Genomic DNA, 56,428 nt, shown 5'->3' with positions numbered 1-56,428 from the left:
CGCGCACTGCCGGCAGTAGACGCGCAGGCGCTCGAGCATCTGTCGCGCGACGAGGACATCCGGGCACTCACCACCGATGCCAGGCGCGTGGCGCTGCTTTGGGAAGCCTGCGCGCTACCCGACTACAGGAAGATCGCGCCGGCCCAGCACGCCGACTTGATTGCTTCTATCTACATGGACCTTGCCAAGCATGGCCATGTCGACGAGAACTATATGGCCGAGCAGGTGCGCCGTGCCGACACCACCGAAGGCGACATCGACACGCTGTCGCACAGGATTGCCCAGATCCGCACATGGACCTTCGTTTCGAACCGGCCCGGCTGGCTGGCCGATCGGGCACACTGGCAGGAAAAGACGCGCGAAATCGAAGACAGATTGTCGGATGCGCTGCATGAGCGGTTGACGAAACGTTTTGTAGACCGCAGGACTTCCGTCCTCATGCGGCGCCTTAGAGAAAACACGATGCCTGAAGCCGAAATCAGCCCAACCGGAACCGTCCTCGTCGAAGGCCACCACGTCGGCGAGTTGCAGGGTTTCCGTTTCACTGCCGACCAGAGCGCCGGCGGCGAGGATGCCAAGGCGGTGCGGGCGGCGGCGCAGAAGGCGCTTGCCGCCGAGTTCGAGGCGCGGGCCGAGCGCTTCGGTGCCTCGGCCAATGGCGACATCGCCCTGGGTTCGGATGGCACGCTGCGCTGGATCGGCGCGCCGATCGGCACGCTGGTCGCCGGCGAAGACGCTTTGAAGCCGCGTCTCGTCCTGCTGGCCGACGAGCAACTCACCGGTCCGGCCCGCGACAAGGTTGCCGCGCGCGCCGAGCGCTTCGTCAATTTCCAGATCGAATCCCTGCTGAAGCCGCTGGTCGACCTCAAGAATGCGGAGCAGATCACCGGCATCGGCCGCGGCATTGCTTTCCAGCTCGTCGAGCATTTCGGCCTCATCAACCGTCGCGACATCGCCGACGAGATGAAGTCCCTCGACCAGGAAGGCCGCGCGGCGCTTCGCCGTCTCGGCGTGCGCTTCGGCGCCTACCACGTCTTCGTGCCGGCGCTGATCAAGCCGGCGCCGGCCGGGTTGATAACGCTGCTGTGGGCGCTGAGAAACGACGGCAAGGACAAGCCCGGCTTCGGCGATGTCGTTCACGCGCTGGCCTCCGGCCGCACCTCGGTGGTCATCGATCCGACCTTCGACAAGACTTTCTACAAGCTTGCCGGCTACCGCAATCTTGGCCGGCGTGCTGTACGCGTCGATATTCTTGAACGGCTGGCCGACCTGATCCGGCCGGCGACCAACTGGAAGCCGGGCCTCGGGCCCCGCCCCGACGGCGCCTATGACGGTCAGTCTTTCATGGTGACGCCGCCGATGATGTCTATCCTCGGCGCCACCGCCGACGACATGGAAGAGATCCTGAAGGGCCTAGGCTATCGCGCCGATGCCAAACCGGCGGCCGAGGTCAAGGCGCGGCTCGAAGCACAAGACAATGCCGCACGTGAAGCCGCCGCTGCAAAGCAGGCCGCGGACGAGGCTGCGCGGGCCGAGCAGGCGAGGATAGCGGAAGCAGCTGCCGCGGCAGAGCCACCGGCGGAGCCTTCCGAGCCCGTGTCGGATGCGGCCCCTGTTGCGGAGGCTGCGGCCGAAGCCGTAACCGAAACGGCGGCAGAGGCTGTCGCGGAAGACCAGCCGGCAGCTCCAGAAGAAGTCACGCAAGAGACCCAGCCCGCCGCCGAAGCGGCTGCTGAACCAGCGGCTGAGCCAAAGGCGGAACTTGGGGCGGAATCTGAGGCTACGACACCGGCAGAGCCGCCGGTTTTCGAAACCATGGAAACATCGCCGGCCGAACCTGCGGCGACGGCGGAAGCCGTCACCGGCGAGCCCGCTCCAGAGACCGAGGAGCCAAAACCTATCCTGTTGTGGCGGCAGGGTCGCTTCGACCAGCGCCCGCGTCATCGCCAGCAAGATAATCGTCCCCGGGACAATCATCGGGACAATCGCGCGCGTAACGGCCAGGCCGCACGCGAGGGCCGCAACGATGCGCCGGTTGTAGATGCAGACGGGCAACCGACAGGAACGCCGGGCGACCGGCCCGCCCGTCAAGGGCGCCACGATCAGCGTGACGGCGCCGGCAAGCCGCGCTTCGACCGCAGCAAATTCAAGCCCAAGCCGCAAGGCGAGGCGGGAGAGCAGCGCTCCGGCAAGCCGCAGGGCGAACGCCCCGACCGGCGTGAAAACCGGCCCGACTGGAAGGCTGGCCGGCAGGACGGCAAAGGCGGCGCGCCGGGCGGAAAGCCCGCCTTCCAGCCGAAGCCGCGTGAGGAACGCCCGGTCCGCTTCGACCCGGACTCCCCCTTCGCCAAGCTCGCCGCATTGCGCGACCAGTTGAAGAAGTAAGCTGCTCGTCCGATGGTCACTGATGCCCGCCAGCGCATCGACAAATGGCTGTTCTTCTCGCGCGCGGTGAAATCACGATCGCTGGCAGCCAAGCTGGTGGTCGCCGGACGCGTCCGCATCAATCGCGACAAAGCAGCGCAGGCCTCCGATACGGTCCGGCCGGGAGACGTTTTGACCATCACGCTCGAGCGGCGGATCTTCGTCTGGAAGGTCCTTGGCACCGGTGCACGGCGCGGGCCGGCCGAAGAAGCCCGCCTGCTCTACGAGGACATGTCGCCGCCTCCGGTGCCCAAGGGCGCGGCGCTTCCGGATGCCATGCCTCCGTTGCGCGAGGCCGGCAGCGGCCGCCCGACGAAGAAGGAACGCCGCCAGACCGACCATCTGCTCGGCGACGATTGAGCAAGGTCAAACTTCCGCTTTGCCGGCTCTCTGGAATTCCATTCCGGAAACCCCGGCATTGCTGGCAAGGGCTGCCCTTGCCACCAGCGGACAAAGGCATTACCTCACCAAAAAGGCCCAACAAAATGGGACGCCCCGGAGCCGACCAATGACCTATGTCGTGACCGACAATTGCATAAAATGCAAATACATGGACTGCATCGAGGTCTGTCCGGTCGACTGTTTCTACGAAGGTGAGAACATGCTCGTCATCCACCCGGACGAGTGCATCGATTGCGGCGTCTGCGAACCGGAATGCCCGGCCGACGCGATCAAGCCCGACACCGAATCGGGCCTCGACAAATGGCTGCAGATCAACACCGAATATGCCGAGAAATGGCCCAACATCACCGCCAAGAAGGAGCCGCCGGTTGACGCTAAAAACTTCGATGGCGAAGCTGGCAAATTCGAGAAATATTTCTCCCCGGAGCCCGGCGAAGGCGATTGACAAGACTGCCGATTGCGGCCGCCTGACGCCGCGTAACAGACGTGATACATTAACTGCCTTGACAGACGGCGATGGCGCATGGCCTTCGCGCGTGCAGCAAAACCTTGATTCTTCCGACTTTTTGTGTTACATCAGCTCAACATGCCGGTGACACAACGTCGATTTATGGCGCAAACGCCCCAAATCACTGAAAGGTGAATTTCTCAATCCGGACCAGAGCGATCTGGGGCAGGCGGTCGCAATGTTGCGATTTGCCGGTCCTAGCCTTTCCGGTGAGTTCATCGTTGTGTGGCTAACGACCGGTCACCCCGGTCGCACGAGTTCGGGCCGGCACGATGCCGGTACCACAACAAGGAGTTCAGGGCGTAATGGCAACGATCACCCCGCAGAAGAAGTCCACCGCAGCGCGCCACGGTTTCAAGACCGGGGAGTACATCGTCTATCCGGCGCATGGTGTCGGCCAGATCGTCTCGATCGACGAGCAGGAAGTTGCAGGCCACAAGCTGGAACTGTTCGTCATCGACTTCCAGAAGGACAAGATGCGCCTCAAGGTGCCAGTCGCCAAGGCGACCTCGATCGGCATGCGCAAGCTGTCGGAAGAGGATTATGTCGAGCGCGCGCTGAAGGTCGTGCAGGGCCGCGCCCGCGTCAAGCGCACCATGTGGTCGCGCCGCGCCCAGGAATATGATGCCAAGATCAACTCCGGCGATCTGATTTCGATCTCGGAAGTGGTGCGCGACCTCTACCGCGCCGACAACCAGCCGGAGCAGTCCTATTCCGAGCGTCAGCTCTACGAGGCGGCGCTCGACCGCATGGCCCGCGAGATCGCGGCCGTCAACCGCATGTCGGAGACCGAAGCGGTGCGCCTCATCGAGGTCAACCTCAACAAGGGCCCGAAGCGCGGCGCCAAGGCCGATAACGAGGAAGCCGAGCAGGAAGAAGCTGCCTGAGCTTTTTCGCCCTGGAAATTAAAAAACCCGGCCTCGCGCCGGGTTTTTTGTTTTTGGCTGACCGGCGATGGTCATTCTAATGCATGTCGCGCAAAAGTGTGCAGCGGTTTTGCGATAACGACATGCGTAAAAACAACAGCCTAAAGCGCGTCGCATGAGGCCGGTCAAACGCGACGCGCTTTAGCTCTCGCCACCGCCCTCCCTTTCCGCCTCCTGCTTCAGCGTCGCGATGAACCGCTTAGTCCGCTGGCGCTCCGGGTTGCTGAACAGCACCGCGGCCGGCCCTTGTTCGACGATGTTGCCGCCATCGAGGAACACCACTTCCCGCGCGATCTTGGAGGCGAGCCGCAGATCATGCGTCGCCATCACCATGGTGGTGCCCTCGCTGGCGAGCTGGCTGAGCACATCGACCACCTCCTGCGCCAGTTCCGGATCGAGTGCCGAGGTCGGCTCGTCGCAGAGCAGGACTTTCGGCGAAGGCGCCAGCGCCCGGGCAATCGCCACACGCTGCTGCTGGCCGCCCGACAGCGTCGCCGGCCAGGCATCGGCCTTGTGCGTCATGCCGACCTTTTCGAGCAGAGCCAGCGCCCGTTCGCGCGCCCTTTCCTTGGGCCATTTCAGCACCGTCACCAGCCCCTCCATGATGTTCTCGATCGCGGTGCGATGCGGAAACAGCTGGAAATTCTGGAACACCATGCCGGTCTGCAGCCGCAGCCGCTGGATATCCCTGGTCGAGACCCTGCCGCCGGGGTGGAATTCGAGTGCATCGTCGCCGATCCGCACAGTGCCTGAAGTCGGCAGCTCGAGCAGGTTGATGCAGCGCAAAAGCGTGCTTTTCCCGCCGCCCGATGGTCCGACGAGCGCCGTGACGCTGCCTTCCTCGATGGTGACGGTCACACCCTTCAGCACCAAATTGTCGCCGAAACGCTTTTCAATGTTGGTGAGGCCGATCATGCGCGCGCCTCCAGGAAGCCGCCATAGCGGTTCAGCCTTGTTTCCAGCCGCGCTTGCAAGGCCGACAGCACGGAGCTCATGACCAGATAGAGGGCCGCTGCCTCGACATAGAGGATCAGCGGCTCATAGGTGGTGGCGACGATGCGCTGCGCTGCCTGGAACATCTCCGGCACGGTGATGGCGGCGGCGAGCGAAGTGTCCTTGACCAGCGAGATGAAGGTGTTGGACAGCGGCGGCACGGCGACGCGCCCTGCCTGTGGGAGAATGGTGCGCCGCATTGCCTGGGCCCAGGTCATGCCGATCGAATAGGCTGCCTCCCACTGGCCCTTGGGCACCGAACCGATGACGGCGCGGATGATTTCCGACGAATAGGCACCGATGTTCAAGGTGAAGCCGATCAGTGCTGCCGGAAAGGCGTCGAGCAGGATGCCGACCGATGGCAGGCCATAGAAGATAAGGAACAGTTGCACGAGAAGCGGCGTGCCGCGGAAGATCCAGACGTAGAAGCGAACCACGGCGACCAGCGGTTTGGGACCGAACAGGCGGACAAGCGCCACGACCAGGCCGAGGACAAGACCGAATGCAAACGACAGCAGCGTCAACGGCACGGTGAAGATCAGTGCAGCCCACAGCAGCGTAGGCAGGGATTCCAGCATCAATTGCAGCCAGTGCGGCACGAAGGCTCCTCCTTGCCAGATTGCCGTCGCTCATATCACGCGAAAGCGGCGGGCCGTCAAAGACAGCTCGCCGCGACATGAACGACGCGGGCCGGCATTCGGCCCACACGAGAAAAGCCGTTTTACTTCGAAACGTCCTGGCCGAAATAGGTGTCGGCGATCTTCTGGTAGGTGCCGTCGGCCTTGATGTCGGCCAGCGCCTTATTGATGGCGGCCACCAGTTCCGGATCGCCCTTGCGCACGATGACGCCGGAATAGTCGGCGTTTTCTTCCTGCGCGGCAATCTTCACATTGGCGTCGGGCTTGTGCTTCTTGAAGTCGAGGAAGGACAGGCTGTCGTTGATGGTGGCGTCGGCGCGGCCGGTGAGAAGCAGCTGGATCGACTGGTCGAAGCCGTCGGTGCCGACGAGCTCGGCGCCGTTGGTTTCAGCCAGCTTGCCGAAATTCGAGGTCAGCGACTGCGCCGCCTTCTTGCCCTTGAGGTCGGCGAAACTCTTGATGTCGGTGTTGTCGCCGCGCACGATCAGCACCGCCTTGGAGGCGATGTAAGGATCGGAGAAATCATATTTGGCCTTGCGCGCCTCGGTGATGCCGACTTCGTTGATGACGGCATCGTAGCGGTTGGCGTCGAGACCGGCGATCAGTCCGTCCCATTTGCCTTCGAGGAACTGGGCCTTGACGCCGAGGCGCTCGGCGATGGCCCGCGCGATCTCGACGTCGAAGCCGACCAGCGCGCCGGAAGCATCATGATAAGTGAAGGGCGCATAGGTTCCTTCCGTGCCGACCTTGAAGACGCCGGACTGCTTGATCTGGTCGAGATTGGCGCCGGCATGACTGGCGGCGATGGCCAGAACCTGCAGCGTTCCGGCGATGATGAGCGATTTGAGCCATGTCATTTTTCTGTGATCCCGTCCTTGGCCGATGTCCGGCGTCATTGCGAGTGCCGGAAAATGACAGATGCGCGATGCCAGAATAAGAAACTAAATTTCAAAAATCTCGCGCCCTTGAAATCCCATTCTCAACCAGCATCTCCCGGCGCCATCCGGCTGAGTCAAGGCCGGTGGCGAATCGCCTGGAAACAGCGCAATCGACATGACAGTCCGGGGGAACATTCCCCCGCATGGCACGTTCTTGGCTGTTGTAGGGCGCGGCGCCGCCATTTCAACTATCGGCGCCAACTCACGATTCGATCGCACCGCAACGCCTGAAGCAGGAGCGCGGCATGATGCAAGACAGTGCAGGACGGACCATGGTTCGCGCGGCGATGAAAGCCCCTTATCTGGAACGTGACGAAGAGCATCTCCTGGCGCTGCGCTGGAAGGAAAACAATGACCAGCACGCGCTGCACTGCATCACCGTCGCGCATATGCGGCTGGTCATTTCCATGGCGTCGCGGTTCCGCCACTACGGCCTTCCGCTGGGCGACCTGATCCAGGAAGGCCATGTCGGACTGCTGGAGGCCGCGGCCCGTTTCGAGCCGGAGCGCGAGGTGCGGTTCTCGACCTATGCGACCTGGTGGATCCGCGCGTCGATGCAGGATTATATCCTGCGCAACTGGTCGATCGTGCGCGGCGGCACCAGTTCGGCGCAAAAGGCGCTGTTCTTCAACCTGAGGCGCCTGCGCGCCCGCCTGGCAAACGGCGCCGAGCAGACGTCGAATGCCACGCTCTACCGCGAAGTGTCGGCGGCTCTCGGGGTTTCCGAGGCCGATGTGGCGATGATGGATTCCCGCCTTTCGGCACCCGACAGCTCGCTCAACACGCCGCTTGCCGAGGATGCGGGCGCAACCGAGCGGATGGAGTTCCTGGTTTCGGATGATCCGCTGCCCGACGAGGTCGTCGGCGACACGATCGATGTCGAACGCCGCTCTGTCTGGCTGAAGACGGCGCTCGGCGCGCTCAATGCGCGAGAACTCAGGATTATCGAGGAGCGCCGGCTGAGCGACGAGGGCGCGACGCTCGAAGCACTCGGCGAGACGCTCGGCATCTCCAAGGAACGTGTCCGCCAGATCGAGGCGCGCGCCATGGAAAAACTCAAGGCGGCGCTGGTGAAGCAGAATCCGGAATTTCTCGCAGCCTGAAAATCGCGTCGGCTGCTATTTGTCCGTGACGATCTTGACCTTGTCGCCGGCCGAGACGGCGGCACCCGGTGACAGCGCATTGAGCACCCTGAACAAATCCAGCTTGCGGTCGACGCCGACCATCTGTGCGGCCAGGGAGCCCATTGTCTGGCCGGGCTGCACCGTGACGATGCGGATACGCAGCGGCTTCAACGCCGCCTTCTCGGCAGCACTCAGGATACGGAACGAGCCGCTGACCGAGCGCGCCACCGTGCTCAGCGAAGTGCTGGCCGAAGGTGCCGCGGTCAGCAAGCGGTAGACCTGGCCGCCGGCGCGGATCACCGCAATATCGAATTGCCAGCCATCGGCGCCGGCATGCGCGGTCGCCGCTTCGTTGCCGTTGATCGTCTCCTGGCGCACGCTGCTGTCGTCGAGGCCGGCAACCCAACCGCTGCGGATGTAGTCGGTCAGCGAGCGGCCCTTGTCGATCGAAACACCGTCGAAGCGGATCGCCATGTCGCCCGGGCCGGTCGCCGTCACCGCCGCTGCCGAATTGTCGATGATGAAGCCGTTGGGCACCGAGAACGACACGCCGAGGCCAGGATGCAGGAAGGTTTCGCCGCGCACATAGCCTTCCTCCGGTGTGTCGCCGTAAAGCAGCCCGTCTACGCCGGAAAGGAATGAATCGCGGTCGCGCGACCCGACACCGGGCGCGCCGAACTGGCGGGCGTGACGCTGCGCGAGATCGATACGCTGCGGCGTATTGGGGTGCGTCGCCAGGAAGTCGAGGCTGGCGTCGGTGGCGCCGCTGATCGAGCGGAAATCGGTATAGGCCGACATCGACTGCAGGAAGCGGCCGGCGGCGTAGGGATCGAAACCGGCTTCGCCGATCGATTTGATGCCGATGGCGTCGGCCTCCAACTCCTGATTGCGCGAGAACTGGGCCAGCCTCAACTTGCCGCGGATCAGCGCCGCCTTGGCCGTCGGGTTGTCGCCGAGCACATCCGAAACCACCTTGGTCGCCAAGCCCTCTTCGGCTTCCAGCTGCTGGCGCTGCAGGCCGTGATTGGCCGTAACGTGGCCCATCTCATGCGCAATGACGGCGGCAAGCTCGGCTGAATCGTTGGCCAACGCCAGCAGTCCGCGGGTGATGTAGAGATAGCCGCCCGGCAGCGCGAAGGCATTGACGTTGGGCGAGTTGAGGATGGTGATGCGGTAGGTCTGGGTCGGGTTGGCCGACACCACGGTCAGTCTGCCGACGATCTTGGCCACCATGCGCTCGAGCTTGGGGTCGGAATATTCTCCGCCATAGGTGGCGAGGATGCGCGGGTGCTGCGCCTTCGCCAGTTGGGCGAGCTTGCCGTTGGCGGCGACGTTGTCGACCGTGATCGGCTTGTCTGAGGGCTGAAAGCCTGATTCCTGCACGTCGGGAGGCGTGAACATCTGGCAGCTTGCCAGCGCCACGGCAAGACCGGCCAGCGCCAGAAAGCGCGCCAGCGGTTTCACCCTCCGATTGTCGATGCCGGTCGGCAGATCGGCTTCCTTTCAAGTCCTGGCACGTGACCGCGAAAATCGGGCGCGATTTCCGGAAAGCATCACGCGCAAAATCAAGTGCTACGGCGTCCTTCGTGCGTCCGACAGATACGAGGCAGCAAGGGCAAATCACGGTCTAAGCCGGACCAACTCCTGGCGGACCTAGCCACACTACCTCGACCATGGCAAGCAAGCGCCGCTTCGCCTTCCGCCGGTTTGACCATAAATTATGTCCGCTTCCGGGCAACATCTCGTGATCCAGCCGCAAACGGACCCGAGCCGATATAGCGTCGGAATGCCTCCGGTCCAGCCCCGACGAAAAAATCGGCGGCGGTGCCCGTCGCGGCAACCGTGCCACCATCCAGGAAAACCATGTTTCGGCCGATACGGCGCGCATCGTCCGGCTGGTGCGTGACGAATAGCACCGTCATGCGCTGCTCCGAATGGACGTCGGCCACCAGGTCGAGCATGTCGTCGCGCAGTGCCGGTCCGAGCGAAGCGAACGGCTCGTCGAGCAACAACACCGGCCGGTCGCGCACTAGGACCCGGGCGAGCGCGACGCGCTGCCGCTCGCCGCCCGAGAGTTCGCGCGGCAGCCGGCTTTCCTTGCCGGCAAGGCCGACGCGCTTCAGCGCTGCGGCGATTGCGGCGCGATCGGCGTCGTTCAGCCTGAGCGAAGGCGAGCGGCCGAGCCCGACATTCTGCTCGAGGGAAAGATGGGCAAACAAGTTGTTTTCCTGAAATACCATCGACACCGGCCGCTCTGAAGGCGGCGCAGTGCTGACGTCGGCGCCGCCGATCAGCACGCGGCCCGACCGCGGCACCTCGAAACCGGCCACCAGATTGAGCAGCGTCGACTTTCCCGAACCGCTCGGCCCCATGATGGCGGTGATTTCCGACGCCGGGAAATCGACGTCGAATATAAGCGGCGTTTCACCATAGCTGAACGAGACATTGTCGAGCCGCACGGCCGCGCTTTTTTCCACCGAAATGGACCGTTCCGGGCTGATCGGCATCATGATTTCTCTCTCCTTCCCAGCCAGTCCGCGGTCAGCACCAGTGCCAGGCAGACAAGGCCGAGCAGCAGCGCCAGCCCGGCCGCATCCTCGGTGCGGTAGCTGCCCATGCGCGCCAGCAGCAGATAGGGCAAGGTCTGCACGGAATCGCTGCCGAACAGCGCAATGACGCCGAGATCGCCGAGCGACAGCGCCATGGCGAAAGCGAAGCCGGTGGCGAGCGGCCGCCGCAGCGACGGCCAGTCGACCAGCCGCAACCGGTTCCAGCCCGAGATGCCAAGCTGTGCACAGAGCCGTTCGTGGCGTTCGCTCGCCGCGTCATAGGCAGGGCGGATAGCGCGGATGGCGAACGGCATCGCCATCACCGCATTGACCGCAACCACCATGACAGGGGCGATCGCAAAGACATCGCTGACGGTGCGCAGGAGCAGGAACCAGCCGGCACCGATGACAATGGGCGGCACCACCAGGACGAACCCCGCACCGGTGTCGGCCAGATGTTCGAGCAGCGTCCGCCTGCCGGTCCGCCGGGTGAGTGCCAGCGCCCGGCGCGCCATGACCAGCGACAGCGACAACGCCAAGGAGAGCAGCGCCGATAAGAGGGAGAGCATGGCACTGGTCGCCGTCGCTTGCCGCACCGCGCTCTCGCCGGCCAGGCGGCCGAGATCGGCGCCAAGCCCGGCCGCCAGCGTGGCCGCCATCGGCCCGGCGACGAACAGCAGTGCCAGCCCGATCACCAGCGCGTTCAGCACGGTCTCGGCCGCACCAGCTGAAAAATACCGGCGCGGCGCAACCGGCAGATTGGCGTCGCCGGTCATATTGGCGCCAAGCCGCGTCAATGCCAGCACCACGACAAAGGTCAGGGCAATTTGCAGCAAGGTCAGCGTCACCGCCCGCGCCGGGTCGAAGTCGAAACGCAGCGCCTGGTAGATAGCAACCTCCAGCGTCGTCGCACGCGGCCCGCCACCCAGCGTAAGCACGATGGTGAAGGAGGTGATGCAGAGCATGAAGACGAGCCCGGCGATGCCCGGCAGGGCCGCACGCAGCGTTGGCCATTCGATCAGCCGGAAGGCCGGCGCCGCGCCCATGCCAAGCTGGCTCGCCAGCCGCCATTGGTCGGCCGGCACCGTCTGCAACGCTTCCAGGAACAGCCGCGTTGCCAGCGGCAGGTTGAAGAAGACATGGGCGACGAGAATGCCCGACAGACCATAGATGCCGGGCCAGCTCTGGCCGCCAATCGCGCCGAGCATGCCGGCGAAAAACCCAGCGCGGCCATAGAGTGCCAAGACGCCGAGTGCGGCAACAATGGCCGGCAGCGCCAGCGGCACGGCGAAAAGCTGCAGGATAAAGCCTCGCCCGAAAAACTGTGGATGCCGCGACAGGGCACGCGCGACGAACAGCGCTGGTGCGACGGAGAGCAGGGTCGACAACAGAGCCTGCCAGAGCGTGAAACGGGTGACCCGGAAGAGATAGGAATCGAAAGCCGAGACAGCACCGGAAGGGTCGCGTGCGGCTTCCAGGACGAGCCCTGCGAAGGCGCCGCCGATCAGCAGCGCGATGGCGGCGAGCGCGACTGTGCCAGCGGTGACGCGGGAGTCCGATGATGACGCGCGTTGCACGCTAGACCGCCAGATTCGAGATTCTTAGCGAGGACGGCGTTCCTTCGCGCCCCCCTCTGTCCTGCCGGACATCTCCCCCACTTGGGGGGAGATCGGCAGCGTCCGCGCCTCGCTCAGTCCTGCAACGTTGGAGATTGGCGAAAGCCGAAATGACGGCCAATCTCCCCCCTCGTGGGGGAGATGCCAAGCTTTGGCAAAGAGGGCAGGACAGAGGGGGGCGCCGTAGAGCGAACATCTTCGTCGGTGAAAGCCTACTTGCTCATCACCGCCAGCCACTCGTCGACCCAAGCCTTGCGATTTGCCGCCACCTCCTCCGAGCTGAACAGCAAGGTTTTGGTCGGTTTGACGAGCTTGTCGAAAGCCGGGTTGAGCGGCTTGTCGGTCTTGCCGGCCGGGAACATCCAGTTGGTCTCGGGAATGACGTCCTGGAATTTCGGCCCGGTCATGAAGGCCATGAACTTTTCCGCCAGCGGATTCTTCGCGCCCTTGGTGGTGATCCCAGCGACCTCGATCTGCAGATATTCGCCTTCCTCGAAGGACGCCGCCTGGTAGCGCTCGGTGTTTTCGGCAACCATGTGATAGGCCGGCGAGGTGGTGTAGGACAGCACCATCGGCGCCTCGCCCTTGGTGAACAGGCCGTAGGCCTCGCTCCAGCCCGGCGTTACCGTGAGCACCTTTGCCCTGAGCTTGGCCCAGGCTTCCGGCGCCTTGTCGCCATAGACCGACTTGACCCACAACAGCAGGCCAAGGCCCGGCGTCGAGGTGCGCGGATCCTGGATGACGATCTTGTCGCCGGCATCGCCCTCGACCAATTCCCTGAGGCTCTTCGGCGGGCTCTTCAGTTTTTCGGTATCGTAGACGACGGCGAAATAGCCATAGTCGAACGGCACGAAAATACCGTCGCTCCAGCCGCCCGGCACGCTGACGTCCGACACGGCGCCATGCGGCGAAAACAGGCCGGTTGCCTTGGCATCTGCGGTCAAATTGGTATCGAGGCCAAGCACGATATCGGCTTTGGTCGCGGCGCCTTCCAGCTTCACACGGTTGAGCAGCGCGACGCCGTCGGCGACCGAGACGAATTCGACGACGCAGCCGCACTCGGCCTCGAAAGCCTTCTTCACCGCCGGTCCCGGACCCCAATCGGCGGTGAAGCTTTCATAGGTATAGACGGTCAGCTTATCCTGTGCCGATGCCTGCCCTGGCAGGGCGAGCGCGGATGCTGCAAGCAGGACAATCGAGACAAGAGAGTGGAAAAAACTGCGCATCGGCGCCTCCTTCGTTCGCGTTGAAAGGAATTGAGGCGTCGGGCTGTCCGAAACGTCTAATCCCTCCGCCGGTACAAACCGGATCAGGTTCAGCGGGTTGGCAGTCTTGCCTCTCAGCCGGTCCGCGAAGATCGCGTCCGGCACCCCGTTAGAGCGTTTCGACACATAGGCCCGGCCGAAGTGCCGCGCAAGCGGAAGTTTGCCGGGCATCCAAAGCGCGGCCTTCCGTTTCGTCTGCCGTTTCATCTTCCGTTTCCGGGGCAGGGCTGGTAAGGGCCACGAGATATGAGCACATTCACCATCCTGCTTGGCGGCGATCTCATCCGCACGCCGCTGCTCGACCGCCAGGTCGCCGGCACGCGCGTCATTGCCGCCGATGCCGGCATCGGCCATGCCCGTATGCTGGGCCTGAGGCCGGAACTCTGGGTCGGCGATTTCGATTCCGTGCCTGCCGATTTGCCGGAGGATCTGGCCGCCGTGCCACGGCAGGTGTTTCCCGCTGAAAAGGACAAGACCGACGGTGAACTCGCTATCGCCGCCGCGCTCGAACGCGGTGCGACCAGCCTTGTGCTCGCAGGCGCCTTCGGCGGCAAACGCACCGACCACATCTTCCTGCATCTGGCGCTGAGCGTCCGGCTGGCGGAAGGCGGAACGGAAGTGCTTTTGACCAGCGGCGCACAGGAAGGCATTCCTTTGCTGCCTGGAAAGACCGGCTTCGACTATGTCGACGGCACGCTGTTTTCGGTGCTCGGCTTTTCGGATCTCGCCGGCCTGACAGTCACCGGCGCCAAATGGCCGCTCGACGATGTCGAGGTTGCGTTCGGCTCGTCGCTAACCATTTCCAACGAGGTCAAGGGCCGGCTCGAAATCGCGCTGGCCAGCGGCCGCGCGCTGCTGCTCGCGCATCCCTACCCTCTTCCGGAAAGCTGAGCCCAGAAAGCTGACATGGCGCCGCCGCTTCTCAATCTCGACGGGATAAAGCTGACCTTTGGCGGCACGCCGCTGCTCGACGGTGCCGCCCTGACGGCCTCAGTTGGCGACAAGATCGCCCTGGTCGGCCGCAACGGCTCTGGCAAGTCGACGCTCCTCAAGATCGCCGCCGGGCTGATCGAACCACAGGACGGCGAAGTCTTCCGCCAGCCATCGGCGACCGTGCGCTACTTGCCGCAGATGCCCGACATGGACGGCTTTGCGACTGTCCGCGCCTATGTCGAGGCGGGGCTCGGGCCGGCCGACGATCCTTACCGCGCCACCTATCTGATGGAGCATCTCGGCCTATCCGGCGAGGAACGGCCGAACGATCTCTCCGGCGGCGAGGCGAGGCGCGCCGCGCTCGCCCGCGTCATGGCGCCGGAGCCCGACATTCTCCTCCTCGATGAACCGACCAATCACCTTGACCTTTCGGTTATCGAATGGCTGGAGGAGGAGCTTGCCCGCACCTCCTCGGCACTGGTCGTCATCTCGCATGACCGGCGTTTTCTCGAACGCGTGTCGCGCGCCACAATTTGGCTCGACCGCGGCCAGACCCGCCGTCTCGACAAGGGCTTTGCCTATTTCGAGGAATGGCGCGACATCGTGCTGGAGGAGGAAGAGCGCGAGCAGCACAAGCTCGGCCGCCAGATCGTGCGCGAGGAGCACTGGCTGCGCTATGGCGTGACGGCAAGGCGCAAGCGCAACATGCGCCGGCTCGGTGAGTTGCAGACCATGCGCCAGCGCTTTCGCGGCCATCGCGGCGCCGAGGGTGCGGCGACGATGATAGCCAGCGACGCCGCCGAATCCGGCAAACTGGTGATCGAAGCCAAGAACATCGAGAAGAGCTTTGGCGATCTGACCGTGGTCAGGGGATTTTCGACCCGCATCCAGCGCGGCGATCGCGTCGGCCTGGTCGGGCCGAACGGCGCCGGCAAGACGACGCTATTGAAGATGCTGACCGGCGAATTGAAGCCGGACGCAGGCACGGTGCGGCTCGGCACCAATCTGGAGATCGCCACGCTCGACCAGAAGCGCGAAGCCGTCGACCCGCAGGAGACGCTGGCGCAGTATCTGACCGACGGGCGCGGCGAGAACCTCGTCATCAATGGCGAGCAGCGGCATGTCGTGTCCTACATGAAGGACTTCCTGTTCAAGCCGGAACAGGCGCGCACGCCGGTGCGCGAGCTTTCGGGCGGCGAGCGGGCGCGGCTGATCCTCGCCCGCGTTTTGGCGCGGCCGGCAAACCTCCTTGTGCTCGATGAGCCGACCAACGATCTCGACATGGAGACGCTGGAGCTGCTGCAGGAACTGGTCGCCGGCTTTGCCGGCACGGTGATCCTGGTCAGCCACGATCGCGATTTCCTCGACCGCACCGTGACCAGCATCATCGCGCCGGAAGGCGGCGGCCGCTGGATCGAATATGCCGGCGGCTATTCCGACATGCTGGCGCAGCGCGGCGGCACCAGGCTGGACGACCGCAAGGCGCGGCCGAAGCCAGAAAACGGCGAAGCGGCAACTAGGAGCGAAGCGGCCGCGCCGAAGGGCCCGGCGAAGAAACTGTCGTTCAAGCAGAAATTCGCCCTGGAATCGCTGCCCAAGAAGATCGAGGCGGTGTCGGCCTCGATCTCGCGGCTGGAGAACAACATCGCCGATCCGGCCTATTACGAGCGCGACCCGGCCTCGTTCCAGAAGACGATTGCCGCGCTCGACAAGGAGCGAACCACGCTGGCAGCACTCGAGGAGGAGTGGCTGGAACTCGAGATGCTGCGGGAAGAGATGGAGGCATGAGAGGTTGCATGCACGCTCATATGCGCCTACATTATGCGCATAAATGGGAGCGACTCCATGCTTCAATCGACTCCAAAAGCCCAAAGAAAGTCGGTTAATACATCGATCGACTCCAGATTGATCGAGGATGCCAAAGCGTTGGGCATCAATATATCCCGCGCTGCGGAAGAGGGCATCGCCAAGGCGATTTCGGCCGAAAAAAACCGGCGGTGGCAAGAGGAAAACAAGGAAGCGATCGACAGTTCCAATGACTATGTCAGGCGCAACGGCTTGCCTTTGGCCAAGTACCGGCTGTTTTGATGGCGCGTTATGATTTCTATCAGAGTGCCGAAGGCGACGGTTACCTTCTCGATGTCCAGTCCGACCTTCTGGGACGGCTCGACACGAAGGTAGTCGTCCCGCTGATGCCAGCCAACAAGGCCCCGGTGCCGGGCCGCCGGCTAAATCCTATCTTCACCATCAACGGTAAGGACCATGTCATGGTCACTCAATTCATGTCAGCCTTGATGACCTCTGAATTGCTCATCGCCGAAGGAAATCTTTCTCGGCATCACGACGACATCGTGACCGCACTCGACATGCTGTTCCAGGGCTTCTGAACGGTACCAGCGACCGGACCAATACCTCAGCTTCAGCCCGCCGTTTTGGCCTGCCAGGCCTTCAGCGCCTCGTCGAACACCTTCTCGCCGGGAATGCCCTTTTCCATGGTGAGCAGCGCCCGCCGCCCGGTCTTGTAGACGACCGGCACGTCGATCCAGTCCTGGCCCCTGAGCAAGGTCAAATTGGCGTCTTCATCCGCCTTGGTGTCGTTGAGCGCAACCAGGAAGAAACCGTCGGCGATCTTGGCCGGGATGCCGATCAGCGGACTGCCGGCATCTTGTTCGGAGCCCTTCATGGCGACACGCAGGATGTTGTCGACACCGCCGCCCTCGAAGCCGTTAGGCGTCAGGAAGATCATCTCGATGATATGGCTGGCCGGCAGCGTCTGGTCGGTGTTGCGACGGATCGTCATGCGCAACTGGATATCCTTGCCTGGAATAGTCGCCTCGGCGCGGATCGCCGGCTCGGGCGGCAGGTCGCCGCCGGGCGATTCCTGCACCAGCGACCAGACGATGTTGCCGGGCTCGGCCGAGCCTTGAGCGGTGCTGGTGCGTTCCTCGTAGAAGATCGCCTTCTGGCCGACCGCCAACGCGGCTTCCGGTGGAACTACCGTTGGTGCCGCTGCCGGTGCGGGCGGTGTGGCGGCCGCTGCGGGCGCGGGCGGGGCAGTCGCAGCATCGGCGGGTGCTGCCTCTCCGTTGGCGGGCGGCGTTGCGGGAGTTGGTGCAGCCGACCCATCGACTGCTGGAGCAGTGGCCGGGGCTTGCGTGTCGGCAGGTGCGGCCGGTGCCGGCGCGGCGGGTGCCGGGGTGGTCGGAGCTTGTGCGGCCGACGGCGGCGTGGTGAGTGCGGCGACGGATTCGCCTTCGCCGATGCCCGCCTGCCCGGCTGCGGGGCCGGGATCCACTTCGTGGCCCTCGGGCGTCAGGCGCTGCGTGAACTTCGCGCCTTCGCCGGCCTCCGTCGGCGGCGCGGCGGCCGGTACGGCCGCGTCGGCCACCGGCTTGGCCGGGGCTGGTTTTACCAGCGGTTCGGTGGCGACGGCTTTGGTCCCGTCGAGGCCGAACATACTGCCGAACGCCTCCTTGTTCAGCCACATGCCATAACCCCCACCGGCAATGACGAGCAAGGCGATGACGGCGGCTATCACGCCGCCATAGCTGCGCCTGCGCTCGGCAGGATGGAGCCGCTGGAACCTGTCCTCCGCGGGGCCGCCGTCGTTGGAAAAGTCATCGTCCTGAAAAACGCCATCTTTGCCATCGGCCGTCGGAAGATCCATGTCGGATGACGGCGAACCAGCGCGCTCCGGAGGAAGAGCGACGGGCTGCGGCTTTTGCCAATTCGGCGCCGCCTTGGCGGGCGTGGGCTGCCATGCCGGCCCGCTCTTTGCCGGCTCCGTCTTTGCCGGCTGCCGGACATGACTGGACTGGTTCTTGTTGCGGTCTATGGAGGAGAAGATGTCCTCCAGTTCCGCCAGCGGATCGGATGTCGGCGCAGGTTTGGCGTAGTCTCGCTCAATGCTTGAGATGGCCTCTTCGAGCGCACGCTTCTGCTTAGCGGCGTCCGACGGCGTAAGCGGTGGATCGCGGTCGGCAATCTTCTTCGCAATCGTCGAACGAGCCTTGTCGTAGACCCTGGCGCGCACCTCCGCCGACGGCTCGCCAAGATTATCGAGCGCCTTTTTCAGAACAGAAACAAAATCTACCATGCTTCAGTCGACCTGCATTTTGTTTCTGGGCCGGCCCCCGCAAATCAGCCGCAATGCCCGGAAAGGCTGAGAAACTAGTCTTGAAACGGATCGGTCACAAGTATCGTGTCGTCGCGTTCAGGGCTGGTGGAAAGGAGTGCGACCGGCGCGCCGATCAGCTCTTCGATGTAGCGGACGTATTTCACCGCCTGGGCCGGGAGGTCGTTCCAGCTACGCGCGCCGGCGGTGGTGCCTTTCCACCCCTCCAGCGTCTCGTAGACCGGTTCGACGCGCGCCTGCGCGCCCTGGCTGGCCGGCAGGTAATCGATCGCCTCGCCGTCAAGGCGGTAGCCTGTACAGACCTTGATCTCATCCAGCCCATCGAGCACATCGAGCTTGGTCAGCGCAATGCCCTTGATGCCGTTGACGGCGACGGCCTGGCGGACCAGCACGGCATCGAACCAGCCGCAGCGCCGCTTGCGGCCGGTGACGACGCCGAATTCATGGCCGCGCGTGCCCAGGAACTCGCCGATTTCGTTCTTCTGTTCGGTCGGAAACGGACCTTCGCCAACCCGCGTCGTATAGGCCTTGGTGATGCCGAGCACATAGCCGATCGCGCCCGGGCCGACACCGGACCCAGCGGCAGCCTGACCGGCGACCGTATTGGAGGAGGTGACGAACGGATAGGTGCCATGGTCGATGTCGAGCAGCGTGCCTTGCGCGCCCTCGAACAGGATGCGCTCGCCGGCCCGGCGCTTGTCGTCGAGGATTTTCCAGACGCGATCCATATAGGGCAGGATCTCGTCGGCGACCGAGATCAGCTCGCTCATGATCGCCTCATGCGTGACCTCGGCATGGCCCAGCCCGCGCCGCAGCGCATTGTGGTGCGTCAGCAGCCTGTCGACCTTCAAGGGCAGCGTTTCCAAATCCGCCAAATCCATCACCCTGACCGCGCGCCGGCCCACCTTGTCTTCGTATGCGGGACCGATGCCACGACGGGTCGTGCCAATCTTCGTTCCGGAATTGGAAGCGGCGTCCTCGCGGAATCCGTCCAGCTCCCGGTGCAAGGACAGGATAAGCGCGGTGTTTTCGGCTATTTTCAGGCGGTCCGGCGTCACCTCGACGCCCTGAGCCTTCAATTTCGCAACTTCCGCGACGAAGGCGTGCGGGTCGAAGACGACGCCATTGCCGATGATGGACAGCTTGCCTTGCCGCACGACGCCGGACGGCAGCAGCGACAGCTTGTAGACCTTGCCGTCGACGACCAGCGTATGGCCGGCATTGTGGCCGCCCTGGAAGCGCACGACAACGTCGGCACGCTCGGACAGCCAGTCGACGATCTTGCCTTTGCCTTCATCGCCCCATTGCGAGCCGACGACCACCACATTGGCCATGCTTCTTTTCCCTTGAGACGCCGCGCGACGCAGCTTGAAACGGTTCGAAACGACAGGCCTCTATCGCATCGGCCCGAAAATCGGAATCGATTTTCAAAAGCACGATGCGAAGATTAATAAGCCCTAGAGCGTACTTTGTGCGTCCAATTGGGCGCATGTCGCTCTATAGCGTCAAGACCCGGCGAGCGCGACCATTCTTTGCCGCCCAAAACGCTCCGAGGCACAACAATTTTCGCCTTTGACATCATTTACTTGCGCGAGCTGTCGCAATAGGCCCGCAACGACCCGTCATTTCTCTCTGCCTGGCCGGGACTTCACGATGCATCGAACCGCCTATCTGTTCCTGCTGTTCACCACCTTGCTGTGGGGCGGCAACTCCGTGGCGGGAAAGCTGGCGGTCGGTCATATTTCGCCGATGACGCTGGTCTTCCTGCGCTGGCTGCTGGCGGTTCTGATCTTGCTGCCGATCGGCTGGGGAACGCTGCGCCAAGACTGGCCGGTGGTGCGCAGGCAGTGGTTGCTACTTGGCGGGCTCGGCGCTTGCGGCTTCGCCTTCTTCAACACGATCTTCTACACGGCGCTTAACTACACCACGGCGATCAACGTCTCGATCGAGCAGGCGGCGATTCCGATCGTCATCATCATCGCCAATTTTGTGTTCTTTCGCCTGCGCGTCAACGGCGTGCAGGTCATCGGTGTCGTGCTGACCATCGCCGGTGTCGTGGTGACGGCGAGCCATGGCGATCCACGCCAGCTTCTCAGGCTGGATCTCAACTTCGGCGATGCCATCATGCTGGTCGCCGTGCTTTGCTACTCCTTCTATTCGGTGGGGTTGCGGCTGAAGCCGGTCATCCGCTGGCAGAGCCTGATGCTGGCGCTGTCGGTTGCCGCACTCGTCACATCGCTGCCTTTCTTTCTGTGGGAGATTGCCGCCGGCAGGGTCATCGTCCCCGATGCACGCGGCTGGGCGGTCGCAGTCTATACTGCCGTCGGCGCCTCGGTCATTTCGCAGATCTTCTATATCAGAGGCAACGAGCTGATCGGCGCCAACCGGGCCGGCCTGTTCATCAATCTGGTGCCGATCTTCGGAACGCTGCTGTCGGTGCTGATCGTCGGCGAGGCGTTCCAGCTCTATCAGGCGTTGGCCCTCGTGCTGGTGCTTGGCGGCATCGGCCTCGCCGAATACAGCGGACGGAAGACGGCGATATCCGCGGCTGAATGAAGTCGCTTGCCGCGACGTTTCACTGCGGTCCATCAACGACCGCGGAAGAGCTCCGCGTGCTGCCGCACACGGAGCGACCGAATTTTCAGGCGACGCCGACGTCGAAGCGCAGCCGCTTGGCCGAGTCGATCGATTTGTGCGAGCGCACCTGCGCCAAGACGTTTTCCGGGAACGGGGCATCGAGATAGAGCAGCGCGATGGCATCGCCCCCCGGCCGGTTGCGGCCGAGCTGGAAATTGGCGATGTTGACGCCGTTCTCGCCGCACACCGTGCCGAGCAGGCCGATAATGCCGGGCGCGTCGGCATTGGTCGTGTAGAGCATATGCTGGCCGACCTCGGCGTCGAGATTGATGCCCTTGATCTGGATGAAGCGCGGCTTGCCGTCCGAAAAACAGGTGCCGGCGATCGAGCGCGTCCTATGCTCGGTCTTGACCGTCAGCTTGATATAGCCATCGAACACGCCCGACTTGTCGCGCTTGACCTCGGCGACGATGATGCCGCGCTCCTTCACCATGATCGGCGCCGACACCATGTTGACATCGGCGACCTGCGGCCGAATCAGCCCGGCAAGGGTGGCGCTGATCAGCGCCCGCGTGTTCATCGTCGCGGTCGAGCCGTCGAACAGGATCTCGACTTCCTTGATCGGATCCTCGGTGACCTGGCCGACGAAGGCGCCAAGCACTTCGGCGAGCTTGACGAAAGGTTTCAGCCGCGGCGCTTCCTCGGCGGTGATCGACGGCATGTTGATGGCATTGGAAACGGCGCCCTTGATCAAATAGTCCGACATCTGCTCGGCGACGTGTAGCGCGACATTCTCCTGCGCCTCCATCGTCGAGGCACCCAGATGCGGCGTCGCCACCACGTTCTCCATGCCGAACAGCGCGTTCTTCTCCGCCGGTTCGACCTCGAACACGTCGATGCCGACGCCGGCCACCTTGCCGCTCTTCAAGGCCGCGATCAGGTCGGCCTCGACGATCAGCCCGCCACGGGCGCAGTTGATGATGCGCACGCCGGTCTTCATCTTGGCGATCGCCGCAGCGTCGATGATGTTGCGCGTCTTGTCGGTCAGCGGCGTGTGCAGGGTAATGAAATCGGCGCGGGCGAACAGCTCGTCCAGCTCGACCTTGTCGACACCGAGTTCCTCGGCGCGGCTGTCCGACAGGAACGGGTCGAAGGCGACGACGTGCATCTTCAGGCCGACGCCGCGCGTAGCGACGATCGAGCCGATATTGCCGCAGCCGATGATGCCCAGCGTCTTGCCGGTGATCTCGACGCCCATGAAGCGGTTCTTTTCCCATTTGCCGGCGTGGGTCGAGGCGTTGGCCTCCGGTATCTGGCGGGCCAGCGCGAAGATCATGGCGATCGCATGCTCGGCGGTGGTGATCGAATTGCCGAAGGGCGTGTTCATCACGATGATGCCCTTGCGGCTCGCCGCCGGGATGTCGACATTGTCGACGCCGATACCGGCGCGGCCCACGACCTTCAGCCTGGTCGCGGCGTTGATCAGCTTCTCAGTGACCTTCGTCGCCGAGCGGATGGCCAGCCCATCATACTGGTCGATCACCTCGAGCAGTTTTTCCTTGTCCTTGCCGAGATCCGGCAGATAGTCGACGTCGATGCCGCGATCCCTGAAGATCTGCACGGCGGTGGTGGAGAGTTTGTCCGAGACGAGAACGCGTGGCATGGGCTTGGTCCTTTGCGATTGGCGTCCCTCCCCGTTGAGGGGAGGGTCGGCGCGAAGCGCCGGGGTGGGGTCGTTGCGGCCGGGCGCGGCCGAAAATCTTTTCTTTTCTGGATGGCGTATCGTTGAGCTCGTATCGTTGAGCGGGTGCAGACGACCCCACCCGGCCCTTCGGGCCACCCTCCCCGCAAGGGGAGGGAGTCAGGCGGCTGCCTTCAGCAACGCCTTTCGCGCGGCAAAGGCCCAGTCGAGCCACGGCAGCAGCGCTTCGAGGTCGGAGGCCTCGACTGTCGCGCCGCACCAGATGCGCAGGCCGGGCGGTGCATCGCGATAGGCGCCGATGTCATAGGCGACGCCTTCCTTGTCGAGCGCCGAGATGATGCCCTTGGCGAAGGCCGCCTGTCCGTCGGCATCGAGTGCCACGACATCCGGATCGGTGAAGGAAAGACAGACCGAGGTGTTCGACCGCGTTGCCGGCTCGACGGCAAGGTGGCCGAGCCACGAGGAACTCTTGACGAAGCCATCGAGCACTGCGGCATTGGCATCGGCACGGGCGATCAGAGCATCGAGGCCGCCGATCGACTTCGCCCAATGCAGCGCGTCGAGATAGTCCTCGACGCACAGCATCGACGGCGTGTTGATGGTTTCGCCCTTGAAGATGCCTTCGATCAGCTTGCCGCCCGAAGTGAGGCGGAAGATCTTCGGCAGCGGCCAGGCCGGCTTGTAGCTTTCCAGGCGTTCGACGGCGCGCGGGCTGAGGATCAGCACGCCATGCGCGCCCTCGCCGCCCAGCACCTTCTGCCAGGAGAAGGTGACGACGTCGAGCTTCTGGAAGTCCAGCCCTTGCGCAAAGGCGGCCGATGTGGCATCGCAGATGGTCAGGCCCTTGCGGCCGGCCGGGATGAAATCGCCGTTCGGCACGCGCACGCCCGAAGTCGTGCCGTTCCAGGTGAAGACCACGTCGCGGTCGAAGTCGATTTTCGTCAGGTCGGGCAGCGCGCCGTAGCCGGCTTCGATCCTGCGAACATCGGCGAGCCTCAGCTGCTTGACCGCATCGGTGACCCAGCCGGAACCGAAGCTCTCCCAGGCGACCATGTCGACACCGCGTTCGCCGAGCAGCGACCACAGCGCCATTTCGACCGCGCCGGTGTCCGACGCCGGCACGATGCCGATGCGGTAATCTGCCGGAACCTGGAGGAGCTCGCGCGTCAGCTCGATCGCCTGTTCGAGCTTGGCCTTGCCGATCTTGGCGCGATGCGAGCGCCCGAGCGCGGCATTTTTGAGCGCCTCGACCGACCAGCCGGGGCGTTTTGCACAGGGACCTGAGGAAAAATTGGGATTTGCCGGACGGAGTCCGGGCTTCGTATGCGTCGTCATCGTGGTCTATCCTTCCAGATAGTGGCCCCTCGTTGGGGAGGGGTGGCCCACGGACGGCGATATGCGTTCAGCCTTTCGGCGTCAAGGGGAAAGTTTTTGTCGCTGCCGGGATATTGCCGGCGCCCTGGGGCGAAAACGCAAACGGCCGGCCACGACCCGCCATTGTTAACGCCTCGGCTTCGATCGAGCCTACCAGAGATCGTAGCGCAATCCGATTTTGACTTGGTGATTAGTGATCCCTTTGCGGATCGGATAGGAAATCAGGCTCTCGACAGTCTGGTATTCGGCATCCGGTGCGGAAAAATACTGATAACCAAGATCGACCGAAACATTCTTGGACACTTGATAGGCAAGGCCGGCATTCAGCGTATAGGCGAATGAGTATTGGGTCTTGTTGTCATGCGTGACGAAATCGTCGGCGGGGTTGCCGTTGTTGGTGAAGTAGTCCGCCGAGAGACGACGCCTGCTCTGGACGAGACCGATACCGGCGCCGAGATAAGGCGTGATTCCGACATAGGTGCCAAGATCGACATAGCCGTTGAGTATGCCCGAGAACGCAAAGTTTTTCAGGTCTCCCGATGCCACGGTCGTTCCGCTGTCATAGCTGACGCCGATCTTGTTGCCGGGCAGATAGCCGAGATTGAGATCGGCGCGGAGATAGTCGTTGAAGTGGTAGCCGAAGCCTATGCTCGCAAAAACCGGATCCTCATTTTCTTCGTAGTTGGCAGCATTGAACCCTAAATCCACAGTCCTGTAACTCTTCTGCGCCAGATAAGAGACATCGCCGCGCAGATACCACCCCGAGCCAACCTCGACCGGCACATAGTCCGGCGCCTGGTCGACATAGACCGGCGGATCGTAGTCAGCGCCAAGCGCCGGCGTCAGCGGCATCAGTACGATTGCTGCAAGCGCCAGCACTACAGGCGATTTGAATGTCATGGTCCCGGCTCCCGAACTTGGCGCATTTTGCGGTCGCGCGCCGTATCAGGGAGCATTGTTAACCATAGTGGTTAAGTGCGGGTTAAGGATAACAAGGCGTTAGAGAATTGATTTCGATGCGCTTTCGCTCTTCGGGCGGGACGGTGTTCCAGCACTCCAGGCCGCCAAACGAAAACCGCCCGGCATCAGCCGGGCGGTCGACGAATTCCTGGATTTTCGAAGCGCTTACTTGGTGTAGACCGGCTCCGGTTCCGGAACATAGGGCTCCGGCGGAGCGCAGTCCGATCTGCCGAACTGATAGCGCAGGCCGCCGCGCACTTCGTGAACGTTGATGCCTTTGTCATAGCCGGGGCCGACATTGGGGAGCGAGGCATAGTCGAACATCTTGCCGCCGTTGATGTGGCTGAAGCGGTAGCCGACGTCAAGCTTGACGCGGTCGGTCAAGCAATAGGATGCGCCGACCATGGCAGCATAGGCAAAGCGCCAGCCCTTGCCGCCGGCATGATCGAATGAACCGTCGCTGTCCACATTGTGCAGCTCATCCCATTTGACCCAGGCACCGCCGATGCCGGCGCCGACATAAGGCGTGACGCCATGCCAGGTGCCGATATCGACATAGGCGTTGGCCAAGAGCAGCAGCGCCGAATAGGACGAGGTGTCGACCGAGGTGCAGGGCGTTTGATTGACGCCGCAAAACCCATTGGTCGAGCCGCGGAATTTGGATTTGCTCATCCAGTCCAAGGTGAGATCGGTGCGGAAATGCTCATCGATCTGGTAACCGACGCCGGCGCCGGCCGAGAAGGCGCCATCCAGCTTGCCGGTGGCGAACTTGCCGGGATTCTGGGGCGCTACACCGTAGGTGATATAGTCGCCACCACGAAACTTCGACCAGTGATAGTCGATGTCGCCGCGGATATACCAGCCGCCGAATTCGGCCGGCTGCTCGTAGGCAACTGGTGGCGGTGCCTCCTCGACCACGGGCGGCTCGACGAAATCGGCGGCGAATGCCGGTCCGACGCCGGCAAACAGCGCGGCCAGAAGAGCCATTCTAGCTGTGTTGAACATGCTTATCACCCCTGAGAACCCTCGAACGGCAACGCGCCCGAATATGATTGACCTCAGTTGTGGATAATGAATTGGAAAGGTTAAAAGGCGTTTAACCGTATCGATTAACCACGACTCCGTAAAATTCGATGAATCTGGCGGCCGTTGCTGTAGCAGGACTGACAGAGGATCCAACAAAAAAGCCCGCCGAAGCGGGCTTTCGAACTGACAACCTTGTTGGCGAGATCAGGCGGCGCTGCGCGTTTCCGAAATGACCTCGACGATGTCGTTGACGACGGACTCGACGAGTTGTGGGTCGTCGCCCTCCGCCATGACACGGATGAGCGGCTCCGTGCCGGATGGCCGGATGACCAGGCGCCCGGCCTTGCCGAGGCGATGGCGCGCATCTTCGATCGCTGCCTTGACTGGCGCCTCCTCCAGCGGCTTGCCGCCGGAAATATGCACGTTCTTCAACAGCTGCGGCACCGGCTCGAATTTCTTCGACAGCTCGCTGACCGGCCGGTTCTGCCGCTTGATGCAGGCGAGCACCTGGAGCGCCGAGACAAGGCCGTCGCCGGTGGTCGAGAAATCGGACAGCACGATGTGGCCCGACTGTTCGCCGCCGACATTGAGCCCATGGGCACGCATGTGCTCGACGACATAGCGGTCGCCGACCTTGGTGCGATGCAACTGCAGGTTCATGTCGCCGAGGAAGCGTTCGAGGCCGAGATTGGACATCACCGTCGAGACGACGCCGCCGCCGGCCAGCCGTCCGCTCTGATGCCAGGATTCGGCGATCAGCGCCATGATCTGGTCGCCATCGACGATCGCGCCGTTCTCGTCGACGATAACGACGCGGTCGGCATCGCCGTCGAGCGCTATGCCGATATCGGCGCGTACTTCGTGCACCTTCTTTTGCAGGCCGGCCGGATGGGTCGAGCCGCATTCCTTGTTGATGTTGAAGCCGTTGGGCTCGACATTGATGGCAACGACCTCGGCGCCAAGTTCCCACAGCGCGTCGGGGGCCACCTTGTAGGCGGCGCCATTGGCGCAATCGACGACGATGCGCAAGCCCGACAGCGACATCGAGCGCGGCAGCGTGCGCTTGGCGAATTCGATATAGCGGTCATGCACGCCGTCGACGCGTTTGGCACGGCCGAGCCCATCGGAATCGGCGAGCGCCAGTTCGATATCCTTGTCGAGCATCCCCTCGATGCGCTCCTCGATCTCGTCGGACAGCTTGTAGCCATCGGGGCCGAACAGCTTGATGCCGTTGTCGTAATAGGGGTTGTGCGAGGCAGAGATCATCACGCCGATATCGGCGCGCAGCGAGCGCACCAGCATTGCAACCGCGGGCGTCGGGATCGGGCCGAGCAGGAAGACATCCATGCCGGCGGCGCACAGCCCGGACACCATCGCGTTCTCGATCATGTAGCCGGAAAGCCTGGTATCCTTGCCGAGCACGACGCGATGGCGGTGGCTGCCGCGCTGAAACGAGAGGCCGGCGGCCATGCCGACCCTCATGGCGACCTCCGCCGTCATTGGAAACTTGTTGGCGCGCCCGCGAATGCCGTCCGTACCGAAATAATGTCCTGCCATGCTAGCCAGCTTCCTGATGGTTCTTTCCGAGCATCTCATGCCATAAAATCGGCCGAGCTCTGTCATCACATTGTATGATTATGGACGACTAATCCTTATAAAACCTTTGTCTTGTGTGTTTTGTGTCACGCCGGCCAAGGGACGTTCCCAAAGGGTGTTAAAGGTGAACCATTCTCGCCGAAGGCAAATTTCGGATCGACGGCGCCGGCCGGCATGACTGACTATCCGATGAGATAGTCTCGCGGTCCGAAGCTGGGCGTAGCCGTGGGCGAATACATCCCCAAACATCTACCTTGGAGAACAATAAGGTGGCAACGATTTCATCACCCTATCGCAAAGAAAGCATCTTCCGGCCTTCTCGCTCGCACTTAGCATCTGGCGCAACCGGCCGTTGAGCGCTATTGATTCGCCAGGGACATATAATGGGCGGCACAATGGAGAAAACGCCATGCTAATCCATCGACTTGCGACTTTGACGGGCATTGCCGTCGTCACTTTGTTCCTGGCAGCGCCGGCCAACGCGCTGACCATGGCCGAGTGCAGCACCAAGTATAACGCGGCCAAGGATGCGGGAACGCTTGACGGGCAGAACTGGAACCAGTTCCGCAAGGCCCAATGCGGCACCGATGCCACTGCTGCTGCTACGACCGACACCAAGCCGGCCAAGACCACGGCAAAGGCCGCTGACACCACCAAGGCAGCTGCCGCCGACGATGCGGCGCCGGGCCTGACGGCGAAGGAGTGCAGCACCAAGTACCAGGCGGCAAAAGCCGCCGGCACGCTGAACGGCATGAAGTGGAACGATTTCCGCAAGACCGAATGCGCTGCCGGCGCAACTGCAGCCGCACAGCCTGCCGCCACGACCAAAGCAGCGGCGGCCACCAGCGATGACGCGGCGCCTGGGCTGACGGCCAAGGAATGCAGCACCAAATACCAGGCCGCCAAGGCTGCCGGCACGCTCAACGGCATGAAATGGAACGATTTCCGCAAGAGTGAATGCGCCGCCGGCGCAACTGCAGCGGCACAGCCCGCCGCCGCACCTGCCAAGGCGACGACGGCCGCGGCGACCGATACCGGCAAAGGCCTCAGCATGGCGGATTGCAGCGCCAAATATCAGGCCGCCAAGTCCGGCAATACTCTGAACGGCATGAAGTGGAACGACTTCCGCAAGAGCCAATGCGGCACCGGTGCCGCCGACGACGAAACCCTGCCGGCTCCCGATGCCAAGTACACCGGCGATCCGCAACCGCCGACCATCACCGCCCCCCAGGGCGTGAAATTCCCGACGGCGATCTCCAAAAAATACGCAACCGAGACCCCGGCCAAGGGCCGCATGCATACTTGCCTCGACCTGTATTACGCCAACAAGGACGCCAACACGCTGGGCGGCCTCAGGTGGATCCAGAAGGGCGGCGGCTTCTACAGCCTCTGCAACTCCAAGCTGAAGAGCTGACCGGCGCCATCATCTGACGATATGAGCCCGCGAGCCGCAAGGTTCGCGGGCTTTTTGTTGTGGCCGAGCAATGTGACGGCCCTCCCGAGGTCATGCTCAACCCTTTGCCAACTTCCTTGCGGGCTGCGCGAAACGTCGAAGGTGCCGATCTCCCTACGACGGGCAGGGCAATCGCATATGGGCAAGTGCCCCTCACCCGGGTCGCCAGCGTTGATGCCAGGCTCTTCTCCCCGGCGGGGAGAAGGTGGCCGCAAAGCGGCCGGATGAGGGGACTTCATATGCAATGGCCGGCCCCTTGTGGGGGGAGATGTCCGGCAGGACAGGGGGGCGCTGTCCCGCCAGCGTCAGGCCGGCAACGCCGGAACTTTCAAAAAGCCTGAAACAAAAAACCCGCCTCGGCGGGCGGGTCGTCGGCGCCAATCAGCACCATACTCAAACTAATAGCATAGCTGCCGGAACAAAGCAAGAACAAAATGCGTTGCGGCCGGCAGAAAAACGCGAATTCCCTTCACCGGCTCACCCCATTCGTATTGCCGGAATCGATGCTCAAGGACGATTGCAAAGTCGTGTTCCTTCGCGCCCCCTCCGTCCGGCCCTCTTTTGCGACCACTTGGCATCTTCCCCACGAGAGGGAGATCGGCAGCTTTAGCGCCTCGCGAACAGGTGAGATTGACCGTCATCAAAAGAAAAACGCCGCGGTCAAAACCGCGGCGTTTCGAAGTCGATCTCTCCTGGGCCGGAGCCTAGCTTGACGGCTGGGGTTCCATGCCGCCTTCGGGCTCGGGGCCTTTCTTGCGGCGACCGGACTTCGGCACGGCCGAGCCACGGCTCGGCGGCGTGTCGTCGCCAAGGTCGCGTGCGGGCTTGTTGCCGGCGATCAGCTGCTTGATCTCCTCGCCGGACAGCGTCTCGTATTCGAGCAGGCCTTGCGCCAGCGCGATCCATTCCTTCTTTTTCTTGGTCAGGATGGATCTTGCCGTCGAATAGGCTTCGTCGATCAGCCGGCGCACTTCGGCGTCGATGATCTGCGCCGTCTCTTCCGAGATATTCTGCGTGCGCGCCACCGAATGGCCGAGGAACACCTCCTCTTGGTTGTCGCCATAGGCGACATGGCCGAGCTTGTCGGAGAAGCCCCAGCGCGTCACCATGGCGCGCGCCAGCTTGGTCGCCTGTTCGATATCGGAGGAGGCACCCGAGGTGATGTTCTCCTTGCCGAATTTGAACTCCTCGGCGACGCGGCCGCCCATCATGATGGCGAGGCGCGAGATCATGTATTTGTAGCTCATCGAATAGCGGTCGCCTTCCGGCAGTTGCATGACCATGCCGAGTGCCCGGCCGCGCGGGATGATGGTCGCCTTGTGCAGCGGATCGGCCGACGGCACGTTGAGCGCCAGGATGGCGTGGCCGGCCTCGTGATAGGCGGTCAGCTCCTTCTCGGCCTGCGTCATCGCCGACGAGCGTCGCTCGGCGCCCATCATGATCTTGTCCTTGGCATCCTCGAATTCGGCCATGGTGACGAGGCGCTTGTTGCGCCGCGCCGCCATCAGGGCGGACTCGTTGACCAGGTTCATCAGGTCGGCGCCGGAAAACCCCGGCGTGCCGCGCGCGATCACCTTGAGATCGACATTGGGCGCCAGCGGCACGTTGCGCACATGCACCTTCAGGATCTTCTCGCGGCCGACGATGTCTGGGTTCGGCACCACCACCTGGCGATCGAAACGGCCCGGCCGGAGCAGCGCCGGATCGAGCACGTCGGGCCGGTTGGTGGCGGCGATCAGGATGATGCTTTCGTTGGATTCGAAGCCATCCATCTCGACCAGCAGCTGGTTCAGCGTCTGCTCGCGCTCGTCATTGCCGCCGCCGAGGCCAGCGCCGCGATGGCGGCCGACTGCGTCGATTTCGTCGATGAAGATGATGCAAGGCGCGTTCTTCTTGGCTTGGTCGAACATGTCGCGGACGCGGCTTGCGCCGACGCCGACGAACATCTCGACGAAATCCGAGCCGGAAATGGTGAAGAACGGCACGTTGGCTTCACCGGCGACCGAGCGGGCGAGCAGCGTCTTGCCGGTTCCGGGAGGACCGACGAGCAGCACGCCGCGCGGGATCTTGCCGCCGAGCCGCTGGAATTTCTGCGGGTCGCGCAGGAACTCGACGATCTCTTCCAGATCTTCCTTGGCTTCGTCGACGCCGGCGACGTCCTGGAAGGTGACGCGGCCATGCGCTTCGGTCAAAAGCTTAGCCTTCGACTTGCCGAAGCCCATGGCGCGGCCGGAACCGGACTGCATCTGGCGCATGAAGAATATCCAGACGCCGAGGATGAGGATCATCGGCAGCCAGGAGATCAGGGTGCCGAACAGCGAATTGGAGCCGTCGGATTCAGGACGCGCATTGATGGTGACGTTCTTGTCTTGCAGCCGCGAAACCAGCGACGGATCCCCAGGCGAATAGGTCTGGAAGCCGTTTGAACTGTCGGTGTAGGTTCCGGAGATGCGGGCGCCGGCGATGGTCACCGTCTTGATCCGCCCCGCCGCGACTTCCTGCAGGAACTGCGAATAGGGGACATCGCTCGAGGCTCCACGCGTCTGCGGCGTCTGGAAAAGATTGAAGAGAGCGATGAGCAGGACCGCTATGATCGCCCAGAGCGCGAGGTTGCGATAATTCGGATTCATCAATTGTCCCGTTGGCGCCCGCTGGGCGGACACGCGTCGTGAGAGGAAACTTGGGCCTAACATAGGGAGAGCGTCTCCCCTTGCCAAGCATAACAGCAGGTCTCGGTTAAGCTTTCGCCCGTGGTAAGCCGGCACTGTGGCCGCCGAATGGCGCGGCTGGAATCGGCGCCGCGCCAAGCAACGCGGCGACGGCATCGGCCGGCGCCAGATCGAAGCACGGCAGGAAACGGGCGAAGGGCGCGACTGCCGGATATGCGGCGACCGCCGCCGGCATCGGGCCTTCCCCCGGCAAACCAAGGCATTCGCCATCTCGCCACAGCGCCGGCTCCGCGGCCAAGGCGGCACGTACGAGGCTTGCCGACGTGCCAGGCCCGGCAATTGCCCGCTTTGCGGCAAGGGCCGCCCCGAGCGGTGCTACCAACAGCGGCGCGATCAACAATGCACCTGAATTGTCGCCCAACGTGATCCGTCTGCGGCCATCCCAAAGGGCATTGTTGGAAACCGCAACAGCGGGCGGCAGATCGCGCAATTCGCGATGCAGAAAGATACCGGTACGCCGAGCATCGACCACGCTCCGCGACAATGTGGCACAAAGCGGCCCGCTGCGGAGCCGGTCGAAAAGTGCCTCGCTGCGGGCCTGGTCGGGAAGGAAGGCGGTGCCGCCGGTCGCCGCCAGCAGGATGCGCAGCGCATAGATCGCCGCCCGGCTGTCACCGTCCGTTGCAAAATCCCGATCGAGGCGGACGAGGCCGGCGGCCGGCCTGGAGGCAAAACTGCGGATCAGCATGGCGGCGCCGTGTCCTAACTGCTCACGCTCGACCGCCGCCTTTCTGGCCAGCGCCATCGCTTCAGCCACGCGAGGCGCACCATCACCATCGCCAAGTGCTGCACGGATGCGCGGCCGCTCGAAAGCAGTGTCGGCATTGGTCGGGTCCTCGGCCCAAGCGACCTGTTTACGCCTGAGGAATTCGCGCAGCGCCGCACGCCGCACGCCGAGCAGTGGCCGCACGATCCAGTGCCGCCAGTCGTAGAGGGTTGCCGGCGCCATGCCGGCAAGGCCCCGCCGCTCGTCGCGCGGCCCGTCGTCGCTTTGCCCAGCGTCGCCTGGCCCCGCATCACTCGGCCCCCCATCGCTTGGCCGCTCGTCACGTGCTTGCCGCATCAGCACGGTCTCGGCCTGGTCGTCGGCGGTGTGGCCGGTCAGGATCAGGCCGATGCCTGCCGCTTCGGCGGCCTCGGCGAGCAGCCGGTATCGCGCCTCGCGTGCGGCGGCGGGCAGGCCGGTCGACGGTTTGTGCCCCGACCAGGCGAGGAGGCGATGGGCAATGCCGCGCGCCGCGCACAGCCTGGCCACGGCTTTCGCTTCCGCTGCCGCTTGCGGCCGCAATTGGTGATCGATCGTCACCGCCAGCAATTTCGTTGCCGGCGCGGTACGGTCGAGATGGGCTTTGAGGAGGAGGAGGAGGGCGGTCGAGTCGCTGCCGCCGGACACGGCCGCAACAGCGCCGTTGGAAAAGTCGATCTGCGAAAAATCCGAAAGGTCAGGCTCGGTGTCGAGCGTCATGCATGTCGTCCAAAAGTGGGCCCGATTTTGGGGCAACGACATGCAACAGAAAAACTAGCACGCCGCTAGCGCCCTTTCCTGCTTGACCCGCTCCTTGAGCGCGCCGGAAATATCGGGGTAGCGCTTGCCGATCTCGCTGAAGGTGGCACAGGCCACGTCGCGCTGCTTCAGCCCGATCAGTGAAACGCCGAGCTTCAGCAGCATGTCGGGCGCTTTCTTGGCCTTGGGATAGTCCTTGCTGGCAGCGAGGAAAGTCTCGGCCGCATCGCGGTATTTCTGTTGGCCGAGCAGCGATTCACCGAGCCAGTAGTGCGCGTCCGCCGCTTTGGCGTCCTTGGGAAAACGGGCGATGTGGTCGCGGAAACCCTGTTCGGCGGTGCTGTAGTCGCCCGACAGGATGAACTGGTAAGAGTTGCGGTAAAGCTCCTCCGGGTCGTTGGTCGAGGGGAGTGCCGCGACCACCGTATCGTCGGATTTGCCGGCCTTGTTGCCGGCTGCGTTGGCGCCGGTGGCTGGGGCCGTATTCTGCTCCGGCGCGTTCGCCTGCGCATTGCCGTCGGCTTCGACGACATTGCCGTTTTTGTCGACGGTGATGGTGCCGAACGTCTTGGGCGGCGCGCCGGGGATCAGCTTGCCGGGATCGCCGGTGGGCGATTCGACGATGACGTCCTCGACGCTCTTGTCGCCGGCTGGCGGCGTGTCCGCAGCGGCCGGCGCCTGCGTTGCCGGCGCCTCCGCCACATTACTGTCGCTGTTGGGCGCGGCCTCGGACTTCTTCTGCTCGGCCGGCTGCTGCGCGCCTTGCGAACCGCCTTCCAACTGCTGGAAGCGGAATTCGTTGTCTTCCTGCTGTTTGCGGATCTGCTCCTGCATCTGCAGGACCTGGAAGTTGAGTTCCTCGATCTTGCCGTTCATCTGCCGGAGCTGTTCCTCCAGCGCCGGAGTGCCGGTGCCATCCTGTTGCGCGAATTGAACCTGATCCGGCTTTTTCTTTTCACCGAAAATGCCGGGCAGTTTGATCGTCGGCAGGTGGAAGGAAAATCCGCTTTCCGAGGATTGCCCGGTGCCGCTTGCCCCGATCCCGCTAGAAAGTGCGGCGGTGCTTGATACGAGCAGCAACGCAAGCGTGCCGCTCAAGACCGTTCTGAAATGCATGTGCCTCTCGCCGTGAAAACCGTTAGCCTGTTGCGCGCCCTTCCAACCGAAGTGGACCAGCCAAGTGGGACTAGCCAGTAGGATCAGCCGGGCGCTCTCGGCTCTTAACAGGACGTGAGACTTCGGCCAAATTTTGTTTGGAGCGAGCAGATATGAAAAAGGCGGCCTTTTGGCCGCCTTTCGCACCAAGTGTTGCATTTATGCCGATCAAGAACCGGCGCCGCCCAGTGTGGTTACGGCGCGGCGGTTCTGCGACCAGCAGGAGATGTCGTCGCAAACCGCGACCGGACGCTCCTTGCCGTAGGAATTGGAGCGAGCAGATATGAAAAAGGCGGCCTTTTGGCCGCCTTTCGCACCAAGTGTTGCATTTATGCCGATCAAGAACCGGCGCCGCCTAGTGTGGTTACGGCGCGGCGGTTCTGCGACCAGCAGGAGATGTCGTCGCAAACCGCGACCGGACGCTCCTTGCCGTAGGAAATGGTCTTCAGGCGCTGCGCCGAAACGCCCTTGGCGACCAGGAAGTCGCGGGTGGCGGCAGCACGGCGGGCGCCGAGCGCCAGATTGTATTCGCGCGTGCCGCGCTCGTCGGCATGGCCTTCGATGACGATGGCAAACTGTTTGTACTGGTTCAGCCACTGCGCCTGGCGCGACAGCGTCGTCTGCGCGTCGGCGCGGATCGAGGACGAGTCGGTATCGAAGAAGATGCGGTCGCCGATGTTGACGGTAAAGTCCTGGGCCGAGCCCGGCGTTGCCGCGCCGGCGCCGTTGAGGCCGAGATCGGCGGCGCTGTTCGGCGTCTTCTTCGAGGCGCAACCGGTGATCGCGAGCATCGCGACCAGCGCGATCATGACCGGGTTTGTGGTAAGTGCTGCGATACGGCCCATGCCGCCTCTCCTTCGCAATTCGAGTGATTTCATTGATCCTCCAGTAACCACGTTTGGGTTAACCAGCGCTCAAGAAACACGGTTAAAATTTGGTTTTCGGCTGCCGTCCGCAACCGTTCTGCCGAGGGCTACTCAAGGGCGACAATGAGCGCGGACCGTAGGCGGAAATGCGGCCAAAACATGAAAAAGAGGGAATTGAAGAATTGAAGAGTTGAGGAATTGAGGAAAGAGATCACCTCAGCTTCTCTCTGAGATTGACCAGCATTCCGTAGATGCGGGCATAGGATTGCAACCAATCGTCGCGTTGCGCCTGTGTGATGTACTCGAGATCGAACGCATACGAAATCCACGTCTCCACTTCACTGCATGACCCTATGGCCATCGAAATGAACCGTGCGAATTCGGGCTTGGAGTGGGTCTGTTTGGCAAAACCCTCAGCCAAATTGGCGCAGATCGCCTTGCTGGAACGACGAAGTTGATCGGCGAGCGCGTATTGCTCCATTTTCGGAAAAGCAAGCGTGGCTCTGTGTACCCCAAGGGAAACCGCATAGGCACGCTTGTAGACTTCCAAATCCCTCGCGTGCTCGATGTAGGCCGCTGCCTTCTCCATTCTTCAGTTCTTCAACTCGTCAGTTCCTCGGTTCCTCAATTCCTCAGTTCCTCTATTCCTCAGTTCCTCTATTCCTCAGTTCCCCTATTCCTCTATTCCTCTATTCCAGCAACGGCGACCAGGCCGGGTCCGAGGCGAAGTTCGCCGTTGGGATCGACTGTTCGTTGCGGCCGGTGAGATCGACCGAAACAAGTCTTGGTCCACCATTGGAATCGCGGAAGAACATCAGCACCCGGCCGTTGGGCGCCCAGGTCGGCCCTTCCTGCTGGAAGCCGGTGGATAGGATGCGCTCGCCCGAACCGTCGGTGCGCATGACGCCGATCTGGAATTCGCCGCCGGTCTGCTTGGTGAAGGCGATGAGATCGCCGCGCGGCGACCACACCGGCGTCGAATAGACGCCGTCGCCGAACGAGATGCGGGTCTGGCCCGAGCCGTCGGCGCCCATCACATAGATCTGAGCGCGGCCGCCGCGATCCGAGGTGAACACCACCTTGCTGCCGTCAGGCGAGTAGGACGGTGAGGTGTCGATGGCGGTCGAATTGGTAAGCCTGGTCGTCGAGCGGCTTCTCAGATCCATGGCGAAGATGTTGGAATTGCCGTCGTCGCGCAGAAGACTCATGATTACCTTCTGACCGTCCGGCGAAAAGCGCGGCGCAAACGTCATGCCGGGGAAATTGCCGACCAGTTCGCGCTGCCCCGTCTCGATCTGCAAAAGGTAAACCCGCGGCTGGCCGCTCTCGTAGGACATGTAGGTGATTTCCTGCCGGTTCGGCGAGAAGCGCGGCGTCAGCACGATCGATTTGCCGTTCGAGAGATAGCGGACGTTGGCGCCGTCCTGGTCCATGATGGCGAGGCGTTTCTTGCGCGCATTCTTGGCGCCGGACTCGTCGATGAAGACGACGCGCGTGTCGAAATAGCCCTTCTCGCCGGTCAGCCGTTCGTAGATGGCATCGGCGATGATGTGGGCGACGCGCCTGGTATTGGCGTCGTTGGCGAAGAACTGCTCGCCGGACATCTGCTGGCCGGCAAAGGTGTCCCATAGCCGGTACTGGGCGCGGACGCGGCCGTCTGCCTCCTTGCCAACGCTGCCGGTAACCAGCGCCTGCGCATTGATCACCTTCCAGTCTTCGAAGCGCGGCGTGGCATCCGGGTTCGAGATCTTTTCGATAAAGGCGCTTTTGTCGATCGGCGCGAACAGGCCGGAGCGTTTCAGGTCGGCGCTGACGATGCCAGAAATCTCGGCGCCAAGCGCATCGCCGCCCTGGAAATCGGTGATGGCGATCGGCAACGGCTCGACATTGCCCTTGTTGACGTTGAGCTCAACGAGCGCTCGTGCCGGCAGGGTGACCGCAACAGTCATACCCAGCGCCATCGCTGCGATCGTCAGGAGCGGCTTGAGGATGGATTTCATGTCTTCTCGCTTCTCTTCGCTGAATCTGTGGGCGCCGGCCCTAAAGGCCGAGCATCTCCCTGGGGTCGAAGGTGACCCGAACGTCGGACCAGATGTCTTGCTTGCCCGCGGGAACCTGCAGGCCGGCCACATCGCATTTCTGAACCGCGCGAACGGCACTTTCGTCAAACGGGCGGTTTCCGCTCGACTTTTCGACGCTCGGCCGGCCATCCAACTTACCGGAGGCGTCCAGATTAAACCGGACCACGACGACGAAATCCTCCGAACCCTCAAGCCCTACCGGAAGTGTCCAGCAGCCACCAAGCTGGGCCTCCAATGCCCCCTGCTCCGATTTCGAAAGCTTCTGGCCCTGGTCCTTGTCGCCGCCGAGCGACGACTGTTGGGTCGAGCGCTTGGCGCCGCCACCGGCCGGCTTCCGCTTGTCGAGCAGAGCCGAAATCTCGTCGGCGTTGAATTGCTTGTCGTCCGATTTCGGCTTGGATGAGGCTTCCTTGACCGGCTTGTCGGCATCCTTGCGCTCCGGCGCCTTGGCGCTTTCGGCCTGGACCGGCTGCGGCTTCGGCCGAGCCTCGGGCGCCGGCGCCGAGTCCGGAAGCTGCGCCTCCTCGGTTGGCGGTTCCTTGGCAATCGCCTCGGCGACGGCATCCGGCTTGACCTCGGGCTGTGGATCGATCGCGGCAGTCTTGTCCTGCGGCGGCGTGGGCGTCGGCTCCTTGGCCGGCGTCGGCTTGGGATCGGTCTGCTTGACCGGTTCGGGCTTGACCTCTTCCTTCGGCTGCGGCACCGGCGCTACCTCTGTAGCGGGAATAGGCTTCGGCTCTTCCTTTGGCTTTGGCACGTCCTCGGGCTTGGGCTTTTCGACCGGCGTCGGCGCGGGTGGCGGAGCCGCCGTCATATCGACTGGCTGGGGCTTGGGCTCAGGTGTCGGCGGCTTGTCGGTATCGACGCTGTTCTCGCCGACTTTCTGGGCGTCGGGAACGATGTCGGGACGCTGCGTCGGTAGCGGTGCCGGCTTGTCGTGCATCACAGCCTTCTTGTCGCCTTGCAGGACCTGTGCCGTCGCTTCCATCGGCACGATCTCGACCGACACCGATTCCGCATCGGACGCAGGCATCGCAGGCGGCGAGGACAACGTGAACAGCCCGAAGGCGATCGCCACCGTATGCAAGATCACCGATGTGGTGAGGCCGGTCCTCATCTTGCGTCTACTGATCCTGTTCCTGCAGTGAAACCAGGCCGATATTCTTGTAGCCGGCAGCCGAGATGCGGGCCATCACCTTCATGGCCGTGCCATAGTCGGTAGATTTGTCACCCCTGATGAAAATACGCTCGTCATAGCCCGTCTTCGAGATCGCCTGCAGCTTGGCCACCAATTCCTCGATCGGGATCTCGGTTTCCTGGAGGTAGATCTGACCGGCCGAGTTGATGGACACGGTTATAGGCTGCGTATCGGCGTTCATCGCCTTGGCTTGCGTATCCGGCAGGTCGATCGGCACGCCGACCGTCAGCAACGGTGCCGCGACCATGAAGATGATCAGCAGCACCAGCATCACGTCGACCATCGGCGTGACGTTGATCTCCGAGATCAGGGCGTGATGGCGGCCGCGCCGCCTGTGGCCGCGCCCGCCGCGTCCTCCGCCACCTGCGCTTACGGACATTCCCATGATCGTTCCTCAGGCCTTCTGCGCGACTTTTTCATCGATTTGGCGCGAGAGTATGGCGGAGAACTCATCCGCGAACCCTTCCATGCGCACCGCGATCTTGCTCGCGTCCGACGACAGCTTGTTGTAAGCAATGACGGCCGGGATGGCGGCGAGCAGGCCGATGGCCGTCGCCAGCAGCGCCTCGGCGATGCCGGGCGCGACCACCGAAAGGCTGGTGTTCTTCGAGGCGGCGATCGCCTGGAACGAGGTCATGATGCCGATGACCGTGCCGAACAGGCCAATAAAGGGCGCCGCCGAGCCGGTGGTGGCGAGGAAGCCGAGCCGCCCTTCCAGCTTTTCCATCTCGCGGGTCAACGCCAGATCCATCGCCTTGTCGATGCGGGTCTGCAGGCCGAGCGGCGATTTCGCGCCCTTCTCGAAACTCTTCTTCCATTCGCGCATGGCGGCGACAAAGATCGCGCTCATGCCGGTCGTTTTGCGGTCGGCGAGCGTGCGGTAAAGTTCTTCCAGCGACTGTCCCGACCAGAACACCTGTTCGAAGCGATTGAGCGCCAGCCGCATGCGGGCATAGGCGACGAGCTTGTCGACGATGATCGCCCAGGTCCAGATCGAGGCACCAAGCAGCCCGATCATGACCAGCTTGACCACCCAACCGGCCTGCATGAACAAGGCCCAAATCGATAAATGCGCGCCCGGTTCGGCGAGAGCGATGTTTTCCATGTTACGTCCTTAAAGATTTTCCGGGCGTGGCTGGCGGCTGGCCCATGGGCATCCCTTGTGGTCCGTTCGCGTTAGGCTTGCGGAATAACCCCAAATGCACCGTTGGCGGCCTTTTCGGGGCAAATATTGGTGAAAGGAAGGCGCTTGGATTCTCCCAATCTTAACCATTCCCTTCATGGACCGTTATGGTTAAGGATGGGTTAGGACGTATAGCGCGGCGCATTGCCGCGCCCTGATGAGTCGCCCGCCGATCCTAGCCCGGACCGGGGGAGATCCGAAATTGCCGGCCTCTGAACCCTTATTTGCGCGTTCTGAGCATGAAGGCTGCGATCCAGTCCTTGGGAAAGCGCCGCGGCCGTCCGTTCTCACCGACGATCGCCGCTTCGACCCGCGCCTCGACCAGCACTTCGCTGCCGCGCTTCAATTGCTGCGCCATGACGATCCGCGCGCCGGAAATCTCTTCGGTGCGTGTGTCAATGGTCAGGATGTCGTCCATGCGGGCCGAACCGCGGAAATCGATCTCCATGCGCCGCACCACCCAGACTATTTTCTCGCCATGCTTGCCCTGGGCAAGCTCGGTGTGGTGGACGCCGGCCAGCCGCAGATAATCGGAACGGCCGCGCTCGAAGAATTCGAGATAGCGCGCGTGATAGACGACGCCGGAGAAATCGGTGTCGGCATAATAGACGCGCGCCATCAATCGATGGCCGAATTCCGTCAGCGCGCCGGAAAGCCCGGCGGACAATGCCGTGTCACCATGATCGTCCATTGCGCTGTCCTTTTGGTCCCGACCAGCACCTGTTTTTGGCACCATCTGTTTTGCGCATAGACCGGCGATGATCAAGACCTGGAGGGCGAGGCTGTTTTTCGCTGGCGGCGTTGCCGTTTCCGGAGACTATCGGCAACGAAGCCGCAAGCTAGGGCTCCTCCTGGAACAGGCTGATCTGCTGCTGCGCTAGGTCCTTCGGCGCGTCGAGGCCGAGATGCCGCCAGGCATTGGCCGCCAGCACGCGGCCGCGCGGTGTGCGCTGGATGAAGCCCTGCTGGATCAGAAAGGGTTCGATGATGTCCTCGATGGCATCGCGTGGCTCGGAAAGCCCGGCAGCGATGGTCTCGATGCCGACCGGCCCGCCGCCGAAATTCCGGGCGATCATCGACAGATAGCGGCGGTCGAGCGCGTCGAGGCCGAGCCCGTCGACCTCCAGCCGCGTCAGCGCCTCGTCGGCGATCTTGCGGTCGACATGGCCGTCGCCGGCAACGCTGGCGAAGTCGCGCACCCGGCGCAACAGCCGGCCGGCGATGCGCGGCGTGCCGCGCGCCCGCCGGGCGATCTCCAAGGCACCGTCGTCGCCGAGCGGCATGGCAAGGATGCGGGCGCCGCGCCGCACGATCTGCTCGAGTTCCTCGACCGAGTAGAAATTGAGCCGCACCGGAATGCCGAACCGGTCGCGCAGCGGGTTGGTCAAAAGGCCGAGCCGGGTGGTGGCGGCGACAAGCGTGAAGCGGGCCAGGTCGATCTTGACCGAGCGCGCCGCCGGCCCCTCGCCGATGATCAGGTCGAGCTGGAAATCTTCCATCGCCGGATAGAGGATTTCCTCGACCGCCGGGTTGAGCCGGTGGATCTCATCGATGAACAGCACGTCACGGTCTTCGAGGTTGGTGAGCAGCGCCGCCAAGTCGCCGGCCTTGGCGATGACCGGACCGGAGGTCGAGCGGAAATTGACGCCGAGCTCGCGCGCCATGATTTGCGCCAGCGTCGTCTTGCCGAGGCCGGGCGGGCCGACGAACAACACGTGGTCGAGCGCTTCGCTGCGGCCCTTGGCGGCCTCGATGAACACTTTGAGATTCGCCCGCACCGCCGCCTGGCCGACGAAGTCACCAAGCGTCTGCGGCCGCAAGGTCTGCTCGGCGTCCTCGCCGCGTTTGTCGGGAGCAATGAGGCGTGGCGAAAGGCTCATGCCGCTTTCCTTGCACAAGGCAAGGTGCGGGACAAGCAACGTCTCACCGTGCCAGCTCCTTCAGCCCGAACCGGATCAGCTTCGACGCGTCCGCCTCCTCGCCTGCCGTCTTCAGCGCCGCCGCCACCGCATTGGCGGCGGTGTCGCGCGAATAACCGAGATTGACCAGCGCCGAGACGGCGTCGGTGATCGGCGCCGAAGCGACGCCCTCGCCGAGCTCCTGCTTCAGGCCGATGGTGCCGGACGCAGTGCCCGCATAGGCCGGCGCCTTGTTCTTCAATTCGGTAACGATGCGCTCCGCCACCTTCTTGCCGACGCCGGGCGCGCGGCTGACCATGGCGATATCGCGCAACGCAATTGCGTTGGCGAGGTCGGCCGGCGCCAGCGTCGAGAGAATTGCCAGCGCGACCTTGGCGCCGACGCCCTGCACATTGTTCATCAACAGCCGGAACCACTCGCGCTCCAGCACCGACTGGAATCCATAGAGCCGCAGCATGTCCTCGCGCACATAGGTCTCGATGAACAGCACCACTGCCTCGCCCGGCCGCGGCAATGCCGCCAGCGTGCGCGCCGAGCAATAGGCGACATAGCCGACGCCATGCACGTCGACGATGCAGAAATCCTCGTCGATCTCGTCCAGCGTGCCTTTTAGCTTGCCGATCATGCCTGATACCTCATGCCAGCGCCGCCATCCTGTAGGCGATGCTCTGCCGGTGATGCGCGTGACAGATGGCGATGGCCAGCGCGTCGGCGGCGTCGTCGGTGTCGAAAGTCGCCTTCGGCATCAGCACCTTGACCATCATGTGGATCTGTTTCTTGTCGCCATGGCCGACGCCGATCACCGCCTTCTTGACGGCGTTTGGCGCATATTCGGCAACGACAAGGCCGGCACGCGCCGGCACCAGCATGGCGATGCCGCGTGCCTGGCCGAGTTTGAGCGTCGCCACGGCATCCTTGTTGACGAAGGTCTGCTCGACCGCCGCCTCGTGCGGCATCGCGGCATGCAGGATCTCGACAAGCCCGTCATGCAATTGGCAAAGACGCACCGCCAGCGTTGCCTTGTCGTCGGACCGCACGGTGCCGGAAGCGACGAAGCGCAGCGAATTGCCGAGGCTTTCGACGATGCCCCAGCCGGTGCGCCTAAGTCCCGGATCGATGCCGATGATGCGAATCGCTTCCCCCATCCGCCAACTTTACCCCCGGCAGACAGCGATGCCAGCGAAATGTGAACAAACCAGAAACAGGCGAGAACCGAAGCGGAGCGGACTTTTAGATCCGTGAGCATCGGAAGCGCAGAAAACCGCGCCAGGTGTCCGTCAGAGTAGAATTATCAAGCAGCCTGTCAGCCGCGGGCGAAAGCCGTGTTCAGCAGCGTGATCTGGTCGGAGACCGGATTGAGGCGACGGCTCGACGGCGGCACCTCGGCGAGGCCGCCATAGATCTCCTCGTCCATGCGGCGCACCAGCGCCTGCAGGCGCAGCGACCGGTTGACGAGGTCGACGAAATCCTTCGGCAGTTCGGCCCAGCCGGGCGCCTCCTCATGCGCGGAGGCGGTGTCGAGACGCACCTTGGATTTTTCGGAGGCGACCTGATCGCGGGTCATCTCGCCGGAATTCGCCGCCCGCTGCAAAAGCAGCCACGAGGCGACCTGCATCAGCCTTGTGGTCAGCCGCATCGATTCGGCCGCATAAAGTGTCGCCGCCAGCCTCGACAGCTTCTTGGCCTCGGCCCGGCCCTTGCCGTCGAGATATTCGGCCGCCTGCTCGACCAGGCCCATGCCTTCCTGATAGAGCGGCTTGAAGGATTGGGAGAAAACCCGGCGCTCCGCCAGTTTGATGGTTTTCGCGCCGGCCTTCGAAGGCTCGTTCATTTGCTACGCCCCTGCACTTGCCTAACAGCCGGCCGATTTGGCTCTTGGCCGTCACATCCGGCAGCCTAAACGACTGAAGCTTGAAAATGCGCTTCGCCGGCAGCGAAGGCAAGCACATGTTTAACAAACGGTTAACGGCCCCATTTGACGCCAAGGGCTCCTTGCCGACGAACAAAAAAAGAGCCGCGGATAAGGCGGCTCTCAGGAGTTTAACAGGGAGGCGTCAAACAAAGTGGCTCCAACCACTCGGTAAGAATCCAGATCACTGGATGGGCATAGTAAACGCCTGTAAAGCTTAACGAAGCCTTAACGAAGGGCATATTTTTCGATCAAGCGCCCAGCATCTGTGCCGTAACAGCACAGCCGACCGGCTAAGGATCGTTTGCAACACCGGCTGGAAAGTGGAGCAACGCGCTTGCGCAATGGTTCCTCCAGATCGTGACCGACATACCGAAACAAAACCGCCCTCCGCGCGACATCGTTCCGAAACAGGCGCCGCGCTAAACGCCCGCTCCTCGCAACGAGGCGGAGCAAACCTTGCGCTCCGGCAATCATCAAATTTCTCAAGGAGCGAACCATGGACTGGTACTCGGTCGTTAAATTTCTGCACATCGTCTCGGCGATCCTCTGGGTCGGCGGCGGCTTCACGCTGATGCTGCTTGCGGTCCGCGCCGATCGCGCTGGAAACGTCGAAGGCATGCTGCAGGCGATGCGCGCCACCGGCGAGCTCGGCAACCGGTTCTTCGCGCCGATGTCGATGCTGACGTTGCTCTTCGGCCTCATCATGTGCGGCTTCTGGGTCGGCTTTTCCGATCTGTGGGTGCTGATCGGCCTTGCCGGTTATGCGACGACCTTCTGCATCGGCATGTTCGTCTTCAAGCCGACTGCCGACCGCATGGCCGGTATGATCGCCAAGGATGGCGTGACGCCGGCAGTGCTTGCCCAGGGCCAGCGCGTTCTCAATGCTGCGCGCTTCGACTATTCGGTGATGCTCGTGATCATCGCCGACATGGTGCTGAAGCCGACGCTGCACGACATCACCATTCTTGGCTGCATGGCGTTGGTGCTGGCAACGGGCGTTGCTCTCGCGTTTGGCAGGACGCGGCCGCTGCTGCCGAGTGCCGCCTGAGGCTTAAAGAATCCGGCGGCGGCCGGCTGGGGGCCGCCGTCTTATAAAAGGCCGGCGATGCCGTCCCACAGAAGCTTGACCGCGACGACCGCCACGGTCGCATAGGTGAAGGGATAGAACAGCTCCGGCCGCATCCGCCGCACCAGCCAGGCGCCGGCGATGGTCAGCGGCGCTAGCGGCATCAGCACCGCCGACGCGGTCAGGTTGGTGGTGTCGAACTGGCCGAGCGCAAAGTAGGGGATGAGCTTCAGCGCATTGGTCACGGCGAAAAAGATCGCCGCGGTGCCCGACAGCACCTTCGGATCGAGCCTGATCGGCAGCGCATAGACCTGAAACGGCGGGCCGCCGACATGGGCGACGAAGCTGGTGAAACCGGCGACGGCACCCCAGAAGCCGGCGGCGACGCGGTTGGGCTGCGCGGAATGTGTCGCCCCATGGCGGATCTGCACATAAATCCAGCGTAGCACGAAGATCAGGGCGACCGCGCCGACGATCAGCCGCACCATCTCTTCGGTAACAAGCGCCGCCGTCAGCCAGCCGAGGGCGATGCCGGCCACGGCACCCGGCATCATGTCGACCAGCATCTTGCGGTCGAAGATACCCCACCATGTCCATACCGAGACAATGTCCATCAGGCACAGAATTGGCAGAAGAATTGCGGCAGCCTGAACCGGCGGCATGGTCAGCGCCATCAATGGCACGCCGACAAAGCCGACGGCGCCGCCGAAGCCGCCTTTCGACAGGCCGACGAGGATAACGGCCGGAATGGCCGCGGCATAGAACCAGGGATCGACGAGCAGGCCTGACATGGGGGAAAGGAGGCTGGAGGGAAAGTTGAACTCTGGAATAGACCAGAAATGGTCAGGCCGCGACCGCAAATATGTGGGCCACGCCAGCGGAGCCCGTCACATGTTTGGCATGTCGAGCGGCGGCGGGCGCCTCCGGATCGGCTGCGCCTTGATGATAGCGGTGCTGGTTTCGGCCTTGTCAGCGATACGGTCGAGAATCCGGTCGAGCTCGCCGATCGAGCGGACGAACAGCCGGGCGACGAAGCAGTCATCGCCCGTCACCTTGTCGCATTCGCCGAATTCCGGGGTTTCCTCGATCAGCTTCTGGACGATGTGCAGCTTGCCCGGCAACGGCCGGATGCGAACGATCGCTTGCAAGGTGTAGCCGAGCGCCTGCGGATCGATGTCGATGGTGAACGCGCGGATGACGCCGCGATCCTCAAGCCGCCGAAGCCGCTCTGAAACGCTTGGCGACGACAGCCCGACCTGCAGCGCCAGTTCCTTCAGTGAGGTCCGCGAATCCTTGACCAGGATATCGAGGAGCTTTCTGTCCAGCTCGTCCAGCATTTTACAATTCCAAGGAAAAGGCGATGTTGACCTAATTTAATGAGGTTCATTCTGCATATCACCGGCCATAAATCATAGAAAGGCCCGATCCACTGTGAGATTATAAAAATTTCAACAGGCTTTCAGGAGCATCTATGGACAACACGGTACGCGGCACGATCGAAATGACGGCGGCGATGGCGATCCTCGGCACAATCGGCTGGTTCGTCGTCCTTTCCGGTCAACCCATCATGGACGTGGTGTTCTGGCGCTGCGCCTTTGGTGCGGTAACGCTGCTGATCATCTGCGCGGCGCTGGGACTGCTGCGCGGCAGGCTGTCGCTTCGCATTGTCGCGATCGCGGCTCTCGGCGGTGCTGCCATCGTTATCAACTGGCTGCTGCTGTTCAGCGCGTTTTCCCGCGCGTCGATCTCGATTGCCACGGCTGTCTACAACACGCAGCCCTTCATGCTGGTCGGCTTTGGTGCGCTCTTCTTCTCCGAACGGCTGACGATGATCAAGCTGACCTGGCTTGGCATCGCCTTCGCCGGCATGCTGCTGATCGTGCAGGCCGCACCCGATGCTGGCCCCGCTGCAGGTGATCACGGCGCGGATTACTTTACCGGCATCGCGATGGCGCTGGCTGCGGCTTTCTTCTGGGCCGTTGCGGCTATCGTCACCAAGAAACTCAAAGGCACGCCGCCGCACCTGATCGCCCTGATCCAGGTCTGCGTCGGCGTTCTCATGCTGGCGCCGTTCGCCAATCTCACCCACCTTCCCGCCGATGCGCAGAGCTGGGTCATGCTGGCGACACTCGGCATCGTCCATACCGGTCTGATGTACATCCTCATGTACGGCGCCATTCAGAAGCTGCCGACGCATTTGCAGGGATCGCTGTCTTTTATCTACCCTGTGGTCGCGATCCTGGTCGATGTCGTCGCTTTCGGCCACCGGCTGCATCCGGCCCAGATCGTCGGCGCCGCCGCCATCTTGGTCGCCGCCGCCGGCATGAACCTCGGCTGGTCGCTATGGAAATCGAAAGTGCCTGCCTAGAGCCCGCAAGCGACCAAGCGAGGAGAATTTCGGCCAACGGCAGTCACGCGCCAAGCCCGATAGAATTGTTGACGGCAATCGTGATCCCCCTGCCGTCTGTTCAATTCCTGCACTTTGCTCTATGCCGCAATGCAACCATCTTCGCCCGGCATAGGCGATAACCGGGATCGAACTCAATGAATGACGCAACGCCCCCCAACCGCTGCCGTATCGTGCTGATCGCGCCGCCGAACGTGCCGGCCGAGCACATTGCGGCGGCCTTCGACGGCGGTGACGTCGCCTCGCTCATCCTGCCGGTAAACGGCATGGACGAGGCCTCTTTCCAGGCCTTTGCCGAGCGGATCGTGCCGGTGGCGCAAGCGGCCGGCGTTGCCGTCATCATTGCCGGCGACACCCGCATCGCCGGCCGCGTTCAGGCCGACGGCATCCATGTCGAGGTCGGCAAGGACGAGCTCGCCGAAACGATCGGACACTTCCAGGCCAAGATGATGGTCGGCACCGGCGGCGCCAAGACCCGCGACGACGCCCTGGAACTCGGCGAGATGAGGCCCGATTATATTTTCTTCGGCCGCTTCGGCTACGACAACAAGCCAGAGCCGCACCCCCGCAACCTGTCGCTAGGGCAATGGTGGGCGGACGTGATCCAGATCCCTTGCATCGTCATGGCCGGATCCGACCTTGCCTCGGTGGAAGCGGTCGCCGCCACCGGCGCCGAATTCGTGGCGCTGTCCAGCGCCGTCTTTGCCGATGGTGTCGACCCGAAGACGGCGGTCGCCGCCGCCAACGCGCTGCTCGACGAAACCGCGCCGCGCTTCGAGGACTGACGTGCTCTCGCGGACGATCCTTTTCGGTGCGTTGCTTGCAATGGCCGTGACCCAGGCCCCAGCGGCGGAGACCGTTCCGCTGCCGCAGCCCAGGCCGGATTCCAGCGAACCTGCCGACAAGCCGATCGCCGCACAATTGCCGCAGCCCGCCACCATGGCCCCGTTACCGTCGGCCGACACCATAAACCCCGAGCGCTTCGGGGCAAAACCGTCGGACGCCGCCTACGGCGCGTTTCAGCGCGGCCTCTACAAGACGGCCTACAACCTTGCGCTTTCCCGGGCTCAAAACGGCGATCCGGCGGCACAGACGCTGGTGGCCGAGATATTGTCGCGTGGCCTCGGTGTGCCGATCGACGCGGCGGCGGCGGCGAAGTGGTATGCGCTTGCCGCCGAGCAGGGCATTCCGGAATCGCAATTCCAGTATGCGCTGATGCTGCTCGACGGCCGCTACGTCAAAAAGGACGAGAAGGAGGCCTATGCGCTGATGCAGGCCGCCGCCGAGGCCGGCAACCGCCTGGCGCAGTTCAATTTTGCGCAGCTGATGGTCGAACAGGAGCCCGGCGATGCCGGTATTGCCAAAGCCATATCCTATTACGAGCGCGCTGCCGCGACCGGGCTTGCCGACGCACAGTATGCGATGGCACAGGTCTACGCCAATGGCGCCGGCGGCAAGCCGCGCGACGATGTCCGCGCCCGCGGCCTGCTGGCACAGGCCGCGCGGCAGAACTACGATACGGCACAGATCGATCTCGCCACCTGGATGATCGAGGGGCGCGGCGGCGCCCGCGACCTGAAATCCGGTTTCAGCTGGATGAAGCAGGCCGCAGAAGGCGGCAATGTCGCCGCCCAGAACCGTCTCGCCAAGCTCTACATGAACGGCATCGGCACCGATCCGGATCTGATCCTCGCCGGCGCCTGGTATGTTGTCGCCCGCCGCGCCGGGCTCATCGACCAGCAGATGGACGATTTCCTGCAGGGCCTGACCGACGAGCAGACGCGGCAGGCGCTGCAACGGGCCAACCGCCTGCCCTGACCGCGATCTCGCGATTCATTGCACCCGGACTTCGTCAGCCCGGGCTCATTGCGTGTGATCGAGGACGACCTTGCCGAAGGGCGAGCCGTGTTCAAGGTACCAAAAGGCTTCGGCAGCCCGGCTCCACGGCACGACCCGGTCGATCACCGGTCTCAACCGGTTGACGACAATGGCGCGGTTCATCGCCTCGAAGGATTCGCGTGAGCCCACCGGTATGCCTCGCGCTCTGACCTGCCGGCGGAAGATATCGAGCGGGTTGATCGCGCCATCACTGCCGCCCAGATAGCCGATGACGTTGATCTGGGCGCCGCGCGCCGCTGCCCTCAGCGATTGTGCGAAACTCTGCGGTCCGCCAACCTCGATGATATGGTCGGCGCCGCGGCCATCGGTCAATCCCAGCACGGCCGATGCCCAGTCGGGATCGGTGCGATAGTTCACGCCATCCTGCGCGCCAAGTTGCTTTGCCCGTGCAAGCTTGTCGTCGCTGCTCGACGTCACGATGACGCGCGCCCCAGCAGCCGCGGCGAACTGCATCGCAAACAGCGAAACGCCGCCGGTGCCGAGGCAAAGCACGGTTTCGCCAGGCTTCACACTGCCTTCCGTAAACAGCGCATGCCATGCCGTCACGCCGGCGCATGGCAGCGTCGCCGCCTCGACGTCGCTCAGATTGGCTGGCGCCAGCACCGCCGCCTGTTCGTCGAGCCGGGCAAATTCGCTGAGCAGTCCATCGATCGGGCCGCCGCGTTGATAGGAGGGCTCGGCCATTGCGAAACTGCCACCGACCCAGCGCTGCCAGAACGTGCCACAGACCCGGTCGCCGATCTTGAACCGGCTGACCTCGGCGCCGATGGCAATGACTTCGCCGACGCCGTCCGAAAGCGGCACCAGCGGCAATGCAAACTTCGTGTGATAGCTGCCGCGGACGATCTCGGCATCGCGATAGTTCAGCGCCGTGGCCTTGACCTTGACAATCATCTCCTGGCGCCCTGGTTCAGGCATCGGCCGCTCGACCATTCTGAGGTTCTCGAGGCCGCCCGGGTTTTGCAGTTCGATCGCTTTCATCGTTGTTCCTTTCCTGCTGGCCCTGCTGGAGGAAAAATCGCTTGCCATGCGCCCGATTTCAAATTCATAATGTTCAGAATAATTATGCCTCTGTAACATGTAGGTGTCTCATGCTCGAAGAACTGAAAACGCTGGCCCTCTTTGCCGAGGAGGGTTCGATTCAGAAGGTGGCTCGACGCCTGCCGTTGACGCAGCCGGCCGTCACCCGCCAGATCCAGCGGCTGGAGGAGATGCTCGGCACGGAATTACTCGACCGCCGGCTAAAGCCGTCGCGACTGACTCCGGCCGGAGTCGAGGTGCTGGCACGCGGCAAGGACATTCTCGCCGCCGTCGACGCGCTGAGATTATTCGCCAAGGGTAACGAGCCGGAGGGTCTGCTGCGGCTCGGCCTCGCGCATGGACTTTGCGACAAAGCCGTGGCCGCCGCCATTGCTGATGCCGTCGCGCGGTTTCCGAAGGTTTCGCTGCGTCTGAAGAGCGGCTGGAGTATTGAGTTGGCCGACCAGCATAAGCGCGGACAGCTCGACCTCGCTTTCATCCTGGACGGCAGCAATTCCAAAGCTGGCGACGGCGTCGTTGGAACCGAGCCTCTCGGCATCATCGCTGCCGAAAACACCTGCCGGCAAGCCGATGTCAGGACCACGCCCTGGGTCCTCAGCCCTGAGCCTTGCGACGCGCGCCGGCGGCTGGCGGCTGCCCTTGCCGAGGGCGGCCACAGGCTGATGGTCGGCGCCGAGATTCAGGACAGCGCGCTGCAGATCGACTGGGTTCGTCGAGGCCAAGGCCTTGGCCTGCTGCCCAAGCGGCTGCTGCAGGAAAAGCTGCCGGAGGGCATTGCCCTGGTCGACGCTCCCGGCCTCGAGCTGTCGCTGCGAATTGTCGTCTTGCGTTCGCCGCACCTGCATCTTTTGTCTAAGGTGGCCGACGCCGTGACCGAGGCCGTGACCGCCATCGTCGGGACGGACTGAGGCTGCCGCGCCGCGCTGCCGGGCCAGCTTCGTTCCCGCTTCATCGGAAGGCGCTCCTTGCCTCTCCTGGCGATTTGTGGTCTTGGAGGCGCCAAATCGCCTTCGCGGCGGTCATCTCATTTCCGGATCACACCACCATGGCCAAGATCAATGGCAACGAAATCCGTCCCGGCAACGTCATCGAGCATGATGGCGGCCTTTGGGTGGCGGTCAGGACCAACACCGTCAAGCCCGGCAAGGGCGGCGCCTACAACCAGGTCGAACTGAAGAACCTCATCAACGGCACCAAGCTCAATGAACGCTTCCGCTCGGCCGAGACAGTCGAGCAGATCCGGCTCGATCTGAAGGATTTTTCCTTCCTCTACGAGCAGGGCGACGCTTTGGTGTTCATGGACACCGAAAGCTACGAGCAGCTCGAATTGCAAAAGGAGTTCGTCGGCGATCGCGCCGCCTTCCTGCAGGACGGCATGATGGTGACGGTCCAGCTCTACGACGAAAGGCCGATCGGCATTTCGCTGCCCGACCAAGTGACGCTGACCATCACCGAAGCTGACCCGGTGGTGAGGGGCCAGACGGCAGCCTCGTCCTACAAGCCGGCGATACTCGAGAACGGCATCCGCGTGCTGGTGCCGCCCTTCATCGGCTCGGGCGAGCGCATCATCGTCGATACCAACGAAATCACTTACGTGCGCCGCGCCGACTAAGGCATGATCCCAAAAGGTTGCAGACTTTTTGGATAAGATCATGCGTCAAAGCAAATAGGCGCAGCGGCAGGAAGAAGAGCAATGGCGCGTTCCGCGATCCTCAATGTCATGGTCCAGGCCGCTATGAAGGCCGGCCGCTCGCTGTCGCGCGACTTCGGCGAAGTGCAGAACCTGCAGGTTTCGATGAAGGGACCGGGCGACTATGTCAGCCAGGCCGACCGCAAGGCGGAAGACATCGTCTTTGCCGAACTGTCGAAGGCGCGGCCCGGCTACGCTTTCCTAATGGAGGAACGCGGCGTGATCGAGGGCGACGACGGCCAGCATCGCTGGATCGTCGATCCGCTCGACGGCACCACCAATTTCCTGCACGGCATTCCGTTCTTCGCGATCTCGATCGCGCTGGAGCGCCAAGGCCAGATCGTCGCCGGCGTCATCTACAATCCGGCGATGGACGAGCTCTACACCGCCGAGCGTGGCGGCGGCGCCTTCATGAACGACCGCCGGTTGCGCGTCGCCGGCCGCACCAAGCTGGTCGATGCGGTGATCGGCTGCGGCATGCCGCATCTCGGACGTGGCCAGCACGGCAATTTCCTTGTCGAGTTGCGCAATGTCATGGCCGAGGTCTCGGGCGTGCGTAGTTTCGGCTCCGCCTCGCTCGATCTCGCCTACGTCGCCGCCGGCCGCATGGACGGTTTTTGGGAAATCGGCCTGTCGGCCTGGGACATCGCCGCCGGCATGTTGCTGATCCGCGAGGCGGGCGGCTTCGTTTCCGATTTCGCCGGCGGCCAGGAGATGCTGACCGCCGGTTCGGTCGTTGCCGGCAACGAACTCATGCAGCGCGCGCTGTTGAAGACGGTGAAGAAGCCAGTCACTCCGCGCTAATACAGGCGCACCGCGCTGAAGCGCCGCAGTCGCAAAACGGCAACCAAAGCTTGAAATACTGTCCCGCGGCCGCCCAGATAAGGCGACGCAGGATCATCGATGACGAACAGCCAGCCCAAATCCCGGAGCGAACTATCCCAGATCGACATCCCCTTCATGGGGCGCTGGCATTACTCGCGCGCCGAGATCATCGCCGACGGCATCGTCCACGCCGTGGGCATCGTACTGGCGATCGCTGCCGGCTCGACGCTGCTGGCACTGGCCGCCTTTCGAACCGGCCCCGGCGAATATGTCGCTGCCGCGTTCTATGTGGTCTCGCTGCTCACCGTGCTGTCGGTTTCGCTGGCCTACAATCTCTGGCCGGTGTCGTCGCCGGCGAAATGGATATTGCGGCGTTTCGACCACGCGGCGATCTACCTGCTTATCGCTGCGACCTACACGCCTTTCCTCGCCCAGCTCGGCGGCTCGCCGCTGGCTGTTTCGATGATCGTCCTGGTCTGGATTGCCGCGGCGGTCGGCATCGCCATCAAGGTCTTTCTTCCCGGCCGTTTCGACCGGCTGGCGATCGTCTTCTATCTCGCCATCGGCTGGAGCGGCATCGTTCTGGTGGAGCCGCTCGTACGGACGCTGCCGGCGACATCGATCGCGCTTATCGTTGCCGGCGGCATCGTCTATTCCTGTGGCGTGATCTTCTTCACCTGGAAAGGCCTGCGCTTCCACAATGCGCTGTGGCACGGCTTTGTCGTTACCGGCGCCGGGCTGCATCTGGCCGCCATGGTCGACTGCCTGGTCATCAACCGATTCTGACCGCCGGGCGCGAACGGGTCGCAATATTGCCAAGCGCCATTCAATTTCGTCACAATTCCGTTTAGAGTCGCGAACACAACGTGATCGGCGGCGACGGCATCGGAAACGGGGCACGGATGACTTTTCTCAGATCCTTCGGCATGGGCAGGCGCTCCGACGTTCTGATCTACGACCCGCACAAATTGTCGAGCCCGCAGGTCTTTCTCCTGACCATGGTGATCTTTCTGTTTATCGTGGCCTTTATCGCCGCCATCCTGACCCGCCAGATTTCGACCGCCTTCGTCACCAATCCCGGCCTCAACGGCCTGATCGTCGGGGTGCTGGCGGTTGGCATCCTGCTGGCCTTCGTCCAGGTCGGCCGGCTGTTCCGCGAGGTGCGCTGGGTCAACTCGTTCCGCGCCGGTTCCGAAACCACCGAACCGGTGCTGCTGGCGCCGATGAAGGCGATGATCGGCCGCTCGTCGACGATTGCCTTCTCGACCAGTTCGATGCGCACCATGCTGGATTCGATCGCCACCCGCCTCGACGAAACCCGCGACACCTCGCGCTACCTTGTCGGGCTGCTGGTGTTCCTCGGCCTGCTAGGCACCTTCTGGGGCCTGCTCAACACGATCGGCTCGATCCGCGAAACCATCGAGTCGCTCGATCCCGGCACCGGCGATGCAGCGGCCGTGCTCGAATCCCTGAAGCAGGGGCTTTCCGCCCCGTTGGCCGGCATGGGCACCGCCTTCTCGTCGTCGCTGTTCGGTCTCTCCGGCTCGCTGGTGCTCGGCTTCCTCGACCTGCAGGCCGGCCGTGCCCAGACGCGCTTCTACACCGAGCTCGAGAATTGGCTGTCCTCGGTCACCGACCTGTCCTCCGACATCGTCGTTGCCGACGCGGCCAAGACCGAACCCTCCGATGAAATCCGGCTGTTGTCGGAAAAGCTGCGCACCCTGCAGGAGAATGGCGGCGGCTCCAATCCGCGCGTCGCCACCGCCATGGCCAATCTCGCCGACGGCATTTCCGGCCTGGTCAAGAACATGCGCTCGGAGCAGCAGATCATGCGCGACTGGGTCGAGGCCCAGTCCGACGAGCAGAAGGCGATGCGCAACACCTTGGAGAAAATCGCCGACGCCTTGAAGAAGCCTGGAGTGCACTGACGTGGCGTTGGCGCGAGGCCGGCGCTCCGACCGTCGCATCGATTACTGGCCGGGCTTCGTCGATGCGCTGTCGACGCTGCTGTTGGCGATCATGTTCCTGCTCACGGTTTTCGTGCTGGCGCAGTTCCTGCTCGGTCGCGAGATCTCCGGCAAGGACACGGTGCTCAACCGCCTCAATTCCCAGATCAATGAGTTGACCCAGCTTCTGGCGCTGGAGCGCTCGACGACGCAGGACAAGGAAGATTCGCTCGCCAATTTGCAGGCGTCGCTGTCGGCGTCAGAGGCTGAAAAGAGCCGGCTCGAGCAATTGCTGGCGCAAGGTGCGGGTGCCGGCGACGCGGCCAACCAGCGCGCGACTTCACTTTCCGGCGAACTCGACAGCCAGCGCCAGATCAGCCAGCAGGCGCTGAGCCAGGTCGAGATCCTCAACCAGCAGATCGCGGCGCTGCGCAGGCAGATCGGAGCGCTCGAAGAAGCGCTCAACGTGTCCGAAACGCGCGACCGCGAATCCAACACCAAGATCGCCGATCTCGGCCGCCGCCTGAACGTCGCGCTGGCGCAACGGGTGCAGGAGTTGAACCGCTACCGCTCCGACTTCTTTGGCCGGCTGCGCGAAATCCTCGCCGACCGCGAGAACATTCGCATCGTCGGCGACCGCTTCGTCTTTCAGTCGGAGGTGCTTTTCCCGACCGGCTCCGAAGTGATCAACGATGCCGGCAAGGTCGAGATGAAAAAGCTCGCCGACGCCATCATCGAATTGCAGAAAGAGATCCCGCCGGAGATCAACTGGGTGCTGCGCGTCGACGGCCACACCGATAACAAGCCGCTCTCCGGCACCGGCCGCTACCGCGACAATTGGGAATTGTCGACGGCGCGCTCGACATCGGTGGTCAAGTTCCTGATCGAGAACGGCGTGCCGGCCAACCGGCTGGTCGCGGCCGGCTTCGGCGAATTCCAGCCGCTCGACCCCGCCGATACCGAAGAGGCGCGCAACAAGAACCGCCGCATCGAGCTGAAGCTCACCGAACGGTGATCTGCAACCCTTTGGCTCGCAAGCAACATGCACCGGATCGAGCCGGCTCACGTCGGCGGCATTTAGGGCACCGGTGCGGCACCGGCAAGGCCTGAAAAAGATTACCTTTTTTTAATTACACTTTGCCGCCATCGCCTTTTAGCCTTGGTCGTGGGCCGAGAACCGCCGGCGGTGGAACCGTTCATCGCGACGCGACGGAACCTGACGGCCCGCGGCCGGAAGGCAGGACAGCCCAATCACCGCCTTCCTCGGTAAAAGGAGACGCAATCATGCGCTTCTTCGCTCCCACTGCTCTGAGGACTGCAACGTTCACCGCATTTCTCGTGACAGCCCCGTTTTCCGGCGCCTACGCGGCGTCGAGCGCCGTATACAGCCCGCGCGTGGCTGGCTTGATCGATCAGGTCCAGAGCCTGGATGACGGCATTGCCGCCGCCAGGCAGGTGAACAAGATCACGCCGGCCGAGGCGCACAGCTTGCAGATGCGGGCCGCTCATATCAGCCGTGTCGCGCAAAGGACGGCTGCCGCGGGACATGGCACGATGCCGGTCAGGCAGTATCAGCAACTGCTGCACCAGGTCGACGACCTGAGCCAGAAACTCCGCACGTCCACCGGCAGTAACTCCCTGATCGGCGATGGCGCCGATGGCGGATACTATCCGAACGGCTGAAAAGGAAGAGCTGGCTTTTTCACCAGTCAAGCCTTCACCAGCCGAGCCAAAGTACGATCAAGGCAACTGCCGCCGGCACTGTCTGGATGAACAGGATTTTACGGCCCAGCCTAGCCCCGCCGGTTAAGCGCGCGGCCGAGCGGCACGGCGTCGAGAAGAAGGAGAACGGTCAAACCGCCGCGACG

At 63.2% G+C, this 56,428-nt stretch carries 53 protein-coding genes and 1 riboswitch (1 of these 54 cut by a window edge); of the genes, 22 read left to right on the top strand and 31 right to left on the bottom strand.

What is annotated here, in order from left to right; all coding sequences use genetic code 11:
* The 4 genes from NKJ08_RS02510 to NKJ08_RS02495 form a co-directional block, all read left to right on the top strand.
* On the top strand, nt 1-2,385 hold the 3' portion of the coding sequence (locus NKJ08_RS02510) for a helicase-related protein (protein ID WP_352775472.1). Its footprint begins 1,017 nt before the window's first position; only the last 2,385 of its 3,402 coding nucleotides appear in the window; its start codon lies beyond the left edge, outside the window; its stop codon occupies nt 2,383-2,385.
* Nucleotides 2,386-2,397: 12 nt separating this feature from the next.
* A complete protein-coding gene (locus NKJ08_RS02505) occupies nt 2,398-2,784 on the top strand; it encodes an RNA-binding S4 domain-containing protein (protein WP_352522838.1) in 387 nt (128 codons plus the stop codon).
* 148 nt (nt 2,785-2,932) lie between these two features.
* Nucleotides 2,933-3,271, top strand: a complete 339-nt coding sequence (gene fdxA, locus NKJ08_RS02500; protein ID WP_352522839.1) for a ferredoxin FdxA — start codon at nt 2,933-2,935, stop codon at nt 3,269-3,271.
* 368 nt (nt 3,272-3,639) lie between these two features.
* Complete coding sequence (locus tag NKJ08_RS02495) at nt 3,640-4,221, top strand: CarD family transcriptional regulator (protein WP_006327799.1); 582 nt, start codon at nt 3,640-3,642, stop codon at nt 4,219-4,221.
* 180 nt (nt 4,222-4,401) lie between these two features.
* Here NKJ08_RS02495 and NKJ08_RS02490 read toward each other — a convergent pair whose 3' ends face one another.
* The 3 genes from NKJ08_RS02490 to NKJ08_RS02480 form a co-directional block, all read right to left on the bottom strand.
* Nucleotides 4,402-5,175 (bottom strand): amino acid ABC transporter ATP-binding protein, encoded by a 774-nt coding sequence (locus NKJ08_RS02490; protein ID WP_352775469.1) that lies wholly within the window; start codon nt 5,173-5,175, stop codon nt 4,402-4,404.
* Nucleotides 5,172-5,852, bottom strand: coding sequence for an ABC transporter permease subunit (locus NKJ08_RS02485; protein ID WP_023721020.1), 681 nt, complete (start codon nt 5,850-5,852; stop codon nt 5,172-5,174). The genes NKJ08_RS02490 and NKJ08_RS02485 overlap by 4 nt, the downstream gene beginning before the upstream one ends.
* A gap of 122 nt (nt 5,853-5,974) precedes the next feature.
* Nucleotides 5,975-6,748 (bottom strand): amino acid ABC transporter substrate-binding protein, encoded by a 774-nt coding sequence (locus NKJ08_RS02480; protein ID WP_352522841.1) that lies wholly within the window; start codon nt 6,746-6,748, stop codon nt 5,975-5,977.
* A gap of 326 nt (nt 6,749-7,074) precedes the next feature.
* On the opposite strand from NKJ08_RS02480, the gene NKJ08_RS02475 reads away from it, so the two are divergent.
* On the top strand, nt 7,075-7,932 hold the full coding sequence (locus NKJ08_RS02475; protein WP_352775466.1) for an RNA polymerase factor sigma-32: 858 nt from the start codon (nt 7,075-7,077) through the stop codon (nt 7,930-7,932).
* A gap of 15 nt (nt 7,933-7,947) precedes the next feature.
* Here the strand turns inward: NKJ08_RS02475 and NKJ08_RS02470 are convergent, their stop codons facing one another.
* The 4 genes from NKJ08_RS02470 to thiB form a co-directional block, all read right to left on the bottom strand.
* Nucleotides 7,948-9,417, bottom strand: coding sequence for a M48 family metalloprotease (locus NKJ08_RS02470; protein ID WP_352522843.1), 1,470 nt, complete (start codon nt 9,415-9,417; stop codon nt 7,948-7,950).
* Nucleotides 9,418-9,671: 254 nt separating this feature from the next.
* The gene (gene thiQ / locus NKJ08_RS02465) at nt 9,672-10,463 is read right to left on the bottom strand and encodes a thiamine ABC transporter ATP-binding protein (RefSeq protein WP_352522844.1); all 792 of its coding nucleotides are present in this window, start codon (nt 10,461-10,463) and stop codon (nt 9,672-9,674) included.
* Nucleotides 10,460-12,079: a thiamine/thiamine pyrophosphate ABC transporter permease gene (thiP, locus tag NKJ08_RS02460; protein WP_352781168.1), complete on the bottom strand. Its 1,620-nt coding sequence runs from the start codon at nt 12,077-12,079 to the stop codon at nt 10,460-10,462. The genes thiQ and thiP overlap by 4 nt, the downstream gene beginning before the upstream one ends.
* Before the next feature lie 251 nt (nt 12,080-12,330).
* Nucleotides 12,331-13,344, bottom strand: coding sequence for a thiamine ABC transporter substrate binding subunit (gene thiB / locus NKJ08_RS02455; RefSeq protein WP_352522846.1), 1,014 nt, complete (start codon nt 13,342-13,344; stop codon nt 12,331-12,333).
* 43 nt (nt 13,345-13,387) lie between these two features.
* A riboswitch (TPP riboswitch) is annotated at nt 13,388-13,502 on the bottom strand.
* A gap of 127 nt (nt 13,503-13,629) precedes the next feature.
* On the opposite strand from thiB, the gene NKJ08_RS02450 reads away from it, so the two are divergent.
* From NKJ08_RS02450 to NKJ08_RS02435, 4 genes are read left to right on the top strand one after another with little or no spacing between them, the layout of a single operon-like run.
* Complete coding sequence (locus tag NKJ08_RS02450; protein ID WP_352522847.1) at nt 13,630-14,274, top strand: thiamine diphosphokinase; 645 nt, start codon at nt 13,630-13,632, stop codon at nt 14,272-14,274.
* Nucleotides 14,275-14,289: 15 nt separating this feature from the next.
* Nucleotides 14,290-16,104: an ABC-F family ATP-binding cassette domain-containing protein gene (locus tag NKJ08_RS02445; protein WP_352522848.1), complete on the top strand. Its 1,815-nt coding sequence runs from the start codon at nt 14,290-14,292 to the stop codon at nt 16,102-16,104.
* 33 nt (nt 16,105-16,137) lie between these two features.
* Nucleotides 16,138-16,404, top strand: a complete 267-nt coding sequence (locus tag NKJ08_RS02440; RefSeq protein WP_352522849.1) for a type II toxin-antitoxin system CcdA family antitoxin — start codon at nt 16,138-16,140, stop codon at nt 16,402-16,404.
* On the top strand, nt 16,404-16,703 hold the full coding sequence (locus NKJ08_RS02435; protein WP_352522850.1) for a CcdB family protein: 300 nt from the start codon (nt 16,404-16,406) through the stop codon (nt 16,701-16,703). The genes NKJ08_RS02440 and NKJ08_RS02435 overlap by 1 nt, the downstream gene beginning before the upstream one ends.
* 32 nt (nt 16,704-16,735) lie before the next feature.
* On the opposite strand, the gene NKJ08_RS02430 is transcribed toward NKJ08_RS02435, so the two are convergent.
* On the bottom strand, nt 16,736-18,412 hold the full coding sequence (locus NKJ08_RS02430; RefSeq protein ID WP_352522851.1) for a hypothetical protein: 1,677 nt from the start codon (nt 18,410-18,412) through the stop codon (nt 16,736-16,738).
* Between the two features lie 74 nt (nt 18,413-18,486).
* Nucleotides 18,487-19,785, bottom strand: coding sequence for an adenylosuccinate synthase (locus tag NKJ08_RS02425; protein ID WP_023680654.1), 1,299 nt, complete (start codon nt 19,783-19,785; stop codon nt 18,487-18,489).
* Between the two features lie 319 nt (nt 19,786-20,104).
* Between NKJ08_RS02425 and NKJ08_RS02420 the strand changes: the two genes are divergently transcribed.
* Nucleotides 20,105-21,007, top strand: coding sequence for a DMT family transporter (locus tag NKJ08_RS02420; protein ID WP_352522852.1), 903 nt, complete (start codon nt 20,105-20,107; stop codon nt 21,005-21,007).
* Between the two features lie 85 nt (nt 21,008-21,092).
* On the opposite strand, the gene serA is transcribed toward NKJ08_RS02420, so the two are convergent.
* The 5 genes from serA to glmM form a co-directional block, all read right to left on the bottom strand.
* On the bottom strand, nt 21,093-22,691 hold the full coding sequence (serA, locus tag NKJ08_RS02415) for a phosphoglycerate dehydrogenase (protein ID WP_352522853.1): 1,599 nt from the start codon (nt 22,689-22,691) through the stop codon (nt 21,093-21,095).
* Between the two features lie 198 nt (nt 22,692-22,889).
* Nucleotides 22,890-24,065 (bottom strand): phosphoserine transaminase, encoded by a 1,176-nt coding sequence (locus NKJ08_RS02410; RefSeq protein ID WP_352775458.1) that lies wholly within the window; start codon nt 24,063-24,065, stop codon nt 22,890-22,892.
* Between the two features lie 189 nt (nt 24,066-24,254).
* Nucleotides 24,255-25,004, bottom strand: a complete 750-nt coding sequence (locus tag NKJ08_RS02405; protein ID WP_352775455.1) for an outer membrane protein — start codon at nt 25,002-25,004, stop codon at nt 24,255-24,257.
* 225 nt (nt 25,005-25,229) lie between these two features.
* Entirely contained in the window at nt 25,230-26,069 is an 840-nt protein-coding gene (locus NKJ08_RS02400) for an outer membrane protein (protein WP_352522856.1), read from the bottom strand.
* A 225-nt stretch (nt 26,070-26,294) separates the two neighbouring features.
* Entirely contained in the window at nt 26,295-27,647 is a 1,353-nt protein-coding gene (gene glmM, locus NKJ08_RS02395) for a phosphoglucosamine mutase (RefSeq protein ID WP_352494163.1), read from the bottom strand.
* 790 nt (nt 27,648-28,437) lie between these two features.
* Between glmM and NKJ08_RS02390 the strand changes: the two genes are divergently transcribed.
* Nucleotides 28,438-29,100: a hypothetical protein gene (locus tag NKJ08_RS02390; RefSeq protein ID WP_502896075.1), complete on the top strand. Its 663-nt coding sequence runs from the start codon at nt 28,438-28,440 to the stop codon at nt 29,098-29,100.
* Nucleotides 29,101-29,843: 743 nt separating this feature from the next.
* Here the strand turns inward: NKJ08_RS02390 and ftsH are convergent.
* The 14 genes from ftsH to rcdA all read right to left on the bottom strand — a co-directional run bounded on the left by ftsH (nt 29,844) and on the right by rcdA (nt 43,605).
* Nucleotides 29,844-31,769 carry an ATP-dependent zinc metalloprotease FtsH gene (ftsH, locus tag NKJ08_RS02385; RefSeq protein WP_352522858.1) on the bottom strand — a complete coding sequence of 642 codons (1,926 nt, stop codon included), beginning with the start codon at nt 31,767-31,769 and terminating at the stop codon, nt 29,844-29,846.
* A gap of 106 nt (nt 31,770-31,875) precedes the next feature.
* Nucleotides 31,876-33,333, bottom strand: a complete 1,458-nt coding sequence (gene tilS, locus NKJ08_RS02380) for a tRNA lysidine(34) synthetase TilS (RefSeq protein WP_352781164.1) — start codon at nt 33,331-33,333, stop codon at nt 31,876-31,878.
* A 54-nt stretch (nt 33,334-33,387) separates the two neighbouring features.
* Nucleotides 33,388-34,488 carry a tol-pal system protein YbgF gene (gene ybgF, locus NKJ08_RS02375; RefSeq protein ID WP_352522860.1) on the bottom strand — a complete coding sequence of 367 codons (1,101 nt, stop codon included), beginning with the start codon at nt 34,486-34,488 and terminating at the stop codon, nt 33,388-33,390.
* A gap of 377 nt (nt 34,489-34,865) precedes the next feature.
* Nucleotides 34,866-35,372 carry a peptidoglycan-associated lipoprotein Pal gene (gene pal, locus NKJ08_RS02365; RefSeq protein ID WP_352523065.1) on the bottom strand — a complete coding sequence of 169 codons (507 nt, stop codon included), beginning with the start codon at nt 35,370-35,372 and terminating at the stop codon, nt 34,866-34,868.
* A 232-nt stretch (nt 35,373-35,604) separates the two neighbouring features.
* Nucleotides 35,605-35,982 carry a four helix bundle protein gene (locus NKJ08_RS02360; RefSeq protein WP_352522861.1) on the bottom strand — a complete coding sequence of 126 codons (378 nt, stop codon included), beginning with the start codon at nt 35,980-35,982 and terminating at the stop codon, nt 35,605-35,607.
* 100 nt (nt 35,983-36,082) lie between these two features.
* Nucleotides 36,083-37,354, bottom strand: a complete 1,272-nt coding sequence (gene tolB, locus NKJ08_RS02355) for a Tol-Pal system beta propeller repeat protein TolB (protein ID WP_352775597.1) — start codon at nt 37,352-37,354, stop codon at nt 36,083-36,085.
* A gap of 79 nt (nt 37,355-37,433) precedes the next feature.
* On the bottom strand, nt 37,434-38,591 hold the full coding sequence (gene tolA, locus NKJ08_RS02350) for a cell envelope integrity protein TolA (protein ID WP_352522863.1): 1,158 nt from the start codon (nt 38,589-38,591) through the stop codon (nt 37,434-37,436).
* Nucleotides 38,592-38,598: 7 nt separating this feature from the next.
* Complete coding sequence (gene tolR / locus NKJ08_RS02345; protein ID WP_352522864.1) at nt 38,599-39,057, bottom strand: protein TolR; 459 nt, start codon at nt 39,055-39,057, stop codon at nt 38,599-38,601.
* 9 nt (nt 39,058-39,066) lie between these two features.
* Nucleotides 39,067-39,777 (bottom strand): protein TolQ, encoded by a 711-nt coding sequence (gene tolQ / locus NKJ08_RS02340; RefSeq protein WP_023677997.1) that lies wholly within the window; start codon nt 39,775-39,777, stop codon nt 39,067-39,069.
* Nucleotides 39,778-40,075: 298 nt separating this feature from the next.
* Complete coding sequence (gene ybgC / locus NKJ08_RS02335; protein ID WP_352775449.1) at nt 40,076-40,546, bottom strand: tol-pal system-associated acyl-CoA thioesterase; 471 nt, start codon at nt 40,544-40,546, stop codon at nt 40,076-40,078.
* Nucleotides 40,547-40,694: 148 nt separating this feature from the next.
* A complete protein-coding gene (gene ruvB, locus NKJ08_RS02330; RefSeq protein WP_352775446.1) occupies nt 40,695-41,735 on the bottom strand; it encodes a Holliday junction branch migration DNA helicase RuvB in 1,041 nt (346 codons plus the stop codon).
* 43 nt (nt 41,736-41,778) lie between these two features.
* Nucleotides 41,779-42,399 (bottom strand): Holliday junction branch migration protein RuvA, encoded by a 621-nt coding sequence (gene ruvA, locus NKJ08_RS02325; protein WP_023678001.1) that lies wholly within the window; start codon nt 42,397-42,399, stop codon nt 41,779-41,781.
* Between the two features lie 10 nt (nt 42,400-42,409).
* Nucleotides 42,410-42,919, bottom strand: coding sequence for a crossover junction endodeoxyribonuclease RuvC (ruvC, locus tag NKJ08_RS02320; protein WP_352775443.1), 510 nt, complete (start codon nt 42,917-42,919; stop codon nt 42,410-42,412).
* 158 nt (nt 42,920-43,077) lie between these two features.
* Nucleotides 43,078-43,605, bottom strand: coding sequence for a protease adaptor protein RcdA (gene rcdA, locus NKJ08_RS02315; protein WP_352775441.1), 528 nt, complete (start codon nt 43,603-43,605; stop codon nt 43,078-43,080).
* 577 nt (nt 43,606-44,182) lie between these two features.
* Here rcdA and NKJ08_RS02310 point away from each other — a divergent pair.
* A complete protein-coding gene (locus NKJ08_RS02310) occupies nt 44,183-44,734 on the top strand; it encodes a DUF2269 family protein (RefSeq protein WP_352522868.1) in 552 nt (183 codons plus the stop codon).
* Nucleotides 44,735-44,775: 41 nt separating this feature from the next.
* Here NKJ08_RS02310 and NKJ08_RS02305 read toward each other — a convergent pair whose 3' ends face one another.
* Together NKJ08_RS02305 and NKJ08_RS02300 are read right to left on the bottom strand one after the other, a co-directional pair.
* A complete protein-coding gene (locus NKJ08_RS02305; protein ID WP_352781161.1) occupies nt 44,776-45,543 on the bottom strand; it encodes a sulfite exporter TauE/SafE family protein in 768 nt (255 codons plus the stop codon).
* A gap of 96 nt (nt 45,544-45,639) precedes the next feature.
* Nucleotides 45,640-46,089 carry an Lrp/AsnC family transcriptional regulator gene (locus NKJ08_RS02300; protein WP_352775436.1) on the bottom strand — a complete coding sequence of 150 codons (450 nt, stop codon included), beginning with the start codon at nt 46,087-46,089 and terminating at the stop codon, nt 45,640-45,642.
* A 134-nt stretch (nt 46,090-46,223) separates the two neighbouring features.
* Here NKJ08_RS02300 and NKJ08_RS02295 point away from each other — a divergent pair, with 134 nt between their 5' ends.
* From NKJ08_RS02295 to NKJ08_RS02285, 3 genes are all read left to right on the top strand, one after another.
* Complete coding sequence (locus NKJ08_RS02295; protein WP_352775433.1) at nt 46,224-47,120, top strand: DMT family transporter; 897 nt, start codon at nt 46,224-46,226, stop codon at nt 47,118-47,120.
* Between the two features lie 176 nt (nt 47,121-47,296).
* A complete protein-coding gene (locus tag NKJ08_RS02290; RefSeq protein WP_352775430.1) occupies nt 47,297-47,944 on the top strand; it encodes a thiamine phosphate synthase in 648 nt (215 codons plus the stop codon).
* A 40-nt stretch (nt 47,945-47,984) separates the two neighbouring features.
* Nucleotides 47,985-48,977, top strand: a complete 993-nt coding sequence (locus tag NKJ08_RS02285; protein WP_352775427.1) for a tetratricopeptide repeat protein — start codon at nt 47,985-47,987, stop codon at nt 48,975-48,977.
* Nucleotides 48,978-49,022: 45 nt separating this feature from the next.
* Here the strand turns inward: NKJ08_RS02285 and NKJ08_RS02280 are convergent, their stop codons facing one another.
* Nucleotides 49,023-50,039, bottom strand: a complete 1,017-nt coding sequence (locus tag NKJ08_RS02280; protein ID WP_352775424.1) for a zinc-dependent alcohol dehydrogenase family protein — start codon at nt 50,037-50,039, stop codon at nt 49,023-49,025.
* Between the two features lie 110 nt (nt 50,040-50,149).
* Between NKJ08_RS02280 and NKJ08_RS02275 the strand changes: the two genes are divergently transcribed.
* The 7 genes from NKJ08_RS02275 (at nt 50,150) to NKJ08_RS02245 (ending at nt 56,243) form a co-directional block, all read left to right on the top strand.
* Nucleotides 50,150-51,007 (top strand): LysR family transcriptional regulator, encoded by an 858-nt coding sequence (locus NKJ08_RS02275; protein WP_352522875.1) that lies wholly within the window; start codon nt 50,150-50,152, stop codon nt 51,005-51,007.
* Between the two features lie 137 nt (nt 51,008-51,144).
* Entirely contained in the window at nt 51,145-51,711 is a 567-nt protein-coding gene (gene efp, locus NKJ08_RS02270) for an elongation factor P (RefSeq protein WP_023678016.1), read from the top strand.
* An 81-nt stretch (nt 51,712-51,792) separates the two neighbouring features.
* Nucleotides 51,793-52,593, top strand: a complete 801-nt coding sequence (locus NKJ08_RS02265; protein WP_352522876.1) for an inositol monophosphatase family protein — start codon at nt 51,793-51,795, stop codon at nt 52,591-52,593.
* A gap of 99 nt (nt 52,594-52,692) precedes the next feature.
* The gene (trhA, locus tag NKJ08_RS02260; protein ID WP_352522877.1) at nt 52,693-53,400 is read left to right on the top strand and encodes a PAQR family membrane homeostasis protein TrhA; all 708 of its coding nucleotides are present in this window, start codon (nt 52,693-52,695) and stop codon (nt 53,398-53,400) included.
* A 116-nt stretch (nt 53,401-53,516) separates the two neighbouring features.
* On the top strand, nt 53,517-54,542 hold the full coding sequence (locus NKJ08_RS02255) for a MotA/TolQ/ExbB proton channel family protein (protein ID WP_352522878.1): 1,026 nt from the start codon (nt 53,517-53,519) through the stop codon (nt 54,540-54,542).
* A gap of 1 nt (nt 54,543) precedes the next feature.
* The gene (locus NKJ08_RS02250) at nt 54,544-55,575 is read left to right on the top strand and encodes a peptidoglycan -binding protein (protein ID WP_352775419.1); all 1,032 of its coding nucleotides are present in this window, start codon (nt 54,544-54,546) and stop codon (nt 55,573-55,575) included.
* A 269-nt stretch (nt 55,576-55,844) separates the two neighbouring features.
* Complete coding sequence (locus tag NKJ08_RS02245) at nt 55,845-56,243, top strand: hypothetical protein (RefSeq protein ID WP_352775416.1); 399 nt, start codon at nt 55,845-55,847, stop codon at nt 56,241-56,243.
* Nucleotides 56,244-56,428: the final 185 nt, after the last annotated feature.

The sequence above is a fragment of the Mesorhizobium sp. M0244 genome (genome assembly GCF_040321795.1).
GTDB lineage: Bacteria > Pseudomonadota > Alphaproteobacteria > Rhizobiales > Rhizobiaceae > Mesorhizobium.
Note: the sequence above shows the minus strand (reverse complement) of the source record. Positions and strands in the feature narration are given on the sequence as shown.

Bases quoted from the DNA above. Each gene is read 5' to 3' on its own strand.
- NKJ08_RS02505 (WP_352522838.1), top strand. From the start codon at position 2,398: ATGGTCACTGATGCCCGCCAGCGCATCGACAAATGGCTGTTCTTCTCG.
- fdxA (WP_352522839.1), top strand. From the start codon at position 2,933: ATGACCTATGTCGTGACCGACAATTGCATAAAATGCAAATACATGGAC.
- NKJ08_RS02495 (WP_006327799.1), top strand. From the start codon at position 3,640: ATGGCAACGATCACCCCGCAGAAGAAGTCCACCGCAGCGCGCCACGGT.
- NKJ08_RS02490 (WP_352775469.1), bottom strand. From the start codon at position 5,175: ATGATCGGCCTCACCAACATTGAAAAGCGTTTCGGCGACAATTTGGTG.
- NKJ08_RS02480 (WP_352522841.1), bottom strand. From the start codon at position 6,748: ATGACATGGCTCAAATCGCTCATCATCGCCGGAACGCTGCAGGTTCTG.
- NKJ08_RS02475 (WP_352775466.1), top strand. From the start codon at position 7,075: ATGATGCAAGACAGTGCAGGACGGACCATGGTTCGCGCGGCGATGAAA.
- thiQ (WP_352522844.1), bottom strand. From the start codon at position 10,463: ATGATGCCGATCAGCCCGGAACGGTCCATTTCGGTGGAAAAAAGCGCG.
- thiB (WP_352522846.1), bottom strand. From the start codon at position 13,344: ATGCGCAGTTTTTTCCACTCTCTTGTCTCGATTGTCCTGCTTGCAGCA.
- NKJ08_RS02450 (WP_352522847.1), top strand. From the start codon at position 13,630: ATGAGCACATTCACCATCCTGCTTGGCGGCGATCTCATCCGCACGCCG.
- NKJ08_RS02445 (WP_352522848.1), top strand. From the start codon at position 14,290: ATGGCGCCGCCGCTTCTCAATCTCGACGGGATAAAGCTGACCTTTGGC.
- NKJ08_RS02440 (WP_352522849.1), top strand. From the start codon at position 16,138: ATGCGCATAAATGGGAGCGACTCCATGCTTCAATCGACTCCAAAAGCC.
- NKJ08_RS02435 (WP_352522850.1), top strand. From the start codon at position 16,404: ATGGCGCGTTATGATTTCTATCAGAGTGCCGAAGGCGACGGTTACCTT.
- NKJ08_RS02430 (WP_352522851.1), bottom strand. From the start codon at position 18,412: ATGGTAGATTTTGTTTCTGTTCTGAAAAAGGCGCTCGATAATCTTGGC.
- NKJ08_RS02425 (WP_023680654.1), bottom strand. From the start codon at position 19,785: ATGGCCAATGTGGTGGTCGTCGGCTCGCAATGGGGCGATGAAGGCAAA.
- NKJ08_RS02420 (WP_352522852.1), top strand. From the start codon at position 20,105: ATGCATCGAACCGCCTATCTGTTCCTGCTGTTCACCACCTTGCTGTGG.
- serA (WP_352522853.1), bottom strand. From the start codon at position 22,691: ATGCCACGCGTTCTCGTCTCGGACAAACTCTCCACCACCGCCGTGCAG.
- NKJ08_RS02410 (WP_352775458.1), bottom strand. From the start codon at position 24,065: ATGACGACGCATACGAAGCCCGGACTCCGTCCGGCAAATCCCAATTTT.
- NKJ08_RS02405 (WP_352775455.1), bottom strand. From the start codon at position 25,004: ATGACATTCAAATCGCCTGTAGTGCTGGCGCTTGCAGCAATCGTACTG.
- NKJ08_RS02400 (WP_352522856.1), bottom strand. From the start codon at position 26,069: ATGTTCAACACAGCTAGAATGGCTCTTCTGGCCGCGCTGTTTGCCGGC.
- glmM (WP_352494163.1), bottom strand. From the start codon at position 27,647: ATGGCAGGACATTATTTCGGTACGGACGGCATTCGCGGGCGCGCCAAC.
- NKJ08_RS02390 (WP_502896075.1), top strand. From the start codon at position 28,438: ATGAAGTGGAACGATTTCCGCAAGACCGAATGCGCTGCCGGCGCAACT.
- ftsH (WP_352522858.1), bottom strand. From the start codon at position 31,769: ATGAATCCGAATTATCGCAACCTCGCGCTCTGGGCGATCATAGCGGTC.
- tilS (WP_352781164.1), bottom strand. From the start codon at position 33,333: ATGACGCTCGACACCGAGCCTGACCTTTCGGATTTTTCGCAGATCGAC.
- ybgF (WP_352522860.1), bottom strand. From the start codon at position 34,488: ATGCATTTCAGAACGGTCTTGAGCGGCACGCTTGCGTTGCTGCTCGTA.
- pal (WP_352523065.1), bottom strand. From the start codon at position 35,372: ATGGGCCGTATCGCAGCACTTACCACAAACCCGGTCATGATCGCGCTG.
- NKJ08_RS02360 (WP_352522861.1), bottom strand. From the start codon at position 35,982: ATGGAGAAGGCAGCGGCCTACATCGAGCACGCGAGGGATTTGGAAGTC.
- tolB (WP_352775597.1), bottom strand. From the start codon at position 37,354: ATGGCGCTGGGTATGACTGTTGCGGTCACCCTGCCGGCACGAGCGCTC.
- tolA (WP_352522863.1), bottom strand. From the start codon at position 38,591: ATGAGGACCGGCCTCACCACATCGGTGATCTTGCATACGGTGGCGATC.
- tolR (WP_352522864.1), bottom strand. From the start codon at position 39,057: ATGGGAATGTCCGTAAGCGCAGGTGGCGGAGGACGCGGCGGGCGCGGC.
- tolQ (WP_023677997.1), bottom strand. From the start codon at position 39,777: ATGGAAAACATCGCTCTCGCCGAACCGGGCGCGCATTTATCGATTTGG.
- ybgC (WP_352775449.1), bottom strand. From the start codon at position 40,546: ATGGACGATCATGGTGACACGGCATTGTCCGCCGGGCTTTCCGGCGCG.
- ruvB (WP_352775446.1), bottom strand. From the start codon at position 41,735: ATGAGCCTTTCGCCACGCCTCATTGCTCCCGACAAACGCGGCGAGGAC.
- ruvA (WP_023678001.1), bottom strand. From the start codon at position 42,399: ATGATCGGCAAGCTAAAAGGCACGCTGGACGAGATCGACGAGGATTTC.
- ruvC (WP_352775443.1), bottom strand. From the start codon at position 42,919: ATGGGGGAAGCGATTCGCATCATCGGCATCGATCCGGGACTTAGGCGC.
- rcdA (WP_352775441.1), bottom strand. From the start codon at position 43,605: ATGAACGAGCCTTCGAAGGCCGGCGCGAAAACCATCAAACTGGCGGAG.
- NKJ08_RS02310 (WP_352522868.1), top strand. From the start codon at position 44,183: ATGGACTGGTACTCGGTCGTTAAATTTCTGCACATCGTCTCGGCGATC.
- NKJ08_RS02305 (WP_352781161.1), bottom strand. From the start codon at position 45,543: ATGTCAGGCCTGCTCGTCGATCCCTGGTTCTATGCCGCGGCCATTCCG.
- NKJ08_RS02300 (WP_352775436.1), bottom strand. From the start codon at position 46,089: ATGCTGGACGAGCTGGACAGAAAGCTCCTCGATATCCTGGTCAAGGAT.
- NKJ08_RS02295 (WP_352775433.1), top strand. From the start codon at position 46,224: ATGGACAACACGGTACGCGGCACGATCGAAATGACGGCGGCGATGGCG.
- NKJ08_RS02290 (WP_352775430.1), top strand. From the start codon at position 47,297: ATGAATGACGCAACGCCCCCCAACCGCTGCCGTATCGTGCTGATCGCG.
- NKJ08_RS02285 (WP_352775427.1), top strand. From the start codon at position 47,985: ATGGCCGTGACCCAGGCCCCAGCGGCGGAGACCGTTCCGCTGCCGCAG.
- NKJ08_RS02280 (WP_352775424.1), bottom strand. From the start codon at position 50,039: ATGAAAGCGATCGAACTGCAAAACCCGGGCGGCCTCGAGAACCTCAGA.
- NKJ08_RS02275 (WP_352522875.1), top strand. From the start codon at position 50,150: ATGCTCGAAGAACTGAAAACGCTGGCCCTCTTTGCCGAGGAGGGTTCG.
- efp (WP_023678016.1), top strand. From the start codon at position 51,145: ATGGCCAAGATCAATGGCAACGAAATCCGTCCCGGCAACGTCATCGAG.
- NKJ08_RS02265 (WP_352522876.1), top strand. From the start codon at position 51,793: ATGGCGCGTTCCGCGATCCTCAATGTCATGGTCCAGGCCGCTATGAAG.
- trhA (WP_352522877.1), top strand. From the start codon at position 52,693: ATGACGAACAGCCAGCCCAAATCCCGGAGCGAACTATCCCAGATCGAC.
- NKJ08_RS02255 (WP_352522878.1), top strand. From the start codon at position 53,517: ATGACTTTTCTCAGATCCTTCGGCATGGGCAGGCGCTCCGACGTTCTG.
- NKJ08_RS02245 (WP_352775416.1), top strand. From the start codon at position 55,845: ATGCGCTTCTTCGCTCCCACTGCTCTGAGGACTGCAACGTTCACCGCA.